Annotated in this window: 51 protein-coding genes (1 of these 51 running past the window's edge); 26 read left to right on the forward strand and 25 right to left on the reverse strand. The window is 67.0% G+C overall.

Annotated features, from left to right (window positions below; all coding sequences use genetic code 11):
- The 5 genes from VK92_RS42585 to VK92_RS24940 form a co-directional block, all read left to right on the forward strand.
- Positions 1–466, forward strand: a 466-nt coding sequence (locus VK92_RS42585; RefSeq protein WP_048028497.1) for a bacteriophage T4 gp5 trimerisation domain-containing protein, incomplete at its 5' end; no start/stop codon positions are given.
- Entirely contained in the window at positions 463–1,407 is a 945-nt protein-coding gene (locus VK92_RS24930) for a hypothetical protein (protein ID WP_048025360.1), read from the forward strand. The genes VK92_RS42585 and VK92_RS24930, both read left to right, overlap by 4 nt.
- Positions 1,404–4,658, forward strand: a complete 3,255-nt coding sequence (locus VK92_RS24935) for a T6SS effector BTH_I2691 family protein (RefSeq protein ID WP_131723307.1) — start codon at positions 1,404–1,406, stop codon at positions 4,656–4,658. Before VK92_RS24930 ends, VK92_RS24935 begins: the two co-directional genes overlap by 4 nt.
- On the forward strand, positions 4,658–5,464 hold the full coding sequence (locus tag VK92_RS43125; RefSeq protein WP_230965970.1) for a DUF6708 domain-containing protein: 807 nt from the start codon (positions 4,658–4,660) through the stop codon (positions 5,462–5,464). The genes VK92_RS24935 and VK92_RS43125 overlap by 1 nt, the downstream gene beginning before the upstream one ends.
- Before the next feature lie 65 nt (positions 5,465–5,529).
- Positions 5,530–6,336: a DUF6708 domain-containing protein gene (locus tag VK92_RS24940; protein WP_225740358.1), complete on the forward strand. Its 807-nt coding sequence runs from the start codon at positions 5,530–5,532 to the stop codon at positions 6,334–6,336.
- Positions 6,337–6,684: 348 nt separating this feature from the next.
- Here the strand turns inward: VK92_RS24940 and VK92_RS24945 are convergent, their stop codons facing one another.
- The 3 genes from VK92_RS24945 to VK92_RS24955 form a co-directional block, all read right to left on the reverse strand.
- The gene (locus VK92_RS24945) at positions 6,685–7,365 is read right to left on the reverse strand and encodes an HAD family hydrolase (RefSeq protein WP_021164217.1); all 681 of its coding nucleotides are present in this window, start codon (positions 7,363–7,365) and stop codon (positions 6,685–6,687) included.
- 94 nt (positions 7,366–7,459) lie between these two features.
- Positions 7,460–8,869, reverse strand: coding sequence for an argininosuccinate lyase (argH, locus tag VK92_RS24950; RefSeq protein ID WP_046544646.1), 1,410 nt, complete (start codon positions 8,867–8,869; stop codon positions 7,460–7,462).
- Between the two features lie 138 nt (positions 8,870–9,007).
- Positions 9,008–9,817 (reverse strand): helix-turn-helix transcriptional regulator, encoded by an 810-nt coding sequence (locus VK92_RS24955; protein ID WP_048025362.1) that lies wholly within the window; start codon positions 9,815–9,817, stop codon positions 9,008–9,010.
- Between the two features lie 218 nt (positions 9,818–10,035).
- On the opposite strand from VK92_RS24955, the gene VK92_RS24960 reads away from it, so the two are divergent.
- Positions 10,036–10,788 carry a class I SAM-dependent methyltransferase gene (locus tag VK92_RS24960; RefSeq protein WP_048025363.1) on the forward strand — a complete coding sequence of 251 codons (753 nt, stop codon included), beginning with the start codon at positions 10,036–10,038 and terminating at the stop codon, positions 10,786–10,788.
- A 135-nt stretch (positions 10,789–10,923) separates the two neighbouring features.
- Here VK92_RS24960 and ppc read toward each other — a convergent pair whose 3' ends face one another.
- Complete coding sequence (ppc, locus tag VK92_RS24965) at positions 10,924–13,938, reverse strand: phosphoenolpyruvate carboxylase (protein ID WP_048025364.1); 3,015 nt, start codon at positions 13,936–13,938, stop codon at positions 10,924–10,926.
- Between the two features lie 207 nt (positions 13,939–14,145).
- Here ppc and hemC point away from each other — a divergent pair, with 207 nt between their 5' ends.
- From hemC to VK92_RS24980, 3 genes are read left to right on the forward strand one after another with little or no spacing between them, the layout of a single operon-like run.
- Positions 14,146–15,150 carry a hydroxymethylbilane synthase gene (hemC, locus tag VK92_RS24970; RefSeq protein WP_048025365.1) on the forward strand — a complete coding sequence of 335 codons (1,005 nt, stop codon included), beginning with the start codon at positions 14,146–14,148 and terminating at the stop codon, positions 15,148–15,150.
- Positions 15,150–17,120 (forward strand): fused uroporphyrinogen-III synthase HemD/membrane protein HemX, encoded by a 1,971-nt coding sequence (gene hemDX, locus VK92_RS24975; protein ID WP_048025366.1) that lies wholly within the window; start codon positions 15,150–15,152, stop codon positions 17,118–17,120. The genes hemC and hemDX overlap by 1 nt, the downstream gene beginning before the upstream one ends.
- Positions 17,121–17,122: 2 nt before the next feature.
- Complete coding sequence (locus VK92_RS24980; RefSeq protein ID WP_011352869.1) at positions 17,123–18,310, forward strand: heme biosynthesis protein HemY; 1,188 nt, start codon at positions 17,123–17,125, stop codon at positions 18,308–18,310.
- A gap of 123 nt (positions 18,311–18,433) precedes the next feature.
- Here the strand turns inward: VK92_RS24980 and VK92_RS24985 are convergent, their stop codons facing one another.
- From VK92_RS24985 to VK92_RS25005, 5 genes are all read right to left on the reverse strand, one after another.
- Entirely contained in the window at positions 18,434–19,660 is a 1,227-nt protein-coding gene (locus VK92_RS24985; protein ID WP_048025367.1) for an alpha/beta fold hydrolase, read from the reverse strand.
- On the reverse strand, positions 19,657–20,070 hold the full coding sequence (locus VK92_RS24990) for a helix-turn-helix domain-containing protein (protein WP_048025368.1): 414 nt from the start codon (positions 20,068–20,070) through the stop codon (positions 19,657–19,659). The genes VK92_RS24985 and VK92_RS24990 overlap by 4 nt, the downstream gene beginning before the upstream one ends.
- 225 nt (positions 20,071–20,295) lie before the next feature.
- The gene (locus VK92_RS24995) at positions 20,296–21,600 is read right to left on the reverse strand and encodes an MFS transporter (RefSeq protein ID WP_048025369.1); all 1,305 of its coding nucleotides are present in this window, start codon (positions 21,598–21,600) and stop codon (positions 20,296–20,298) included.
- Positions 21,601–21,724: 124 nt separating this feature from the next.
- A complete protein-coding gene (locus tag VK92_RS25000) occupies positions 21,725–22,483 on the reverse strand; it encodes an SDR family oxidoreductase (RefSeq protein ID WP_048025370.1) in 759 nt (252 codons plus the stop codon).
- A 91-nt stretch (positions 22,484–22,574) separates the two neighbouring features.
- The gene (locus VK92_RS25005; protein ID WP_021158433.1) at positions 22,575–24,014 is read right to left on the reverse strand and encodes an aldehyde dehydrogenase family protein; all 1,440 of its coding nucleotides are present in this window, start codon (positions 24,012–24,014) and stop codon (positions 22,575–22,577) included.
- Positions 24,015–24,247: 233 nt separating this feature from the next.
- Between VK92_RS25005 and ppa the strand changes: the two genes are divergently transcribed.
- Positions 24,248–24,775: an inorganic diphosphatase gene (gene ppa, locus VK92_RS25010; RefSeq protein WP_027786751.1), complete on the forward strand. Its 528-nt coding sequence runs from the start codon at positions 24,248–24,250 to the stop codon at positions 24,773–24,775.
- Between the two features lie 56 nt (positions 24,776–24,831).
- Here ppa and VK92_RS25015 read toward each other — a convergent pair whose 3' ends face one another.
- On the reverse strand, positions 24,832–25,725 hold the full coding sequence (locus VK92_RS25015) for a GIY-YIG nuclease family protein (RefSeq protein ID WP_048025371.1): 894 nt from the start codon (positions 25,723–25,725) through the stop codon (positions 24,832–24,834).
- 49 nt (positions 25,726–25,774) lie between these two features.
- Positions 25,775–26,809, reverse strand: a complete 1,035-nt coding sequence (locus VK92_RS25020) for a helix-turn-helix transcriptional regulator (protein ID WP_048025372.1) — start codon at positions 26,807–26,809, stop codon at positions 25,775–25,777.
- A gap of 150 nt (positions 26,810–26,959) precedes the next feature.
- Here VK92_RS25020 and VK92_RS25025 point away from each other — a divergent pair, with 150 nt between their 5' ends.
- Positions 26,960–29,218: a glycoside hydrolase family 3 C-terminal domain-containing protein gene (locus tag VK92_RS25025; protein WP_048025373.1), complete on the forward strand. Its 2,259-nt coding sequence runs from the start codon at positions 26,960–26,962 to the stop codon at positions 29,216–29,218.
- Positions 29,219–29,313: 95 nt separating this feature from the next.
- Here the strand turns inward: VK92_RS25025 and VK92_RS25030 are convergent, their stop codons facing one another.
- Positions 29,314–30,492 (reverse strand): GNAT family N-acetyltransferase, encoded by a 1,179-nt coding sequence (locus VK92_RS25030; RefSeq protein ID WP_048025374.1) that lies wholly within the window; start codon positions 30,490–30,492, stop codon positions 29,314–29,316.
- A gap of 111 nt (positions 30,493–30,603) precedes the next feature.
- Between VK92_RS25030 and VK92_RS25035 the strand changes: the two genes are divergently transcribed.
- Together VK92_RS25035 and VK92_RS25040 are read left to right on the forward strand one after the other, a co-directional pair.
- Positions 30,604–32,319 (forward strand): NAD+ synthase, encoded by a 1,716-nt coding sequence (locus tag VK92_RS25035; RefSeq protein WP_048025375.1) that lies wholly within the window; start codon positions 30,604–30,606, stop codon positions 32,317–32,319.
- Positions 32,320–32,402: 83 nt separating this feature from the next.
- Entirely contained in the window at positions 32,403–32,741 is a 339-nt protein-coding gene (locus tag VK92_RS25040) for a P-II family nitrogen regulator (RefSeq protein WP_006398637.1), read from the forward strand.
- A 136-nt stretch (positions 32,742–32,877) separates the two neighbouring features.
- Here the strand turns inward: VK92_RS25040 and VK92_RS25045 are convergent, their stop codons facing one another.
- Both VK92_RS25045 and VK92_RS25050 read right to left on the reverse strand, forming a co-directional pair.
- Positions 32,878–33,957, reverse strand: coding sequence for a porin (locus VK92_RS25045; protein WP_021158488.1), 1,080 nt, complete (start codon positions 33,955–33,957; stop codon positions 32,878–32,880).
- A 563-nt stretch (positions 33,958–34,520) separates the two neighbouring features.
- The gene (locus VK92_RS25050; protein WP_042974110.1) at positions 34,521–35,447 is read right to left on the reverse strand and encodes a LysR family transcriptional regulator; all 927 of its coding nucleotides are present in this window, start codon (positions 35,445–35,447) and stop codon (positions 34,521–34,523) included.
- 133 nt (positions 35,448–35,580) lie between these two features.
- Here VK92_RS25050 and VK92_RS25055 point away from each other — a divergent pair, with 133 nt between their 5' ends.
- The gene (locus tag VK92_RS25055; RefSeq protein ID WP_048025376.1) at positions 35,581–36,078 is read left to right on the forward strand and encodes a GNAT family N-acetyltransferase; all 498 of its coding nucleotides are present in this window, start codon (positions 35,581–35,583) and stop codon (positions 36,076–36,078) included.
- Between the two features lie 76 nt (positions 36,079–36,154).
- Here the strand turns inward: VK92_RS25055 and VK92_RS25060 are convergent, their stop codons facing one another.
- From VK92_RS25060 to VK92_RS25075, 4 genes are all read right to left on the reverse strand, one after another.
- Positions 36,155–36,934: an ABC transporter ATP-binding protein gene (locus VK92_RS25060; RefSeq protein WP_042974078.1), complete on the reverse strand. Its 780-nt coding sequence runs from the start codon at positions 36,932–36,934 to the stop codon at positions 36,155–36,157.
- An 18-nt stretch (positions 36,935–36,952) separates the two neighbouring features.
- Positions 36,953–37,666 (reverse strand): ABC transporter permease, encoded by a 714-nt coding sequence (locus VK92_RS25065; protein WP_042974080.1) that lies wholly within the window; start codon positions 37,664–37,666, stop codon positions 36,953–36,955.
- On the reverse strand, positions 37,663–38,352 hold the full coding sequence (locus VK92_RS25070) for an ABC transporter permease (protein WP_021158491.1): 690 nt from the start codon (positions 38,350–38,352) through the stop codon (positions 37,663–37,665). Before VK92_RS25070 ends, VK92_RS25065 begins: the two co-directional genes overlap by 4 nt.
- Before the next feature lie 241 nt (positions 38,353–38,593).
- Positions 38,594–39,376 (reverse strand): ABC transporter substrate-binding protein, encoded by a 783-nt coding sequence (locus VK92_RS25075; RefSeq protein ID WP_021158492.1) that lies wholly within the window; start codon positions 39,374–39,376, stop codon positions 38,594–38,596.
- Positions 39,377–39,745: 369 nt separating this feature from the next.
- Here VK92_RS25075 and VK92_RS25080 point away from each other — a divergent pair, with 369 nt between their 5' ends.
- The gene (locus VK92_RS25080) at positions 39,746–40,441 is read left to right on the forward strand and encodes a pirin family protein (RefSeq protein WP_048025377.1); all 696 of its coding nucleotides are present in this window, start codon (positions 39,746–39,748) and stop codon (positions 40,439–40,441) included.
- 73 nt (positions 40,442–40,514) lie between these two features.
- On the opposite strand, the gene VK92_RS25085 is transcribed toward VK92_RS25080, so the two are convergent.
- On the reverse strand, positions 40,515–41,066 hold the full coding sequence (locus VK92_RS25085; protein WP_027786763.1) for a periplasmic heavy metal sensor: 552 nt from the start codon (positions 41,064–41,066) through the stop codon (positions 40,515–40,517).
- A gap of 224 nt (positions 41,067–41,290) precedes the next feature.
- Here VK92_RS25085 and VK92_RS25090 point away from each other — a divergent pair, with 224 nt between their 5' ends.
- Together VK92_RS25090 and VK92_RS25095 are read left to right on the forward strand one after the other, a co-directional pair.
- A complete protein-coding gene (locus VK92_RS25090; RefSeq protein WP_021158495.1) occupies positions 41,291–42,016 on the forward strand; it encodes a response regulator in 726 nt (241 codons plus the stop codon).
- Complete coding sequence (locus VK92_RS25095; protein WP_048025378.1) at positions 42,000–43,316, forward strand: ATP-binding protein; 1,317 nt, start codon at positions 42,000–42,002, stop codon at positions 43,314–43,316. Before VK92_RS25090 ends, VK92_RS25095 begins: the two co-directional genes overlap by 17 nt.
- Positions 43,317–43,358: 42 nt before the next feature.
- Here VK92_RS25095 and VK92_RS25100 read toward each other — a convergent pair whose 3' ends face one another.
- Positions 43,359–43,625: a double-stranded DNA-specific endonuclease gene (locus VK92_RS25100; RefSeq protein ID WP_027786765.1), complete on the reverse strand. Its 267-nt coding sequence runs from the start codon at positions 43,623–43,625 to the stop codon at positions 43,359–43,361.
- A gap of 510 nt (positions 43,626–44,135) precedes the next feature.
- Between VK92_RS25100 and VK92_RS25105 the strand changes: the two genes are divergently transcribed.
- The 5 genes from VK92_RS25105 to VK92_RS25125 all read left to right on the forward strand — a co-directional run bounded on the left by VK92_RS25105 (position 44,136) and on the right by VK92_RS25125 (position 49,277).
- Positions 44,136–45,893, forward strand: coding sequence for an ABC transporter permease (locus VK92_RS25105; protein WP_021158500.1), 1,758 nt, complete (start codon positions 44,136–44,138; stop codon positions 45,891–45,893).
- A 22-nt stretch (positions 45,894–45,915) separates the two neighbouring features.
- Entirely contained in the window at positions 45,916–47,253 is a 1,338-nt protein-coding gene (locus tag VK92_RS25110; protein WP_021158501.1) for an ABC transporter ATP-binding protein, read from the forward strand.
- A gap of 145 nt (positions 47,254–47,398) precedes the next feature.
- Complete coding sequence (locus tag VK92_RS25115; RefSeq protein WP_131723306.1) at positions 47,399–47,974, forward strand: hypothetical protein; 576 nt, start codon at positions 47,399–47,401, stop codon at positions 47,972–47,974.
- A gap of 64 nt (positions 47,975–48,038) precedes the next feature.
- Positions 48,039–48,521 (forward strand): tetratricopeptide repeat protein, encoded by a 483-nt coding sequence (locus tag VK92_RS25120; RefSeq protein ID WP_048028495.1) that lies wholly within the window; start codon positions 48,039–48,041, stop codon positions 48,519–48,521.
- A 69-nt stretch (positions 48,522–48,590) separates the two neighbouring features.
- Positions 48,591–49,277: a hypothetical protein gene (locus VK92_RS25125; RefSeq protein WP_027786772.1), complete on the forward strand. Its 687-nt coding sequence runs from the start codon at positions 48,591–48,593 to the stop codon at positions 49,275–49,277.
- A 69-nt stretch (positions 49,278–49,346) separates the two neighbouring features.
- Here VK92_RS25125 and VK92_RS25130 read toward each other — a convergent pair whose 3' ends face one another.
- The gene (locus VK92_RS25130; protein WP_021158515.1) at positions 49,347–49,841 is read right to left on the reverse strand and encodes a hypothetical protein; all 495 of its coding nucleotides are present in this window, start codon (positions 49,839–49,841) and stop codon (positions 49,347–49,349) included.
- A complete protein-coding gene (locus tag VK92_RS25135; protein ID WP_021158516.1) occupies positions 49,838–50,389 on the reverse strand; it encodes a hypothetical protein in 552 nt (183 codons plus the stop codon). Before VK92_RS25135 ends, VK92_RS25130 begins: the two co-directional genes overlap by 4 nt.
- 288 nt (positions 50,390–50,677) lie before the next feature.
- On the opposite strand from VK92_RS25135, the gene VK92_RS40580 reads away from it, so the two are divergent.
- From VK92_RS40580 to VK92_RS25145, 3 genes are all read left to right on the forward strand, one after another.
- Complete coding sequence (locus VK92_RS40580; RefSeq protein WP_021158517.1) at positions 50,678–50,875, forward strand: hypothetical protein; 198 nt, start codon at positions 50,678–50,680, stop codon at positions 50,873–50,875.
- A 141-nt stretch (positions 50,876–51,016) separates the two neighbouring features.
- On the forward strand, positions 51,017–52,438 hold the full coding sequence (gene otsA, locus VK92_RS25140; protein ID WP_048025379.1) for an alpha,alpha-trehalose-phosphate synthase (UDP-forming): 1,422 nt from the start codon (positions 51,017–51,019) through the stop codon (positions 52,436–52,438).
- Complete coding sequence (locus VK92_RS25145; RefSeq protein WP_048025390.1) at positions 52,431–53,024, forward strand: AAA family ATPase; 594 nt, start codon at positions 52,431–52,433, stop codon at positions 53,022–53,024. The genes otsA and VK92_RS25145 overlap by 8 nt, the downstream gene beginning before the upstream one ends.
- 24 nt (positions 53,025–53,048) lie before the next feature.
- Here the strand turns inward: VK92_RS25145 and VK92_RS25150 are convergent, their stop codons facing one another.
- Together VK92_RS25150 and VK92_RS25155 are read right to left on the reverse strand one after the other, a co-directional pair.
- Complete coding sequence (locus VK92_RS25150; RefSeq protein WP_034195743.1) at positions 53,049–54,416, reverse strand: MFS transporter; 1,368 nt, start codon at positions 54,414–54,416, stop codon at positions 53,049–53,051.
- Positions 54,417–54,575: 159 nt separating this feature from the next.
- Positions 54,576–54,956, reverse strand: coding sequence for a DUF5594 family protein (locus VK92_RS25155; protein ID WP_048025380.1), 381 nt, complete (start codon positions 54,954–54,956; stop codon positions 54,576–54,578).
- A gap of 117 nt (positions 54,957–55,073) precedes the next feature.
- Here VK92_RS25155 and VK92_RS25160 point away from each other — a divergent pair, with 117 nt between their 5' ends.
- Positions 55,074–55,475: a hypothetical protein gene (locus tag VK92_RS25160; RefSeq protein WP_021158522.1), complete on the forward strand. Its 402-nt coding sequence runs from the start codon at positions 55,074–55,076 to the stop codon at positions 55,473–55,475.
- Between the two features lie 206 nt (positions 55,476–55,681).
- Here the strand turns inward: VK92_RS25160 and VK92_RS25165 are convergent, their stop codons facing one another.
- Positions 55,682–55,862: the 3' portion of a hypothetical protein gene (locus VK92_RS25165; RefSeq protein ID WP_021158523.1), read on the reverse strand. 125 nt of this gene lie beyond the right edge of the window; the window shows 181 of its 306 coding nt (coding positions 126–306); its start codon lies off the right edge, out of view; its stop codon occupies positions 55,682–55,684.

Consider the following 55,862-nt stretch of genomic DNA (forward strand, 5'->3'; position numbering starts at 1 on the left):
CAAAGAGACCGTGGGGCGCGACGAACAAGTCACGATTGGTCAGGATCGCCGACATGACATTGGAGAGGACGGTTTTCTGACGATCGGTCGCAACCACACCATCACGACGGGCAAGGACCACGCCGAAGAGGTGGGTAACCACCGGCGTGACAAGACCGCAGCCAATCATACGGTTGATATCGGCGGGCACTATGAACAGCGCGTGCAGGGGCGTGCCGACCTGGAGGCGGGGCAAGCCATTCGGCATCGCACCAAGGTGTACGAAATGCACGCAGCCGAAGCCGTTGTCGTCAAGGGGCCGGGTGGTACCGTGCGCATTGACAGCAGCGGCATCACGCTGGATGCCGTGGCAATCCGTGTGAAGGGGCCGATGACCCAGCAGGGGGGCGGAGATGGAAACAATCTATCCCTGGGTAGCCAGATTCTGGAAGGTCAACAGGCCGATTGCCTGGAGCGCGCCAGATGACAGCGAGCGCCGTTCACGCGTTTGCCAGCAGCGAGCGCACCCAAACCGACTATCTCTACCTGCTCTTGGACCCGATGGCCGAATGCACGCCGGAAGATCCGCTGAGTATCGTGTCCCTGATGCAGGCGTTAGGTGAACAGGCGATCACGCGTGTCTTGCGCCCGGACCTCGCTCATACGGTTGAAGCGTGTCCGGCGTTGATTCAACTGGCAACGCCCGGGGAGGCTCCGGCTATGGCCCTGTTAGAGTCGAGCGAACGGTATGCGCTTGAAGATGCGAGTTATAAGAAACGCTACGTCTGCGGATGGCTGTTGAGCGAGTGCTCACCCGAGACGCTGGCCGAACACCTGGCCGTGCGCTGCCTGGACGTTGCGCCGGCGGCAACGCAGAGCGTATCGGCGTGGTTCGAACCTCTTCGGCTTGAACTATTGGCCGCGTCCGTGGGAAACACCTTTCCCGATCTGTTATGGCCTACCCGGAGCTGGCTTTGCCCGACCAGTTGGGGCACCTATGCCTTGTTTCGCGGTGCGCCCACCGGGACCGGGATGGATATCCCAGCGTTAGCTCGCCAGACACAACGGCTCGCGCCCCTTGTCGGCGACTTCCTTGACGCCTGGCGTCTCGCTCTCAGGTTTCCGATGACTTATGCCCCCAAGCACTGGCGTGGCGACACGCTGTTGCCACCGCAAGCGGCGGCTCATGCTTTCCGGCTTGTCCGTGACGCCCGTAACCGTGGGCTGCGCCTGAGCGCCGACATCATCGATCTGTGCATGCATCGCGTGTTCATCCATCCGGATTTGCCACAGCACCCTCGCGTACAGGCCGACATTGCGCGTGCGTTAGCCGGCACGTCCACGTTACAGGCGCGTTTTGAGACCTACGACGATTCGGCTTGGATACGCGTCGTCGCGTCGTTACCAGCAGCAGCGAGCTATTCATGAGCACGAGCCAAACTCTCACCCGAGCAGGACGCCAGGCAGTGCCTAATCCTACCGGCGATTGCAGTGCATGCCAGCGCACGGGTGTACCGATCCTGCCGTTGCGGCTCGCCGTCATGCCGGTTACCCAGGGGCTCAAGCGGCACGGCACGCTGCATCACGCGTCGATACAGACCGCGTTGCGTGTACTGCGACAGGGCTACGTCTATGTGCTACTGGATGAAAAAATCTGGCACGGCTATCAGGTGACTCCAGAAGGCTACCTGCGTCAATGCAATCCCTTTGCCATGCCGCGTGCGAAACCCGAGCCGCTCTCGAAGGCGTGCGTGGATGCCGGGCATGATCTTCGCGCTGCGTTTATCAATATCGACACGACAGCGTACAAGCAGGCCTGGATCGCGTTCGCGCAGGACCCTTGGCCCAAGGCCACGCTCGATGCGTACAGGACGGGCAAGCACGCTAACGGCAAGCCGCTGCCGGCAGGCTATCGCCAGCGATTCAAGGTGATCAGTCTCGCCGTCCTGAAGGCCGATCCCGAAGCGAACAACCAGGCGCTCGCCCTGGAGCACGGCGATGCACTTCACGAGCACGTAGCGGAATACGCGGCGAACACACGTGACTTCGGTAGTGTCCACACGTGGCATCCTCGCCACCCACGCGCGCAAGCGATGCGTGCGCAATTGCGCATCCTCGAAAAGCAGCATGGGCTCGCGAATGGTGTAGCGGGTCTCATCTTGCCTGATCCGGTGGGCATGGCAGCGGAACTCAACAGCTTGCGGCTCTCTGTCGGTACGCTGCTCCAGCACTGGCGCGAGGAGCCGGCGCGACGGTACGCCTACCTTACATCGCAATGCTTGCTGGGTATCAGGGCCTACATTGCCCAACTCGTGGATGCTGAAACACCGCCTCCTGCCGATGATTTCTGGATGCCCAGCGAGGCCGGCGTCCCACCGGTGTTCCAGGACCCGGTGAAAGAGCGCGCCACCACGGTCAAGCACAAGACCCAAAGTCGAATCGAACGACTCAAAGAGCGCTACTGGGAAACCGGCCCGAAAGGGCGCAAAACTTTCCAGGACGCCTACGACAAGACGGTCGACGATTTCCAGAAGCAGATCGATGCCTATGCGACCGACTGGGGTACGCAGGTGGGCGGCGCCGACTGGAACCGCATCATGACGCTCGACTATGCCGACGCGGATGTTCGTTCATGGCAATGTCGTCTCGTTACCGTCGCTGACTGTCTTGCCGGTGGTGTCACCGATGCACCATCGTCGCCGGCCCCGTCGGGCGAAAAACCCAAGCCCCAAGTACTTGGCCCCAGTGGCAAGGCATGGCAGCAGTTGCTGAAAGACCCCAACAGCCCGGCCTACCTCGCCTTGAATGGACAACATACCGACCTGCAGCAAGCGTTTGAGCCGCAGTTCGCAGCCGGTGCCATGCCCAACGATGCGGGCAAGAAATACTATGACGTGGTCAAACTCATCGCGACCAGCAAGGACGGTGATGATTGGCGCAGAGGCGTCATCGCCGGTGCGGCCGACCAGTTGCTGGCCGCGATGCATGACGCGGCCAATCGACTGGACAGTGCCCTGAGCGTGGGTGCCAAGGCGGCGCTGGACAATCTCCATGTGGGCGCGGCGTGGCTCTACGGAAAAACCAAGCTCACGCAGGTCACGATCCAACTCACCGTAGGCGAATGCTTCGATCTGCTGTCGGAGGAGATACGCGGCCACGCCAAGGAGGCGCATAAGGCTGCCGGAAAGGGGGCACGCGCGATGTTGTTGGGGAGCTTGATCACTATCCCGAACGTCAACGTTCGCAACATGCTTATCGACGTCACGCTATGGGTTCATGGTTCAGCCGAAGAGGTCAAGCAACGGCTCGTGCAGTTTGGTCAGGATGCCAAGGAGCGGGCGAGCGACATCAAGCAGGCCGGCGGTGTGTGGGGGCAGGACGCGAATCGCGAGGCCAAGGCGGCGCTGCGCCAGATCAAGGCCGGCCTCAAGAACCTGGAGCCGGCCGCGGCCAAGCTGCTTAACGGTTTGCAGATCGGTGCCGCCGCTGCGCATCGTTTTGCTGGCAGCAGCTTTGCTGGCCTCAAGAGCTTGTCTGTCGGCAGCGTGGATGGGGGCTTGTCGTTCGTTGGCCTGTACTTTCTGCAGGACAGTTTGAAGAGCACGCTGGCCGATCTGGATGCGAAGGTGGGTGCGCGTCATCCGGAAGCGGTGGCCGCGTTTTACAGTGTGTCGATTGGTTTGATGGGGGCGGGAGTTGAGGCGGCTGGCCTGGCGATCAAAATTCCGGCGGAGGCTGCGAAGGCGTTCGTGCGGCACTGGGGAGTCGAGCAAACGCCGGTGCTTGGTCGGGTTGTGGGGCTGGGGAGCCTAATGGTGAAGGTCGGTGGGGCAATAGCGGCCCTGGCAGGAATTGCAGATGGGAAGGCAAGTATCATGGCCGCCGTGCGTGTGGCGAAAGTGGGAGACACGGGCGCTGCGATCACCTATGGAATAGCCGCCACGCTGTCTATCGTCGGCGCAGGCTTCACTTTTTGGGGAGCAGCGGGTTCGCTCGTTCTATTCGGTCCCTTGGGCGCTGGTATCGCGTTCGGACTTCTCGCCTTTGCGGCAGTTCAAGTTGCCAAGAGTCTCGAATCCGATGCTTTGGAACAATGGGCGCGGCGCTGCTACTTCGGCCAAGCACAAGACAAGCAGCGTTGGGGCGATCCAGAGAAAGACATGGATCGTGCTATCGCGGCACTCAATGCCGCGGTACTCGGTATGGACGTGACACTCCGTTTCGAGAGTGGATCTCGCGCTAGATCAGCCGACGAACTTATCGCTGAAGACGTCGAGGTGCTGAAAAATGGTGGTGCAGTGGAGAGCGGAACGGTGTTGGCCTATGGCGCGGTCTTACCGGGATTTGATGCTCAACGATCACGCTATCGCTTTACACTCGCTACCGAACGCTTTGGTTTGACGCGCACTGGTAAGCGCCTGCCCATTCTATCCTCCCATGTCATGGCATCGGGTCAATTCAACGACACGGCAACGCTCAAGCCAGTCTCAGTGCCGAATCGCCCGGATTACTCCCTCGAAAGCGAGACGAAGCCCACTTCGAAGCGGCCGGTGCTGAGCGGCCGGTATTGGTTAGATCCGGTGAACAAGATCAAGTCGGCAACATTAGTCGTAACCTTCTGGCCTGATAAGAGCGATAGCTCTGGATTCGCAGCCATCGAAATCACCGAGGATTCCTGATGGCGAAACCTAGGCTCAATCCTCCTTGCCCAGGATGGCAGCGTGATCTACCAAGTCCGGATGAAGCCGTCGAAGAGAGCCCGTTCCTCCGGTGGCTGGCGCCTACTCATATTGATGCGACATACGCTGAGTTTGCGCGAAACAAATCAATGCTGCGCGGCGCTTTGCTTTGCTTTTGTATCATAGTGGCTTTAGTGACTTGCGATTATGTGATATTTGCAACAAGAGACATTGTCGAGTCAAAAATACAAGATTTGGCTTCGGCCTTTGAGATGGTTGGCATTGTCTTGATGCATATGAGTGTCATTGTATTGTGCATATGGAGTGCATGCAGTTTTTATCGGGCAGGCGTCTCCCCACCTCGCGACCTTCCTCTCCGCTTCAATCGGCTACGCCGCAAAGTATATGTTTATGATTTCCACTCGGTATGGTGGAATCCATTCACTCGCTGGTATGTCACTACGGCGAGTTATGACTGGGATGATTTGCGCGCCGAGAAATGGAAGGTGCGCGGAGCAACCGCAGGTGGTGCGCCTATTATCAAAGAAGGCGTCTCCATTGCTGTCGTGAAGCCCGGTACCGATGACGTCATTACACGCTTCGCCCTTAGTAGCACCTCCTCCAACACAACCAATCTTTGGGCCTATGTGTGCTCGTACATGCAAAACGGCATCGAGGGTCTTGTTCCCGATCATGCCAGGCCGCGCGATCCCAACGACGTCGCTCCGTACAACTTGGCGTTGCGCTTGGCTCCCAAGGTGGAATGGCCTACCGATATGGATCACGAGTCGCGGACAGCACCGTGAATGCTTATGTCTGACAGGAGCGATGGCTCTGGCTTCGCAGCTATCGAAATCACCGAGGATGCCTCATGGCGAAACCTAAGCTCAATCCTCCTTGCCCGGGATGGCAGCGTGATCTACCAGGACCGAACGAACCTATCGATGAAAGTCCGACGATTATGCGGCAGTCGCCAACGCATCTCGATTCGATCTACATGGATATTCCGAGAAATGTATCGACTGTGCGCGGGCTAGTATTTTGTTGTGCAGTAATCGCGGCACTGACGACCGCCTGGTATATATTTTTTACCGGGTGGCTCATTTTTATTTTAAGGGCGTTTGATACTTGGACGACGCTGGCGCGCATCGGCGTCACTTTGCTGGATATAGTCACTGTTGTATTTGGTGTCTGGGGGACATGTGTTCTTTATCGCGCGGACGTGTCTCCACCACGTGATCTGCCTCTACGCTTCAACCGCGTGCGCCGCAAAGTGTACGTGTACGGTTTTCACTCGGTCTGGTGGAATCCGTTCACACGCTGGTACGTCACTACGGCGAGCTATGACTGGGACGATCTTCGCGCCGAGAAATGGAAGGTGCGAGGTGCGACTGCCGGCGGTGCACCCATCATCAAAGAGGGTGTTTCCATTGCCGTCGTGAAGTCCGGTACCAACGAGGTCATCACGCGCTTCGATTTCAGTACCGCTGCCACCAACACGACTAATCTTTGGGCCTACGTGTGCTCGTACATGCAACACGGAACCAAGCGTCTTGATCCCGGCCATGCCGAGTCGCGTGATCCCAATGACGTCGCTCCGTACAACTTGGCGCTGCGTTTGGCTCCCAAGGTGGAGTGGCCGGCCAAGATGGACGCTGAGTCGAGAACCGCACCCTGAACTCGCATGTCACGGGGCATCCTGATTTTGCACCGGGGCGACAGAAGTTCGGGCACGGATCGCCCGGAATCTTCCGGTATGCGTCGGCCACCGTCATAGTTCTCCGCTCCACGGCGAGGACTCAGTGACTCGCGGGGCCGATCCCTTCGACATCGACAGTCGAGCCGTAGCGTGGATCGGCGATCCATATCAGTTGCGCGGCCGAGATCAAAGCCGGTCCACCTGACAGCGCCATCGATAGCAGGCCCGTCGCCTGCTTGGGCGATATCACCAGCCATGGCGACACCGTGGTCGATGGTGAAACTGGATGGCTGTCGATCAGTGGGACGGGGCGGTTTACGAGTCAGTTCAGTTCGGCAGTGTGCTGCGCTTGCCGAACCACGACGGCACGAGCGCGAGCGCATCGTCGAGCGAGGCGAGCACGTGCAGGCTCAGCGCGATGATCTCGGGCGTCGGCGCCTTCAGGTCGGGCACGGTGACGACCGCGGCGCCCGCGCCGGCGGCCGACTGCGCACCGAAATCGCTGTCCTCGAACGCGACGCATGCGTGTGCCGGCACGCCGAGGCGTTCGGCCGCGAGCCGGTAGACGGCCGGGTCGGGCTTGCCGCGTGCGACTTCGTCGCCGCCCGCGATCGCGCGGAAGAACGGCAGCACGCCGACCGCGTCGAGCCGCGCGCGGATCACCTCGCTCGCGGACGACGACGCGACCGCGCACGGAATGCCGGCTTGCGCGAGCGTGTCGAGCAGCGCGAACGCGCCGGGTTTCAGCGGAAACTTCGGATGCGGTTCGGGCGCCGCGAGCTGCTCGCGCACGCGGGTGCGCACCGCGTCGAACGTGTCGGGGTTGCCGATCAGCCGCGCCAGGATCACCTGGCCTTCGGCGAACGAGCGGCCGACGATCTGCAGGTAGTCGGCGGTGGTCAGCGTGACACCGTGCGCAGTCGACACGTCGATCCACGTGTTCATGATGGTCCGCTCGGAATCGACGAGCAGGCCGTCCATGTCGAAGAGCGCGGCGGAAAAGGTCATCGGCGGCATTCGGGAAGCGGGGAAGGCGATGGGCGGCGCGACGGCCGCCCGAATGAAAAACGGACGCCGATGGCGTCCGTCCGGAACAGCGGGCTTACTGGCCGAGCGCGGCGCGGGCTGCCTTGACCGCCGCACGCACCTGGTCGGGCGCGGTGCCGCCAGGGTGATTGCGGCTGGCGACCGAACCTTCGAGCGTCAGGTAGCCGAACACGTCTTCGCCGATCAGGTGCGCGACGTTCGGCAGTTCCTGCTTCATCTCGTCGAGCGTCAGGTCGGCCAGGTCGATGCCACGGTCGTCGCAGATCTTCACGGCGTGCGCGACGGCTTCGTGCGCATCGCGGAACGGCAGGCCGCGCTTCACCAGGTAGTCGGCGAGGTCGGTGGCGGTCGAGAAGCCCTGCAGGGCGGCCGCGCGCATCGCGTCCGGCTTCACGGTGATGCCGGCCACCATCTCGGCGAAGATCCGCAGCGTGTCGGCGACGGTGTCGACCGTGTCGAACAGCGGTTCCTTGTCTTCCTGGTTGTCCTTGTTGTACGCGAGCGGCTGGCCTTTCATCAGCGTCAGCAGCGCCATCAGGTGGCCGTTCACGCGGCCCGTCTTGCCGCGCGCGAGCTCGGGCACGTCCGGGTTCTTCTTCTGCGGCATGATCGAGCTGCCGGTGCAGAAGCGGTCGGCGATGTCGATGAAGCCGACGCGCGGGCTCATCCACAGCACGAGTTCTTCGGAGAAGCGCGACACGTGCGTCATCACGAGCGCGGACGCCGCCGTGAATTCGATCGCGAAGTCGCGATCCGACACCGCGTCGAGCGAGTTCGCGCAGATGCCGTCGAAGCCGAGCGTCTTCGCCACGGCGTGACGGTCGATCGGGTAGCTGGTGCCGGCGAGCGCGGCCGCGCCGAGCGGCAGACGGTTCACGCGGGTGCGGCAGTCGCGCATGCGCTCCGCGTCGCGCGAGAACATCTCGACGTACGCGAGCAGGTGGTGGCCGAACGTGACCGGCTGTGCGACCTGCAGGTGCGTGAAGCCCGGCATGATCGTGTCGGCGTTCTGTTCCGCGAGGTCGAGCAGCGCGCCGCGCAGGTCGTTCAGCAGGCCGCCGATGCGGTCGATCTCGCCGCGCAGCCACAGGCGGATGTCGGTGGCGACCTGGTCGTTGCGCGAGCGGCCCGTGTGCAGGCGCTTGCCGGCATCGCCGATCAGCGCGGTCAGGCGCGCCTCGATGTTCAGGTGGACGTCTTCCAGGTCGAGCTGCCATTCGAATTCGCCGCGCTCGATTTCTCCCTTGATCTGCGCCATCCCGCGTTCGATCGCGGCCAGGTCGTCGGCGCTGATGATCTTCTGCGCGGCGAGCATGTTCGCGTGCGCGAGCGAGCCGGCGATGTCGACGAGCGCGAGGCGCTTGTCGAAAAACACCGACGACGTGTAGCGCTTGACCAGCTCCGACATCGGTTCCGAGAAGCGGGCCGACCAGGCCTCGCCCTTTTTGTGCAGTTGGGACGTCATGGCGATTCTTCGAAGGGGATGTTGGGCGGCGTGCGCCGCCGAGGGAATCCCGCGATTCTAACATTCGCGGGCCTGCCCGCCGCGGCGCGCAGCCGTTCGCGGCGGCCCGCCGGCCGTGGCCCGCGCGGGCCGGGCCGTTCAGTCGCGCACGAGCACGACCAGCTTCAGGTCTTCGCGGTGCGCGGGCTTCAGCGTGATCTGCTGGTACACGAGGCGGCCGTCGGCCGGATGGTCGAATTCGCGCAGGCCGCCTTCGCGTTCGAACACGTCCTGCGATGCCCAGTACTGCGCGAAGGCATCGCTGCCGGCGGTCAGTGCGTCGATCAGCGCACGCGTGGGCGCGTCGGTCAGGTGCCGGATCGAATCGGCGCGGAATTCGGCCGCGAGCCGCCGCGCGCGGGTTTCCCAGTCGACGATCAGCGTGCGCGCGGCCGCCGACATGAAGGTGAAGCGCAGCAGGTTGCGGTCGTGCTCGCCGTCGAGCCAGCCGGAAAAGAGCGCGGCGGCCGGTGCGTTCCACGCGAGTGCGTTCCATTGCCGGTCGAGCACGTAGGCCGGTGTCGCGATGGCCGCGACGGTCGCGGCGAGCGTCGGCGGCAGGTCGCCGCCCGCGACGTCGGGCTCGGCCGGGTCGCGCTGCGCGGCCAGCTCGAACAGGTACGCGCGCTCGGCCTTCGACAGTTGCAGCGCGACGGCGATCCGCGCGAGTGCGTCGGCCGACGCGGACACGGGGCGGCCCTGTTCGATCCACGTGTACCAGGTGGGGCTGACGCCGCAGAGCTGCGCGACTTCCTCACGCCGCAGCCCCGGCGTGCGGCGGCGCGGGCCGGGCGGCAGGCCGACGGCCTGCGGCGACAGCCGCTCGCGGTGGGCGCGGATGAATTCGCCGAGCGCACGGGCGGGCGTGGCGTCGAGCGGCGGGACGGGGACGGAGGACGGCTGGTTCATGCGGAAACGGCGAAGTGGAAGCGGGGATGCGGCAACGATCAGACAGGTGTATCGAATACCAGAATAACTGCTTAACTTGTACTGGTACAAGCGCAGGCCTATTGTAGCGGCTCGCGCGCTGCCAGGGGAGCGGGCGTCCCACAAAACGTGCTGCATGGGGCCGGAAAGTGCACGGACGCATCCGCGCCGGCCGATTGCGCAAGAGAAAGGAGAGAACGATGAAACACCACGACCAGGTCGCCGACGCATTCGGCACGACGGCCGCCGCCTACCTGACGAGCACGGTCCACGCGACGGGCGCCGACCTGCAGACGCTCGCCGACGCGGTGCGTGCGACGCCCGATGCCGCGGTGCTCGATCTCGGCTGCGGCGCCGGCCACGCGAGCTTCGCGGTCGCGCCGCACGTGCGCGACGTGGTTGCCTACGATCTCGCCGCGCAGATGCTCGCGACGGTCGACGCCGCGGCGCGCGAGCGCGGGCTCGCGAACATCCGTACGCAGCAGGGCCCGGCCGAGAAGCTGCCGTTCGAGGCGGCGACGTTCGACTGGGTCGTGAGCCGGATGAGCGCGCACCACTGGCACGACATGCGCGCGGCGCTCGCCGAAGTGCGCCGCGTGCTGAAACCGGGCGGCCGCGTGCTGATGATCGACATCGCCGGCAACGACCATCCGCTCCTCGATACGTACCTGCAGGCCGCGGAAGTGCTGCGCGACGCGTCGCACGTGCGCGACTACCGCGCGGACGAATGGCTCGCAATGTTCCGCGATGCCGGCTTCGACGCGCACGTGCACAGCCGCTGGCGGCTGCCGATCGATTTCGATACGTGGGTCGCGCGCATCCGCACGCCGGCCGACAGCGTCACCGGCATTCGCGCGCTGTGGGCGCATGCGCCCGACGAGGTGCGCAGCTACTACGCGGTGCAGCCCGACGGATCGTTCGAGCACGACGCGCTGCTGATCGACGCGCACTGAGCGTGCGGTGCGCCGGCACGGTTTCGTCGACGCCCGCGAGCATGAAAAAAGCCGCGATACGCCACCGTGCATACGGTGGGTATCGCGGCTTTCATGCCGCCGGCCGGCGCGGCATCGCGCCGCGCCGCATGCGGATCAGCCCGTGTTGCGCAGGCCGGCCGCGATCCCGTTGATCGTCAGGTGAATCCCGCGGCGCAGCCGCGCGTTCGTGTCGCCCGCGCGGTGGCGCTTGATCAGTTCGACCTGCAGGTGGTTCAGCGGATCGAGATACGGGAAGCGGTTCTTGATCGAGCGCGCGAGCAGCGGGTTGGTCGCGAGGCGGCCTTCGTGCCCGGTGATTTCCGCCAGCGCCTGCGACGTGCGCTCCCATTCCGCGACGATCCGCTCGAACACGTGCTTGCGCAGCTTGCGGTCGGAGACGAGCTGCGCGTAGCGCGATGCGACCGCAAGGTCGGTCTTCGCCAGCACCATGTCCATGTTCGACATCAGGTTCGAGAAGAACGGCCAGGTCTTGTTCATCTTCTTCAGCAGCGCGACGCGCTTCGTGCGCTCGACTTCATCCTGCGCGCCGTCGAGATATGCGCTCACCGCGCTGCCGAAGCCGTACCAGCCCGTCAGCAGCAGCCGGCACTGGCCCCACGAGAAGCCCCACGGAATCGCGCGCAGGTCCTCGATCTTGCGCTGCTTCGGATCCTGCAGCTTGCGCGAGGCAGGGCGGCTGCCGATGTTCAGCTCGGCGATCTCGGTGATCGGCGTCGACGAGAAGAAATAGTCGGTGAAGCCCGGGGTTTCGTAGACGAGCGCGCGATACGCGGCCATCGCCGAATCGGACAGCGTCTGCATCGCGGCCTCGAACGCCGGCAGCTGCGCGGGCGCGTTGTTCTGCGGCAGGAGCGTCGCCTCGAGCGTTGCAGCGACGACCGTCTCGAGGTTCCGGCGGCCGATCTCCGGGTTCGCGAACTTGCTCGCGATCACCTCGCCCTGTTCGGTCAGGCGGATCTGGCCGTTCACGGTGCCCGGCGGCTGCGACAGGATCGCCTGGTAGGTCGGGCCGCCGCCGCGGCCGACCGTGCCGCCGCGGCCGTGGAACAGGCGCAGCGTGATCTTGCGGTCGCGGAACAGGTCGACGAGCGCGAGTTCCGCGCGATACAGCTCCCAGTTCGACGTGAGGAAGCCGCCGTCCTTGTTGCTGTCCGAATAGCCGAGCATCACTTCCTGCTCGGCGCCCTGGTGCGCGACCAGCGCGTCGATGCCTGGCAGTGCGAAGTATTCGCGCATGATGCGCGCGGCGTCGCGCAGGTCGGGAATCGTCTCGAACAGCGGGATCACCATCAGGCTGTTGCGCGGGTTGCCGCCGGGCACGCCGAGCGCGCCTTCGAGCAGGCCCGTTTCCTTCTGGAGCAGCAGCACCTCGACGAGGTCGCTGACGGTTTCCGTGTGCGAAATGATGTAGTTGCGCACCGCGCGCGCGCCGAATTGGGCGCGCACGTCGCGCGCCTTCTCGAACACGCCGAGTTCGCTCTGGGCGAGCGCGGAGTATTCGAGGTACGGCGAGCGCAGCGGACGCGGATCGGCGAGCGCGGCGAGCAGCACGCGCAGCTTGTCTTCCTCGGCGAGCGCCGCGTAGTCGGCCTCGACGCCCGCGCGCGCGAACAGCTCGGCGACCACGGCTTCGTGGATGTCGGAGCTCTGGCGCAGGTCGATGCTCGCGAGGTGGAAGCCGAACACTTCGGCCGCGCGCACGAGCGGCGCGAGGCGCGGCGCGGCGAGCGACGTGCCGTGGTGTTCGTCGAGCGACGCGGTCAGCACCTTCAGGTCGGCGACGAACGCTTCGGAATCCGCATACGGGATCGCGCGCACGGGCGGCGCGCCGCGGCCCGCGCTGCGCACGGGCACCGTGCCTTCGCCGAGACGCACGCGCGCGCTTGCGGCGAGCCGCGTGTAGATGCCGATCAGCGCGCGACGATACGGCTCGTCGACGCGGTGCGGCGACTGGTCGGGCGACGCGGCCGCGAGCGCCTTCACGGCGTCGTTCGCGCCGACGAGCAGGTTCGACACGGACAGTTCGGCGCCGAGCTTGTGCACCTGTTCCAGATAGTGCTCGAGGATCACCGCGGCCTGGCGGTTGATCGCTTCGTCGAGCGTCGACGCGGTCACGTTCGGGTTGCCGTCGCGGTCGCCGCCGATCCAGCTGCCCATCTGGAAGAACGCGGGTACGCGCGCGGACAGGCCGTGCTCGGCGAGCGCGGCCTCGATGTCGCCGTACAGCGCCGGCAGTTCGTCGAGGAACGTCGCGCGGTAGTACGACAGCGCGTTCTCGATTTCGTCGCCGACCGTCAGGCGCGCGTCGCGCAGCATGCGCGTCTGCCACAGCGTGGTGACGCGTGCGCGCAGCATCGATTCGTTGTACTGGCGCTCGCGGCTGGTCAGCTCCTGGTCGCGCTCGGCGAGCAGGCGTGCGATGTCGTGCTGCGCATCGAGGATGCTCTTGCGCTGCACTTCGGTCGGGTGCGCGGTCAGCACCGGCACGATCAGCGCATCGTCGAAGAAGCGCTGCAGCAGTCGCTTCGACGCATTGCCGGTCGTTTTCAGTTGCTCGAGTGCGTACGCGACCGTGCCGGGCTGCGACGCGGAGCCGGCCAGCGCGTGGATGCGGCGGCGGCGGTTGTGGTGGCGGTCTTCCGCGATGTTCGCGAGGTGCGAGAAATAGCTGAACGCGCGCACGACGCTCACCGTCTGCTCCGGCGTCAGCTTGCGCAGCTTCTTCTCGAGCGTCTGCGCGGCTTCGCTGTCGTCCTCGCGGCGGAACTTGACGGCGGTCTGGCGGATCGTCTCGACGACGTCGAACACGGTGTCGCCTTCCTGCTCGCGCACGACGTCGCCGAGCAGGCGGCCGAGAAAGCGGATGTCGTCGAACAGCGGGCCGTCCTTGTCGTCGCGCGTGCGGGTGCCGGCCTTCGTCGCACCGGCCGTGCGGGCGGCCGGGCCGGCGGTCTTCGCCGTGCGTTTTGTCTGACGTATCGGGTCTTTCGGTTTCGTTGCCGTTTTCGCACGGCCGTTCGCGGCGGTGGCGACGGTGTCCGTCGAGGCGTCGGAGGAGGACAGGGCAGCATTGCGGCGCGCCGTACGCGCCGATCCGGAAGACTTCACGATGGGTTTCCTTGGGAAAGCTCGAGTCAAAAGGAACTGCGGAAACTGCGAAACTGCGGTCAAGCAACCAGCTACGTGCGGCACATCCGCACATCGGCGCCGCGACCCGCCCGGCGGCAGGCCGGACGCAGGCTCCGGGCCCGGGCGGGCAGGGGCGTGCGTGCTACCATTGTTCGGTCTTCAATCCCGTCCTTCGATGTTCCAGCAATGAATTCCGAGACTCCTGCGGCAGGGCCGCAACAGGCACAGCCGCCCGCGACGTTGACGATTGCTTCGCGCGAGAGCCGCCTGGCGATGTGGCAAGCCGAACATGTGCGTGATGCGCTGCGCAAATTATATCCAGCTTGTGACGTGAAAATCCTCGGAATGACGACACGCGGCGACCAGATTCTCGATCGCACGCTGTCGAAGGTCGGCGGCAAGGGCCTGTTCGTGAAGGAACTGGAGGCCGCGCTGGCCGACGGCCGCGCCGATCTCGCCGTGCATTCGCTGAAGGACGTGCCGATGGCGCTGCCGGAAGGCTTCTCGCTTGCCGCGATCATGGAGCGCGAGGACCCGCGCGATGCCATCGTGTCGAACGACTACGCGTCGCTCGACGCGCTGCCGGCCGGTGCCGTGGTCGGCACGTCGAGCCTGCGCCGCGAGGCGATGCTGCGCTCGCGCTACCCGCACCTGGACGTGCTGCCGCTGCGCGGCAACCTCGACACGCGCCTGTCGAAGCTCGATCGCGGCGATTACGCGGCGATCATCCTGGCGGCCGCCGGCCTGAAGCGCCTCGGCCTGGAGGCGCGGATCCGCGCGCTCCTCGACGTCGACGCGAGCCCGCCCGCCGCGGGCCAGGGCGCGCTCGGCATCGAGATCGCGTCGCACCGCGACGATGTCGCCGCGTGGCTCGCACCGCTGCACGACCCGCAGACCGCGCTCGCGGTCGAGGCCGAGCGGATGGTGTCGCGCGCGCTCGGCGGCAGCTGCGAGGTGCCGCTCGCCGCGCATGCGGTGTGGCGCGCGGGCGAGCTGTACCTGACGGGCCGCGTGTCGACGACCGACGGCAAGCGCGTGCTGACCGCCGAGGCGTGCGGGGCCGTCATGAGCGTCGCCGATGCGCTCGCGCTCGGCCGGGCCGTGTCCGACGAACTCGAGGCGCAAGGCGCGCTCGAGATCGTCCAGGCGCTGCTCGCGGGCTCGCAGGCCGCCGGCAAGGGCGACGCCTGATGGCGGGCGGCGCGCGCGCGTTCACCGCTGTCCTGACGCGCCCGGACGGCCAGTCCGGCGCGCTCGCGTCGCAACTGGCCGAGGCCGGTTGCGACGTGCTCGAATTCCCGCTGATCGATATTGCGCCCGTCGACGATCCGGCGCCGCTCGACGCCGCGTTCGCGGCGCTCGCGGATTACGCGCTGGTGATTTTCGTGTCGCCGAACGCGATCGACCGCGCGCTCGCGCAGTACGGCGCGATCTGGCCGAACGCGCTGCCGGTCGGCGTGGTCGGGCCCGGCAGCGTGGCGGCGCTCGAGCGTCACGGCATCGCGGCGCCCGCGCATCGGGTGATCGCGCCGCAGGCGCCGGCCGACGGCGGCGTACCCCATTACGATTCGGAAAGCCTGTTCGCGCGCATCGAGGCCGAATTCGGCGGCGCGCCCGCGCTGGCGGGCAAGCGCGTGCTGATCGTACGCGGCGACGGCGGGCGCGAATGGCTCGCCGACCGGCTGCGTGAGGCCGGCGCGGACGTCGCGCTCGTCGCCGCGTACCGGCGCGTCGTGCCCGAGCCGCGCGTCGGCGCGTGGGAGCGCGTGCATGCGCTGCTCGACGGCGAACCGCATGCGTGGCTCGTCACGAGCTCGGAAGGCGTGCGCAACCTGCACGAACTCGCGCGGGCGCATCTGAACGATGCCGAGATCGCCGCGCTGAAGCATGCGCCGCTCGTCACGCCGCATCCGCGCATCGAGCAGACCGCGCGTGCATTGGGTTTTGATAGGATTACGCTGACCGGCGCGGGCGATGAGCGCATCGTCCGCGCGTTTCGAACGATGGCCGACGAGGCCGTCCAACCGGCGACAGCCGCACCGGTGACTAAACGCATGACAGATACCAACGATTCCAAAAGCGTCGCTTCCCAGCCGGCCGCTGCATCCGCACCGCCGTCCCGTCCCGCCTATATGGCGTCCGAACCGCCCGCGCGCCGCGGCGGCAGCGCGGTGCTGTGGTTCGTCGTCGTCGTGCTCGGCTGCGCGGCGGGCGTCGGCGGCTACGCGCTGAACCGCAAGATCGACCGGCTCGACGGCACGTTCGTCGCGCGCCAGAAGGCGCTCGACGCACAGACGGCCGAAACGCGGATGAAGACCGAGCAGGCGCTGGCGAGCACGCACCAGGTCGACACGCAGCTCGCGCAGCTCGACGGCAAGCTCGCCGACGCGCAGAGCGCGCAGCAGGCGCTGCAGCAGCAATACCAGGACCTGTCGCGCAACCGCGATGCGTGGATGCTCGAGGAAGTCGACCAGATGCTGTCGAGCGCGAGCCAGCAGCTTCAGCTGACCGGCAACACGCAGCTCGCGCTGATCGCGCTGCAGAATGCCGACGCGCGCCTCGCCACCTCGCAGAGCGCGCAGGCCGTCACGGTGCGCAAGGCGCTCGCGCTGGACATCGAGAAGCTGAAGGCCGCACCGGCGGCCGACCTCACGGGCCTCGCGATCAAGCTCGACGACGCGATCGCGAAGATCGACGCGCTGCCGCTGTCCGGCGAGGCGATCGTCCCGCACGAAGCGCCGAAGGCCGCGCCGGCCGATGCCGCATCGTCGGCCTTGGCCGGCGAGCCGCGCTGGAAGGTGTGGTGGCACGACTTCTCGGCCGGCCTCGGCCAGCAACTGAAGGGGCTCGTGCAGGTGCGCCGGATCGACAACGCGGACGCGATGCTCGCGTCGCCCGACCAGGGTTACTTCGTGCGCGAGAACGTGAAGCTGCGCCTGCTGACCGCGCGCCTGTCGCTGCTCGCGCGCAACGACGGCGCGATGAAGGCCGATCTGCACGCCGCGCAGGCGTCGCTCGGGAAGTATTTCGACCAGGCATCGAAGGACACGCAGACCGTCGAGGATCTGCTCAAGCAGGTTGACGGCGCATCGCTGACGGTCGCGGTGCCGAACCTGAACACGAGCCTGAACGCCGTTCAGCAGTTCAAGAGCCGGGGGTAACGATGACGCTTCGAGGTATCGTCTGGCTCGCGGTCCTGTTCGCGATCGCCGCTGCGCTCGCCACCGTCGGCCGTTTCGACGCGGGGCAGGTGCTGCTCGTCTATCCGCCGTACCGGATCGACGTGTCGCTGAACCTGTTCGTGATCGCCATCGTCGTGCTGTTCATCGTCGTGTATGCGCTGCTGCGTATCGTGCGCAACATCTGGCGCATGCCGCAGCGGGTCGCCGCGTATCGTGCGCGTTCGCGCAACGAGAAGGCGCAGGCATCGCTGCGCGACGCGATCGCGAACCTGTACGCGGGCCGCTTCTCGCGCGCGGAGAAGGCCGCGCGTGAAGCGCTGTCGGTCGACGCGAACCAGGGCGCGGCGAGTCTCGTCGCGGCGACTGCCGCGCACCGGATGCACGAGTACACGCGTCGCGACGACTGGCTGTCGAAGGTCGACGCACCTGAATGGCAGGACGCACGGCTGCTCGCCGCGGCCGACATGCGCGCGGATGCGCGCGATGCCGACGGCGCGCTCGCCGCGCTGGCCGACCTGCAGGCGGGCGGCAAGCGTATCCATGCGCAGCAGGTTGCGCTGCGCGCGCAGCAGCAGTTGAAGAACTGGGCCGAGGTGCTGAAGCTTGCGAAGGCGCTCGAGAAGCGCGAGGCACTGCATCCGGCCGCAGCCGTGCGGCTGCGCCAGCAGGCTGCGGAAAACCTGCTGCGCGAACGCCGGCACGACCCGGACGCGCTGCTCGAGGTGTGGCAGTCGCTGTCGCCGGTCGAGCGCCAGTCGCCGCGTCTCGCCGATCTCGCGGCCGATCTTCTCGTTCCGCTCGAGCGCCGCAACGAAGCGCGTCGCATCGTCGAGGACGCGCTTGCCCACAACTGGGATGCGCGCCTGCTGCGCCGTTACCCGGATACGGCCGGCGCCGATGCGCTGCCGTTGATCCAGAAGGCCGAAGGGTGGAAGAAGGATCACCCGGAGGATGCCGACCTGCTGTTCGCGCTCGGCCGCCTGTGCCAGCAGCAGCAGCTGTGGGGCAAGGCGCAGTCGTTCCTCGAATCGGCGCTGAAGCTCGCCGACAACGAAGCGCTGAAGGTGCGTGCGCATCGTGCGCTCGCGCGCCTGTTCGAGCATCTCGGCGAAACCGACAAGGCCGCGAAGCACTACCGCGAAAGCGCGCTCGCGATCACCGTGGTCTGACGCGGGCGGCGTGGCCGCCTGCCGCAGGCGGCCCGCGCAACCCGCGCAACCCGCGCAAGAAAGCCCCGAATGCCGGAAGGCCTTCGGGGTTTTTTTTCGTTCAGGGCGGGCCTGGACGACACGTCATGCGCCGAGCTTGCGCAGCAGGTCGCCCTCGCTGGCGACGAACCACACCGATTGCCCGCGATTCGATTCGCGCACGAGTGCGCGGAACGCTTCGCTGCGCGTGAGCCAGCGCTCGATGTCGCCGACCACGCCGAGCCTGACGCCGTAGTTGACGAGCTTCTGCAGGACGGCGCCCGCGAGGCCGCTTTCGAGCCGGTAGAAGTCGTCGTGCAGCGCATCCGCGGGCACCGCGATCCAGTCGGCTTCATGCTCGTGCGCGAGGGCGACGAGGTCGAGCGCATCGCTTTCCCGCTGCACGACGGGAGCGGAGGGGGCGCGGACCAGCACGCGGCGGCCGGCTGCCTGAACGATTCGGTGGGGCATGTCGATGGTTTCCGTCGACGCGAGAAACGCGAATACGGTGTCGCGTTGCCCGCGGATGAAGTGGGGCTGCTCGGGAAGAAACAGGATCTGCGCGTGCGGCACGAGACGCGTCAGGCGCTCACGCGTGTCTTGCGAATCGAGCATCACGTCGCGGCCGCCGACGATCGCCAGCGTGGGCACCGACAGCGTGCGCAGCACGTCGTCGGCGAACACCGGAATCGGTTCGATGCGCGGGCGAAACCCGCGGTCGACGGCGTGCATCAGCGCGAGCGTGTCACGCTCGGCCGCCGTCGACGCGGGCGGCAGGCGGCCGAGTACGCGCCGTCGCACGCATGCGCGCCCGGCATCGCCGAGCAGCAACAACGGCAGCGCCCACCACAGAAACCGCTTCTGCCGGCCGATGCCGGACGGGCAGAGCAGCGCGAGCCGCGTCACGCGTGCCGGCCGCCGCAACGAGAAGTCGAGCGCCGTTCGCGCCCCGAGCGAGATGCCGACGAACGCGGCACGTGACACCTGCAGGCCGTCCAGCACGTCGTCGAGCCACTGCGCATGCGCGTCGCCCGCAAGCGGCGGTCGCGACGGCGCGCTCGGTCCTGCTTCGCCGATCACGTCGATCGCATGGAGCCGGAAGTGTGTCGACCATTGCGCCGCGTAATGCTGCCAGCTCGCCGCCGTCGTCTGCGCGCCGTGGATCAGCACGACCGGCGGCGCGTGCTCGGGGCCGCAGGTAATCACGTGCGTCGCGCCATGGCGCGTCTGCACGGTGACGCGCCGATGTCCGGCCGGCCAGTGCGACAGCGCGGTGTCATAAGCCGCGCGAATGGCGCGTGCATGGCGCGGCGACCTGAAGATCGCGCTCATGTCCCGCTTTGCTGCAGCAAAGCCTCGAGCGACGACATCAGCACGGCCGTGTCGGCTGGCGTTGCGGCGACGATGATCTTGACCTGGCTCGCGGCGGGATCGAACGTGACGTCGATCCGCACGGGGTCGACGTACGACGTGCGGCCGGACGCCATCGCATGCAGCGATCGCGACAGGTACTGGTGCAGCGACTGCGACGCGTCCGGAATGTCGACGATGCTGGTGACGCGCACCGCACGCGGGACGGGCGCGGCCGGCTCGGTTTGCGCGAACGCGGCGAGGTCGGTGTCGAGGATGCGGTAGGCGCGGCCGACCCGCGTCGCATGCAGCTTGCCCTCGCGGATGAAGCGCAGGACGGTCTTCGGGTGGAGGCGCAGGCGGGCGGCGGACTCGTCGACGGTATGGAACATGATCGGCTCGTGATGCTCAATATGTTCCCTATTGTTCCATGAAATAAGGATCAATAGGGAGTATTGTGGGAATCATGGCATCAGAGCTGGCTCGATACCGAGCCGGCATCGTCCGGTCGGCACGCGGGTGGAAGCGGAAACGCCCCGCTGGCCGGAGCGGTTCCGGCCAGCGGGGCGTTTCCGGGGCGGATCGTCCGCCGGCAGGGGGCGCCAATGCGCCCCGCGTCATTTGTCGACCAGCCGCTTCGGCACCGACAGCGCGAGCAGCCCGCCGAGCACGAGGAACCCGGCGAGCATGTACATGCCCGAATCGTTGGCGCCCGTCGCCTGCTTGAGCCAGCCCATCAGGTACGGGCTCAGGAAGCCCGCGAGGTTGCCGATCGAGTTGATCATCGCGATGCCGGCCGCGGCCGCCGTGCCGCCGAGGAACGCGGTCGGCAGGCTCCAGAACAGCGGCAGCGTGGTCAGGATGCCGATCGTCGCGAGCGTGAGGCCGAGCATCGCGAGCGCGGTCTGGTGTGCCCAGACCACCGACAGCACGAGCCCGAGCGCGCCGATCGCGGCCGGAATCGCGACGTGCCAGCGGCGTTCGCGGTGCCGGTCCGCGCTGCGCGCGATCAGGATCATCGCGACCACCGCGGCCGCATACGGAATCGCCGACAGCAGACCGATCATGAACGTGTCGGTCACGCCGGTGGCCTTGATGATCGTCGGCAGCCAGAAGCCGACGCCGTAGAGCCCCATCACGAACGAGAAATAGATCAGCGCCATCAGCCACACGCGCGGGCTCGACATCACGGTGCCGAGCGGCAGGTCTTCCTTGGTCGCTTCCTCCGCTTCGACGTTGCGGGTGAGCAGCGCCTTTTCCTCGTCGGTCAGCCACTTCGCCTTCGAGATCCGCTCGTCGAGCGAGAAGAACACGAGCACGCCGGCGAGCACCGACGGGATGCCTTCGAGCAGGAACAGCCATTGCCAGCCGTGCCAGCCGCTCACGCCGTCGAACGCCTTCAGGATGAAGCCCGAGATCGGCCCGCCGATCACGCCGGACAACGCGACCGCCGTCATGAAGAACGTCGTCATCCGGCCGCGACGATGCGCGGGATACCAGTAGGTGAGGTACAGGATCACGCCGGGGAAGAAGCCGGCCTCGGCGACGCCGAGCAGGAAGCGCATCACGTAGAACATCGCGGGTGTCGTGACGAACATCGTCAGGATCGAGATCACGCCCCACGTCGCCATGATGCGGGCGATCCACACGCGCGCGCCGACCTTGTGCAGGATGATGTTGCTCGGCACTTCGAAGAGGAAATAGCCGAAGAAGAAGATCCCGGCGCCGAGCCCGTAGACGGTGTCGCTGAGATTCAGGTCGCTCGCCATCTGCAGCTTCGCGAAGCCGACGTTCACGCGGTCGAGATACGCGACCACGTAGCACAGCAGCAGGAGCGGCACGAGCCGCCACGACACCTTGCGATAGGTTGCTTCCTCGAATGCGCCGGACGAGCCCGGCAGCGATTGCGTCGATGTTGCCATGTTGTCTCCTGTCCTTGTCATTGGCCGGAGAAGGCGTAGCGGTGCCTGTCCGGAGTCGTGCGAAGCCATGCGCGTGTGCCGCGGCGGTTGCCGGCCGCGGCACGCTGCGGCAAGGGGGATACGGCTAGATGCAGCGCCCGCCGTCGACTTCGAGACAGACGCCCGTGATGAACTCGGCCTCGTCGGATGCCAGGTACAGCGCCGCGTTCGCGATGTCCTGCGGCGTCGAGAAGCGGCCAAGCGGGATCGTCGCGAGGAAGCGGCTGCGGTTCTCGGGGGTATCCTCGCACCCCATGAATTCGGTCATCAGCGCGGTTTCGCCGAGCACGGGGTTGATGCAGTTCACGCGGATGCGGTCGGCGCCGAGTTCGGCCGCGAGCGACTTGCTCGCGGTGATCATCGCGCCCTTCGTGCTGTTGTACCAGACGAGGCCCGGCCGCGGCCGCACGCCGGCCGTCGACGCGACGTTCACGAACACGCCGCCGCCCCGCTCGCGGAAGTACGGAACGAAGGTCTGCACGCACCAGAACAGGCTTTTCATGTTGACCGCGTACACGCGGTCGAATTCGGCTTCCGTCACGTCGAGCACCGGCTTGTTGCGATGCGTGGTGCCCGCGTTGTTCACGACGATCTGCACCGCGTGGAAATCGTCGAGCGTCGCCTGCAGCAGCGCGTGCCAGTCGTCCTGACGCGACACGTCGCCGGCCACCGCGATTGCCTTGCCGCCCGCGAGCGCGATCTCGCTCGCGACACGCTCGGCCGCCGCGCCGTTCAGGTCGTTGACGACGACGTTCGCGCCTTCGCGCGCATACGTCTTCGCGATGCCTTCGCCGAACCCCGAGCCGCCGCCCGTGACGATTGCCGTCTTGCCGCTCAACCGCATGGTGTGTCTCCTGTGCTGGATTTAGTGTCGTCGTGCTTCGGCATGCGGCCGCGTGCTGCCGGCCGCATGCCGCGTCCTGCTTGCCGCGCGTTCAGCCGTGCCGGATCGCGATCGTTTTCAGCGCGGTGAAGCCGTACAGTGCCTCGAAGCCTTTCTCGCGGCCATGCCCCGAATGGCCGACACCGCCGAACGGCAGCTCGACGCCGCCGCCCGCGCCGTAGTTGTTGATGAACACCTGGCCCGCCCGCAGGCGCCGCGCGATACGCATCTGGCGTGCGCCGTCGCGCGTCCAGATGCCCGCGACGAGGCCGTACGGCGTGCCGTTCGCCAGCGCGACGGCTTCGTCTTCGTCGACGAAACGCATCGCGGCGAGCACGGGGCCGAACACTTCCTCCTGCGCGAGCCGGTGCGACGGCGGCACGTCGCGCAACAGCGCGGGTGCCTGGTAGAAGCCGCTTTCGGGTGCCTCGGCGACGACCTGCCCATGCGCGGCCATCGGAATGCCGTCGTGCTGCGCGTCGGACAGGAAATCCCACACGCGCTGCTGCTGCTTCGCGTTGATCAGCGGGCCGCAGTCGAGGTCGGCGCGGCTCGGGCCGACGCGCAGCCCGTTGAACGCGGTGGCGAGCCGCTCGACGAGCGGCTCGTACACCGCGCGCTCGATCAGCACGCGGCTGCCGGCCGAGCAGGTCTGCCCGCCGTTCTGCACGATCGCCGACACGAGCACGGGCAGCGCCGCGTCGAGGTCGGCATCGGCGAACACGATCTGCGGCGACTTGCCGCCGAGTTCGAGCGTGACGGGTACGTGGTTCTCGGCCGCCATCTGCGTGACCAGCTTGCCGGTAGCGGGGGAGCCCGTGAACGAGATGTGGTCGATGCCGGGATGGCGCGCGAGCGCGGCGCCGGCCTCATGGCCGTAGCCGGTGACGATGTTGAGCGCGCCGGCCGGCAGCCCGGCCTCGGCGGCCAGCTCGGCCACGCGCAGCAACGACAGGCATGCATCCTCGGCCGGCTTGACGACGCATGCGTTGCCGGCCGCGAGCGCGGCGCCGACGCTGCGCCCGAAAATCTGCATCGGGTAGTTCCACGGCACGATGTGGCCCGTGACGCCGTGCGGCTCGCGCACCGTCAGCACGGTGTAGCCGGCTTGGTAGGGAAGGGTTTCGCCATGCAGCTTGTCGGCCGCGCCCGCGTAGAACTCGAAGTAGCGCGCGAGCGCGGCGGCATCCGCGCGTGCCTGCTTGAGCGGCTTGCCGGTGTCGCGTGCCTCGATCGTGGCGAGTTCCTCGAGGGAATCGGCCACGCGCGCCGACAGCCGCATCAGCACGCGGCCGCGCTCGGCGGCGCTTTTGGCGCCCCATGGGCCCGCGAACGCGTCGCGGGCCGCGGCGACCGCGCGCTCGATGTCGGGCGCCGTGCCGCGGGCAATGGCTGCGAACGGCTGGCCGTCGGACGGATCGACGACCGCGATGGTTTCCAGTTGCGCAGGCAACGTCCATTCGCCTGCGATGAAGTGCTTCGCCTCTTCCATGCGTGCTCCTGTCTTCGCGTCGACCGCCGACGGTGCTCTGGCGCCGACGCCGGTTCCATGCAACGCGGCCGGGGGTTCGACGGCCGGACATCGGGAACGATTATCGCGCCGATCGTCATCCGGACGCCACCGGTCGATTGGCTATAATGGCGCATTCCGTTGGGGGACGCCTGCGGCGATGCATCGGCCGCGGCGCCCTGTCCCGAATTCCCATCGACCTACAGAGAGTGCTCATGAGCTTCAACCATGTTCCGGCCGGCAAGGACCTGCCGCAAGATTTCAACGTGATCATCGAGATTCCCGCGCAAAGCGACCCGGTGAAGTACGAGGCGGACAAGGAACTGGGCCTCCTCGTCGTCGACCGTTTCATCGGCACGGGCATGCGTTATCCGGTGAACTACGGCTACATCCCGCAGACGCTGTCGGGCGACGGCGATCCGGTCGACGTGCTGGTGATCACGCCGTTCCCGCTGCTGGCCGGCTCGATCGTGCGTTCGCGCGTGCTCGGCATGCTGCAGATGACCGACGAGTCGGGCGTCGACGCGAAGCTGGTTGCGGTGCCGCACGACAAGGTCTGCCCGATGACGGCCAACCTGAAGTCGATCGACGACGTGCCCGAGTACCTGAAGGATCAGATCAAGCACTTCTTCGAGCAATACAAGGCGCTCGAGAAGGGCAAGTGGGTGAAGGTCGAAGGCTGGGCCGGCATCGAAGCCGCGCACAAGGAAATCGCCGACGGCGCAGCGAACTACAAGAAGTAAGCCGTCTGGCCGGCCTCTCGGCCGGTTCGTTCGGAACGCAAACCGCGCGTGTCTCGTCAGGAGGCCGCGCGGTTTTGTTTTGTGCGCGGGCCGGCGCCCGGGGTGGCCTTCTTTCGGGGGCGCGCGGGGGCCGGCGCAGGCAGGGCGGTGGCGTTCGATGCGCTTCTCGCACGATTCGCGCGTGTGGCGCGGCGGATGGCGGTGACGGGATTCGCCGGGGTTTCGATCGTGTCGGTGGTGGTCCTTGTTGCCGATGCACGGCTGCGCGTCGGCGCGGAAGCAACGTCGGTGCGTGGTTTTGCGGCGGACTTGCCGCCGGCGGCCGGCGCTTTCTGCTTCGATGTGGCTTTCGTGGCTTTCGTGGCTTTCGTGGCCGACTTGCCGCGAGGCGAGCCCTTTTTCACTTCGGCCGCGTCGTCGGTCTTCGCACGCTTCTTGGCAGGCGTGGCCTTGGTTTTCTTGGGCGCCTGCGCGGCTTGCCCGCGCTTCACGGTTTTTGCGGGCGTGGACGCGTCCCCGTCATTCCCGGCTTTCGCGGCTTTCTTGACGGGCTTGTCCGTTTCAGCGGCCTGCGTCGCGATGTCGGCCGACTGCGCCTTTGCCTTCTTCCGCCCGCGCTTACCGGCCTTCAGTTCGGCCTTCAACCCGGCCGCATCGACGTTCCCGTCGATCGACATCCCGGCCGGCAACACCGACTCGAGCGTCCGGATCCCGGCCGCCAGTTCGCGTTTCTGCGCGGCCGTGAGCCGCTTCACCCAGTACTCGGCACGCGATGCGATCGACCGGTCGGGCAGCGGAAACGACGCGAGCACCGCGCGCGGCTTGCGCGAGCGCGTGTAGCGCGCGCCCTTGCCGGACGCGTGCTCGTCGAAGCGCGCGGCGACATCGGTCGTGATGCCCGTGTAGACGCTGTCGTCGGCGCATTCGATCAGGTACAGAAACCAGGACATGGCAGGGCGGCGGGATGCGAAGCCGCCAGTGTCTCAGAAAAGGCGCGCGTCAACGCCATCGATCGCCGTGCCCGTCGCGAAAACGGCTCGGTGCCGCGCCGAGTTCGCGCGTGAAGAAGCGCGTGAACGCGCTCGTCGAACGGAAGCCGACGCGCACGCCGATCTCGCCGATCGGCAATTGCGTATTCAGCAGCAGGTCGCGCGCCTCGCCGAGCCGGGCCTGCGCGACGAGCGCATGAAAGCCGACCGCCTCGCGATGCAGCCGCCGGCGCAGCGTCCAGCGCGACATCGCGAAGCGCGTGCACACGTGCTGCATCAGTGTGTCGGTCGGTACATCGGCTTCGTCGGCGGTACGCAGCCAGTCGCGCACGCATTGCTCGACCGACGAGCCGAACGTCGAGCGCACGCGTACACGCTCGCGCGCGGCGTCGGCCGCATGACGCTGGATGCCGGCGAGCGGCGCGTTGTAGCGTTCGAACGGCGTGTCGAAGTGCGCTGAACGCAGCACGATGCGGTTGTGCGCGGCGTCGAACGACAGCGGTGCGCCGAGCATGTCGCGCAGCGCGGCGGTGGGTGCGAACGCGCGGCCGGCGAAGGCGGCTTCGTCGACGCGCACGTGCGGATCGTACAGGCGGGCGAGCGCGGTGAGGATCGCGAGGTTCGCGAACGCGCTGCCCGCGTGCCGGCCGTCGCCTTCGTTCACGTATTCGAGCGCGATCGCGTCGCCGTTCTCGTGCGCGAACACCCAGTCGACGTTGCCGATCAGCTCGCGATAGCGCAGGTAGTCGTGCAGCGCGTCGCGCAGCGTCGCCGCGTTGCACGTGATGCCCGCGAGCTCCGGAAACGGCACGAGCCACGGCATGACCTGCGGCGGCGGCCGATGCCACGACAGCGGCCATTCGTTCGTGAGCCGCATCGCGGCGACGTGCCGGTCGCCCGCGATGCGGCGCGTGTCGTCGGCGAGTTCGGCCGGGCCGATGCCGAGCGTGTCATACAGCGGCGCGAGATCGATGCCGTTCGCGCGCGCGTCTTCGCACAGCCAGCGGTAGATCCGCACGGATACCGACTTCTGTTGCAACTCCATGTCTGTCCCCCTTCGTCATGCCGTTCGGGTTTGTCCCCGCTGCGAGAGGTCAACGCATGCTCCTGCCGGTCAAGCGTGGTGACCGGTCGATTTTTAGACTCGGACGCTGGAGTGTGGCGACAAGTACAACAGATCGATTCAGGAGGATCAATGAAAACTTCGCTGTTCCGGTGTTCGACGATTGCGTCCGCGTGCGCGCTCACGGTGCTGCTCGCGTCGTGCGGCGGCGACGACATCCACGCGGGCCCGGCCGCGCCGGCCGACCCCGATGCCGCGGCCGACCAGCGCGCGGCCGCGCTCGTCGCGCAACTGACGAACGACGAGAAACTGCAGCTCGTGCACGGCACGGGCCTGCCGGCGCTCGACCTGGGCGGCCCGTTCCCGGCCGACGCGCTCAATGGCGCGAGCTACATCCCGGGCGTGCCGCGGCTCGGCATTCCGGCCGTCAGCAGTGCCGATTCGGCGGGCGGCGTGAACGTGAAGAACGCGCGCGTGACCGCGCTGCCCGCGCCGGTCGCGCTCGCGGCGACGTGGGACCCGGCGCTCGCCGGCACCTACGGCACGCGCATCGCGCTCGAACTGCGTGCGCTCGGGTTCGCGGAAGGGCTCGGCGGCGGCGTGAACCTCGCGCGTGAGCCGCGCAACGGCCGCACGTTCGAATACATGGGCGAGGATCCGGTGCTCGCGGGCACGCTGAGCGCCGCGCGCACGCAGGCGACGCAGGCGCAGAAGGTGATCGCGACGATCAAGCATTTCGCGTTCAACGACCAGGAAACCAACCGGATGACGATCGATTCGGTCGTCGACGAGCGAACCATGCGCGAGGCCGAACTGCTCGCGTTCGAGATCGGCGTGAAGGACGGCCAGCCGGGCAACGTGATGTGCTCGTACAACAAGCTGAACGGCGTGTATGCGTGCGAGAACCCGTATCTGCTGACCACGGTGCTGAAGAACGAATGGGGCTTCAAGGGCGTCGTGCAGTCCGACTGGGGCGCGACGCATTCGACGGTCGCGGCCGTGCAGGCGGGGCTCGACGAAGAGGAGCCGGGTGCGGCGGACGACAACAACGCGCCGCTCGGCTCGTTCTTCAACACGAAGCTGCGGGCGGCGCTGCAGGCCGGCAGCGTGTCGGCCGCGCGGCTGAACGACATGGTGCAGCGCAAGCTGCGCACGCTGATCCGCATCGGCGTGATGGATGCACCGCCGAAGCCGGGCGGCGCGATCGACGAAGCGGCCGGCAACGCCGATGCGCTCGCGATCGCGCGGCAATCCGCGGTGCTGCTGAAGAACGCGGCCGCGCCCGGCGATGCGCAGCCCGTGCTGCCGCTGGCGGCCGGCGCGCTGAAGTCGGTCGTCGTGATCGGCGGCCATGCGGACGCGGGCGTGCTGTCGGGCGGCGGCTCGGGCGCGGTGCCGGCGATCGACGGCAATGCGGTGACGACCTGCCAGCAACCCGCCGACACGCTGTTCGGCGGCTGTGCGACGTGGTACAAGTCCGCGCCGCTCGCGGCGATTCGCTCGAAGGCGCCGAACGCGGCGGTCAGCTACCTCGACGGAACCGACGCGAATGCCGCGGCGAGCGCGGCCGCGCAGGCCGATGTCGCGATCGTGTTCGCAACGCAGTGGCAGACGGAAGGGCTCGACCTCGCGAGCCTGTCGCTGCCCGATGCGAAGGCCGATCCGTACAACCAGCAATACGACCAGAACGCGCTGATTGCGGCGGTCGCGGCGAAGGCGAAGCGCGTGATCGTCGTGCTCGAGAACGGCAGCCCCGTGCTGATGCCGTGGCTCGCGAACGTGCATGGCGTGCTCGAAGCGTGGTATCCCGGCGCGCAGGGCGGCCAGGCGATCGCCGATCTGCTGTTCGGCGATGCGAACCCGTCGGGCCGGCTGCCGCTGACGTTCCCGAAGCAGGAGGCCGACCTGCCGCAGCCGGCGATCGATCCGTCGCGCACGCAGACCGTCTACGCGGAAGGGCTCGCGTACGGCTATCGCTGGTTCGATGCGAAGGCGATCGAGCCGCTGTTCCCGTTCGGCTACGGGCTGTCGTACACGACGTATGCGTTGTCGGCGCTGTCCGCGCGGGCCGATGCGGCAGGCAACGTGACGGTCGGCGTGACGGTGACGAACACCGGCGCGCGGGCCGGTGCGCAGACGGTGCAGATCTACGCGGCACTGCCCGCGTCGCTCGGCGAACCACCGAAGCGCCTCGTCGGCTGGACCAAGGTCGCGCTGCAGCCGGGCGAGGCGCGTACCGTCAGCGTTGCGGTGCCGGCGCAGCGCTTCGCGGTGTGGGATGCGAATGCGCATGCGTGGCGGATCGCCGAGGGCAGCTACGGGCTGTCGGCGGCGGCTTCGTCGCGTGACCCGCAGGCGCAGTCGACGACGGTGACGCTCGCCGCGCACTGAGCCGGGCGGCCACGCGGCACGCGGCGAGGCCGGTCGTGGTCTCGTCGCGTGCCGGCACGTACTGCCACGTTCCGGCGGCTTCCGGCGCGCAGCCGTTACCCGCCACCGCGCCGGAACGGATCGTGTTCGCGCAATTCGTCGACGTACGCGTGGATGTGCTCGGTCTCGCGTTCGAGAAAGCGCGCGACGGCGTCCGAGAATGCCGGGTGCGCGAGCCAGTGCGCGGAGTGCGTGACGGTCGGCAGGAAGCCGCGCGCGAGCTTGTGTTCGCCCTGCGCGCCGCCTTCGAACGTGTCGAGCCCGGTCTCGATGCAGAACTCGAGCAACTGGTAGTAGGCCGTTTCGAAATGCAGGCACGGCACGTGCTCGACCGCGCCCCAGTAGCGGCCGTACAGCGTGCCGCCGCCGTGCTCGCCGCGCCGGTACACGGCGAGCGCGCTCGCGATCGGTTTCCCGTCGGCTTCCGCGATCACGAGCAGCAGGTTCTCGGGCATCGTCGCGCCGATCGTACGGAAGAAGTCGAGGTTCAGGTACGGGCTCGAATAGTGCTCGCGGTACGTTTGCCGATAGCAGCGCGAGAAGAAGCGCCAGTCGGCGTCGGTGATCCGGTCGCCGGTCAGCCGCCGGAACGTCACGCCCGCCTCGTGCACCTTGCGCCGCTCCGCGCGGATGTTCTTGCGCTTCTTCTGCTCAAGCGTGCCGAGGAAATCGTCGAAGTGGCGGTAGCCGTCGTTGATCCAGTGGAACTGCACACCTTCGCGCAGCATCATGCCCATCGATTCGAGGAGCGCCGCTTCGTCGCCGGTCGGGAACAGCACGTGCAGCGACGACACGTCGCTCTGCTCGGCGAATGCGAGCAGCGTGGCCGCGAGCCGGCGGCGCGCATCGTCGTCGGCCGCGAGCAGGCGCGTGCCCTGCACGGGCGTGAACGGCACCGCGCACAGCAGCTTCGGGTAGTAGGGCAGGTCGTTGCGCTGGTACGCGTCGGCCCAGGCCCAGTCGAACACGTATTCGCCGTACGAATGCTGCTTCGCGTAGACGGGCGCGGCGGCCGCGAGGCGCCCGGTGCGCTCGTCGGTCAGCGTGACGAAATGCGGCGACCAGCCGGTGTCGTCGACCGCGCAGCGCGCGACGTGCAGCGCGTCGAGGAATTCGTGGCGCAGGAAGGGCGTCGGCTGCGCGTCGCGGGCGAGCAGCGCGTTCCATTCGTCGGCCGGCACCTCCGCGGGGGACGACAGGATGCCCGTGCGATAATCGATGCGTTCGTGTTTCAAGCGTGAATCCGTACCATTCTGTGTCGCCGGATGCGAGGGCCTGCGCGGGCCCGCACCGGGACGATTTCGTCAGCCGTTCAGGGCGCGCCGCCGGGCTGCGCCGATCCCGCCATGAAGACCCGACTCGCTCTCGCCCAGATCAACGTCACCGTTGGCGATTTCGCCGGCAACGTCGCGCGGATCGTCGCGGCCGCGCGCGCTGCGCACAACGATGGTGCGCAGCTGATGATCGCACCCGAACTTGCGCTGTCCGGCTATCCGCCGGAAGACCTGCTGCTGCGGCCGGCGTTCTACGCGGCGGCAGCGGCCGCGCTCGACGCGCTCGCCGGCGCCTTGAAGGCGTTCGACGGGCTCGCGGTGCTGGTCGGCCATCCGTTGCGCGGCGCGGGCGCGCCGGGCGGCGATCCGCATGCGCCAGCCGTCGATGGTAATGCAAACCGCCCGATCGAGCGCGGCGTGCCGCCCACCGATACCTACAACGCGGTATCGCTGATCGTCGGCGGCGAGATCGTCGGCACCTACCGCAAGCAGGACCTCCCCAACACCGAGGTGTTCGACGAGAAGCGCTACTTCGCGACCGACACCGAGCCGCTCGTGTTCGAGCTGAACGGCGTGAAGTACGGCGTGATCATCTGCGAGGATGCGTGGCATGCATCGGCCGCGCAGATCGCCAAGGCGGCCGGCGCGCAGGTGCTGCTGATCCCGAACGGCTCGCCGTACCACATGAACAAGGAAGCGGTGCGCGTCGACATCCTGCGCGCGCGGATTCGCGAAACCGGGCTGCCGATGGTGTACGTGAACCTCGTCGGCGGCCAGGACGAACTCGTATTCGACGGCGGCTCGTTCGTGCTCGACGCGCAGGGCGCGCTCGTCGCGAGGATGCCGCAGTTCGACGAAGGGCACGCGATCGTCGAATTCGACGGCGCGCGGCCGCTGCCCGGCGCGATCGCGCCCGAGCTGTCGACCGACGCGCAGGTGTACCGTGCGCTCGTGACCGGCGTGCGCGACTACATCGGCAAGAACGGCTTTCCGGGCGTGCTGATCGGGCTGTCGGGCGGTGTCGATTCGGCGCTGGTGGTCGCGGTCGCATGCGATGCGCTCGGGCCCGGGCGCGTGCGCGCGGTGATGATGCCGTCGCGCTTCACGGCCGACATCTCGACCACCGACGCGGCGGAGATGGCGCGGCGCGTCGGCGTGCGCTACGACGAGATCGCGATCGCGCCGATGTTCGATGCATTCCGCGCGGCGCTCGCGGGCGAGTTCGCGGGCCGCGCGGAAGACGCGACGGAAGAGAACATCCAGGCGCGCATCCGCGGCACGCTGCTGATGGCGCTGTCGAACAAGTTCGGCTCGATCGTGCTGACGACCGGCAACAAGAGCGAGATGGCGGTCGGCTACTGCACGCTGTACGGCGACATGGCCGGCGGCTTCGCGGTGATCAAGGACATCGCGAAGACGCTCGTGTACCGGCTCTGCCGTTACCGCAACGAAACGGCCGACTATGCACTGCGCGACGTGATCCCCGAGCGGATCCTCACGCGTGCGCCGTCGGCCGAGCTGCGCGAGAACCAGACCGACCAGGACAGCCTGCCGCCTTACGACGTACTCGACGCGATCATGCGGATGTACATGGAAGAAGATCGGCCGCTCGCCGAGATCGTCGCGGCCGGTTATGCGCAGGCGGACGTCGAACGCGTGACGCGGCTCATCAAGATCAACGAATACAAGCGCCGCCAGGCGCCGATCGGCATTCGCGTCACGCATCGCGCATTCGGGCGCGACTGGCGCTACCCGATCACGTCACGTTTTACCGAACGCCTCGACTGAGCCGTGCTGGGCCGCATGCGGCTCGCAGGCTTACAATCGGGGTCGCGATTTTTCATCCAAACGAGCATTGAGGGACAACCACCATGAAACGCATCACTGCCATCATCAAGCCGTTCAAGCTGGACGAAGTCCGCGAAGCGCTCGCCGAAGTGGGTCTCACGGGCCTGACCGTGACGGAAGTGAAGGGCTTCGGCCGCCAGAAGGGGCATACCGAGCTGTATCGCGGCGCGGAATACGTCGTCGACTTCCTGCCGAAGATGAAGATCGAGGTCGTCGTCGCGGAAGCGCAGGTCGACCAGGTGATCGACGCGGTGATCGGCGCGGCGCGCACCGGCAAGATCGGCGACGGCAAGATCTTCGTGTCGGATGTCGAGCGCGTGATCCGCATCCGCACCGGCGAAGAGAACGAAGCGGCCGTCTGAGCGCCGTATTCGTCAGCGGGCCGTTTCAGGCCCCGCCAATAAAAAACGGTGCGATACCCGTTTGGGTACCGCACCGATACGCGCCTCTCGCAGCAGCGTGGAAAGTGTTGCCGAATCGTTCTTTGACGGCGCCTGATCAGAACAGGTGCTGGATGCCGGCGTAGACGCCGGTCTGGCTGCCGCCCGGATTCGGGTTGCCCGTCGACACGGCCGTACCGGCGCCGTTCGCGTTCAGGCCGAAGTTGGCGTTCTTGCTGTTGCGCACCGTCGCGACCTGCAGGTCGAACAGCGTGCGCTTCGAGATGTTGTACGAGCCGCCGACGGTGTAGATGTTCGCGTTGCCGCCGCCGTGGTTCGCGTTCACGTGATACACGGCCGCGATCAGCGCCGCTGCCGGCGTTGCCTGCCACGTCACGCCGCCCCAGACCTGCTGGGTGCCCGTCACGCCGGCGTTCACCGCCGGGCCGCCGCTGCCGTCCGCGCGCGAGGCCTGGTAAGCGGCCTGAACCTTGAACTGGCCGAGGAACACGTTCACGCCCGCGAAGTATTCACGCGAGTAGTTGAACACGTCCGAGAAGCGGCCGTTGCTGTCGCGCGTTTCGTCGTAGATGCCGCGCAACTGGAACAGCGAATTCGTATAGGTGACCTGTGCGCCGGCTGCACGGCCCGGTTGGCCGGCCGTCGTGTTGCCGTTGAAGCTGGTCGAGTTCGAGAACGAGAACTGGCCGTAGAAGTCGAGGCCGTAGAACTGCGGCGACTGGTACGACACGTTGTTGCTGGTCTTGTTCCAGTTGCGGCCGCGCACCAGCGAGGCAGTCGACCAGGCCGACTGGCCGAACGGGTCGAAGTCCCACACGCCGTTGGCGATCGCGAGTTCACGACCCAGCAGCAGCGTACCGTAACGGTCGTTCGAGATACCGACGGTCGCGAAACGATCCCAGATCGAGCCGCTGAAGCCGCCCGTCATCGTGTTGAACGCGCCTTCGAGGTGGAACAGGATCTTGTTGCCGCCGCCGATGTCTTCGGTGCCCTTCAAGCCCCACAGGCTGGTGCCCCAGTCGCCGCTTTCCGCGCGCACCTGATGGCCGTTTTGCAGGCCGTTCAGGTACTCGAGGCCGGCATCCAGGCGACCATACAGCGTGACGCTGCTCTGCGCGTGCGCCGTCACCACCCCAGCAGCCATCAGCGCGGCCGCGACCAAAGCTTTCTTCATCATCTCCTCCATACCCTGTCAAAAAGTCAACCCAGACTGCACGAGATGCCCGGAGCGCGAGCGCCGGGCAAAAGCGGGATAACCAGGGAGACCTCGTGCAGGGCCGGTAAGCGCAGCACGCGGGCAAGCGGACGGAAAACCGTTGAGCGGTCCCGCGCAGCCGGGTCGGCCTGCGGGGTCTCCTTGTAGTGTCGTGAAGCTAAACTACATTTCACGAACTTCGTTTTGCTACTTTGGTTACTAATTTAGCAAAAATACAATTTTGTGGCGATGGAAATCGTTGTTTGACTAACACCTGTCGCCAAATTGCCATGCAACACGGTGGGCAACAGGTGCGCCGAGGGTTTGCAATTAACGGAAAACCCTTGTCCCACAAGGGAGACACGGCTTTCGCAAACAGGGATCAAGGATTGCCACTATTGACGTTGCAGGGGGCGCGGGCGTATGCGCCAGACAGGAGAAATTAGTAAGTATTTCGTAATGAATGGGCGGCCACCGGACGTCGCCGGCCCGTGCCCGTCGCGCTGGCACGGCGACGCGCGACGCGGTGCGCCGGCGCGCTCCGGTCAGGCAGGCTCCGGCCTCGCTTCGAGCAACTGCGTGCGAATCCAGCGATGCGCATCGGTGCGCGCGTGCTTCGCGTGCGAGTAGACCTTCACGGTGTAGCGCGGGATCTCGAACGGCGCCGGAAAGATGCGGATCGGCGCCGCGTGCCGGAGCGCCTGCGCGGCGCGGTTCGGCACGGTCATCAGCAGCGCGGATTCCGCAATCACGAACGGTGCGGCCAGCACGGTCGGCAACTGCACGGCGACTTGCCGCGCGAGGCCGAGCCGGTCGAGCACGTGGTCGACGACGCCGCGCGACTCGTTCCACGGCGTGACGACCACGTGGCGTGCCGCCAGGTACTGGTCGAGCGTGAGCCGCCGGCGGATGTCCGGATGCGCGGCGCTCGCGATGACGACGTAGTCGTCGGAGAACCAGTCGAAGTCCTCGATGCCCGGCGCGTCGGCCGCCGATTCCTCGTGGTAGCCGAGCGCGAAATCGATGCGGCCGGCCGCGAGTTCGTCGACGGAAATCTTCCGGTCGGAATGCACGACGCGGATCCGCAACCGCGGCGCGACATGCTGGATGCGCGCGAGAAACGCCGGCAGCACGGCGAAGGCCGTGTAGTCGGTCGCCGCGAACACGAACGTGCGGTCGCTTTGCGCGGGATCGAAGCGGCGCGCGCGGGCAAGCCCCTTCGACATCGCGTCGAGCGCGTCGCCGGCCCAGGTGGCGATGTCGTCGGCGCGTACGGTCGGCTGCATCTCGTTGCCGAGGCGCACGAACAGCGCGTCGCCGATCGCGTCGCGCAGCCGCGCGAGCGCGTGGCTCAGCGCGGACGGGCTCAATGCAAGCTCGTGCGCGGCCGCGGCGACGGACCGGTGGCGGTACAGCGCGTCGAACACGAGCAGCAGGTTCAGGTCGAGACGGCGCAGATCGGGATGCATCATGTTCATGTCAGGATGAAAAACCTGCACTTCCTGCAGGCGCTGCGTGAACGTAGCATGACGATCTGATTGGCGCCAGCGCGGCTGCGCGGCGCCGCTTCCCGTTTCAAGTCCGGGCCGGAGGAGGGCTCATCCCGTGCAAATCGACATTCGTTCCGCCACCGTCGCCGACGTGCCGCAGATCCTGCGTTTCATTACCGAACTGGCCGTCTACGAGAAGGCCGAGCATGAAGTGATCGCGACGCCCGCGTCGCTCGAGCGCAGCCTGTTCGGCGACGGATCGCCGGCGCGCGCGCTGATCTGCGAGGTCGACGGCGAGCCGGCAGGCTTCGCCGTATATTTCTTCTCGTATTCGACGTGGCTCGCCCGGCAGGGGCTGTATCTCGAAGATCTGTACGTGTCGCCGCGTTTTCGCGGCGCGGGCGCCGGGCTGCGGCTGCTGAAGGCGCTCGCGCGGATCGCGGTCGAGTCGGGTTGCGGGCGTTTCGAGTGGAGCGTTCTCGACTGGAACGAGCCGGCGATCCGCTTCTACGAGAGCGTCGGCGCGGCGCCGCAGAGCGAATGGGTGCGTTACCGGCTCGCGGGCGACGAGCTGCGCGCGTTCGCCGACAGCGCGCCGGTGAGCGCCGCATGAACGCCACATAGACGCCACGTAAACGCAAAACGGGCGCCGCGAGGCGCCCGTTCGAACGTCGTGCGTTTCGTGCGCGTTACTTGAGGCTGCCGGACAGGAACCCGCGCAGGCGTTCGCTCTTCGGGTTGGCAAACACCTCGGACGGCACGCCTTCTTCCTCGACGCGGCCCTGGTGCAGGAACATCACGTGGTTCGACACGTTGCGCGCGAAGCCCATCTCGTGCGTGACGACGATCATCGTGCGGCCTTCCTCGGCGAGCTTCTGCATCACCTTCAGCACTTCACCCACCAGTTCCGGGTCGAGCGCCGACGTCGGTTCGTCGAACAGCATCACGTCCGGATGCATCGCCAGCGCGCGCGCAATCGCGACACGCTGCTGCTGGCCGCCCGACAGGTGCGACGGATACTGCTTCTCGACGCGCGGCGCGAGGCCGACTTTCTCGAGATACGTGCGCGCACGCTCCTCGGCTTCCTTCTTCGGGATGCCGAGCACGTTCACGGGCGCTTCCATCACGTTCTCGATCACGTTCATGTGCGACCAGAGATTGAAGTGCTGGAACACCATCGACAGCTTGGTGCGCACGCGCTGCAGCTGCTTCGTATCGGCCGCGCGCAGCGCGCCCGACTTGTCGAGCGCGGTGCGCACTTCCTCGCCGTCGACGAAGATGCGGCCCGCATTCGGCTGCTCGAGGAAGTTGATGCAGCGGAGCATCGTGCTCTTGCCGGAGCCGGACGAGCCGATCACGCTGATCACGTCGCCCGAGTTCGCCTTCAGCGACACGCCCTTGAGCACCTCGTTGTCGCCGTACCGCTTGTGCAGATCGTCGACGAAAAGCTTCTGAGTCTGGGAATTCATCAATAGTCCTGCGAAAACTTACTTGCCTTGCGGGCGCAGATATGCGAGCCAGCGACGCTCGGCCTGGCGGAACAGCCACACGAGCGTGAACGAGATCGCGAGGTAGAGCAGGGCGGCGATGCCGAACGCATGGAACGACATGTAGGTCGCCGAGTTCACGTCGCGGGCGATCTTCAGGATGTCCGGCACGGTCGCGGTGAAGGCGACGGTGGTCGCGTGCAGCATCAGGATCACTTCGTTGCTGTACAGCGGCAGCGCGCGACGCAGTGCCGACGGCAGGATCACGCGGCGATACATCGTGAACGTGGACATCCCGTAGGCACGCGCGGCTTCGATCTCGCCGTACGACGTCGCCTTGATTGCACCCGCGAAGATCTCGGTGGTGTACGCGCAGGTGTTCAGCGTGAACGCGAGCAGCGTGCAGTGCATCCCGTCGCGGAAGAACGCGTCGAGCATCGGCGTGCCGCGCACGGCCTGCAGGCTGTAGAGGCCCGTGTAGCAGAGCAGCAGCTGCACGTAGAGCGGCGTGCCGCGGAACACGTACGTGTAGAGCCACACGGCGCCCGACAGCCACTTCTTCTTCGACACGCGCGCGACCGCGAGCGGCACCGACAGGCAGAAGCCGAGGCCGATCGACACGACCAGCAGCCACAGCGTGATCGCGACGCCGGTGATGCGGTAGCCGTCGGTGTAGAGGTAGTTGCGCCAGTATTCTTGGATGAGGTCGATCATAGGTCAGCCTTGCGGACGCCGGTCGAGTAGCGCTTTTCGAGCCACATCAGCACGAAGTTCGAGATCGTCGTGATCGCGAGGTAGACGGCACCCGCGATCAGCGTGAAGAAGAAGAACCGCAGCGTGCCCTTGCCGGCGTCCTGCGACGCCTTCACGACATCGGCCAGGCCGATGATCGACACGAGCGCGGTCGACTTCACGAGCACCTGCCAGTTGTTGCCGATGCCCGGCAGCGCGAAGCGCATCATCTGCGGGAACATGATCCGCGTGAACACCTGCCAGTTGGTCATCCCGTACGCGCTGCCGGCCTCGAGCTGGCCGCGCGGCACCGACAGGAACGCCCCGCGGAAGGTCTCGGTGAAGTACGCGCCGTAGATGAAGCCGAGCACGAGCACGCCGGCGAGGAACGGGTCGATGTCGATCTGGTCCCAGCCGAGCGCGTCGGTCGCCATGTTCAGCCAGATCTGCAGGCTGTAGAACAGCAGCAGCATCAGCACGAGGTCGGGCACGCCGCGGATCAGCGTGGTGTAGACGGTGCCGACGCCGTTCGTGAAGCGGTTGCGCGACAGCTTCGCGCCCGCGCCGAGCAGCCCCAGCAGAAACGACAGCGCGAGCGAAAGCACCGCCAGTTTGACGGTTTGCCAGGTGCCAGCGAGGATCAGCGGGCCGTAACCTTGTAGAAACATATGTGGTCCCTGGGGTGGTCCCTAGTGTGGTCCCGTAGGGCGCACGCGGTGCGCCGCGAAAGACGCGCCCGCCAAGCTGCGCGGAACGCCTCGTGCGTATCATGACCGTCCGCCCCGGCATCGGTGCCGGGCCAGCCCGTCGCGCGAGCGGCGGGCGAGGGGGCGGGCGGCGCGTGGTCGACTGCCTGTACTGCCCGGACACGGGGCCGCCCCCGCATCCGTTGCCTCTTCTTTTCGACGCTCAGCGGGCCGAAGCCGAATAGACGCTGAACGCGAAATACTTGTGCGACAGCCGGTCGTACGTGCCGTCCTTGTGCATGTCGGCCAGTGCCTTGTTGATCTTGAGCTTCAGGTCCGTATCTTCCTTGCGCAGGCCGATCGCGGTGCCGTCGCCGATCGTCTTCGGATCCTTCACTTCCGGCCCGGCGAACGCGAAACCCTTGCCGCGTGGCGTGCGCAGGAAGCCGTAGTCGGCTTGCAGCTCGTCCTGCAGCGTCGCGTCGAGGCGGCCCGAGCCGAGATCGGCATAGACCTGGTCCTGGTTCTGGTAAGGAATGATCGTCACGCCCTGCGGCTCCCAGTACGCCTTCGCGTAGGTTTCCTGCGTCGAGCCCTGCTCGACGCCCACGCGCTTGCCCTTCAGCGATGCGATCGTCGGCAGCAGCGGCGAACCGGCCTTCGCGATCATCCGCGCCGGCGCGTCGTATACCTTGTCGGAGAAGTCGATCTGTTCGCGGCGCTTGTCCGTGACGGTCAGCGACGACACGATGACGTCGTACTTCTTCGCCTTCAGCGCCGGGATGATCCCGTCGAGATCCTGCGCCACCCACACGCATTTCACGTTGATCCGCTTGCAGATTTCCTTGGTGAGATCGACGTCGAACCCGACGATCTCGCCGCTCGGCGCGGTCGACTCGAACGGCGGGTAGCTGGCGTCGACGCCGATCCGCACGGTCTTCCACTCCTTCGCGAAGGCGCTGCCCGCCACGAGGGCGAGGGCGGCGCACAGGGCGGCCTTCTTCATTTCGATCCTTCTGTTGCTGACTTTCCGGGGGCGCTCGCGGCCGGTCGAACCGGGCGCCGCGGCGTATTCTAGACGGCCAAAATTCGCCGATCGGCGTTCTGGCGATGGCGGCCGCCGGAACGGCGAACGCCAAAAGGGCGGTATTTTACCCGAACGCGATACCCGGAAACCGGCAATCCGGGTCGACCGATCGATTCCTCGAGGCATTGATCCGGCTGTTGCGATAATCGTCGTATTCTCAGCGGGCATTGGGTCAATTGCATCCGCGGATGCAACGATGCAGTGCGCGAGCGGTGGATTGTGGCGCGATTGGCACACTCATACAGTGTCGGCATACCAGAACAACGCCTCTCACGGAGTGTCCGCCCCATGTTCCAGATCCGCCGCGCCGCCGATCGCGACCAGCGCAGCCATGGCTGGCACGAATTCCTTCACAGCTTTCCTTGCGCGTCCGGCCGGGGCGGGCCGCCGGTCTTCGGCGCGTTGCGCGAACTGAACGAGGAGTGCATCGCGCCGACCCGCGGCTACGGGATGCGGCCGTACCGGGATGCGGAAATCGTCACCTACGTGCTCGACGGCGCGCTCGCGCACCGCGACAGCCTCGGCAACGGGGCAATCGTGCGTGCGGGCGGCGTGCAGCGCATGAGTGCCGGCACCGGCGTCATGCTCAGCGAAGCCAACGCGTCGTGCGACCAGCCGTTGCGCCTGCTGCGGATCTGGCTCGCGCCGGCCGGGGCGGCCGGCCGGCCCGGCTACGCGCAGACGCGCTTTGCCGACGACGACAAGCGCGGGCGGCTGCGGCTCGTCGCGGCGCCGGACGGTGGCGGCGGCGCGCTGCCGTTGGATGCGGACGCACGCATCTTTGCGGGACTGATCGACGGCGACGAGGCGGCGGCGTTCGACCTGCCGGCCGGGCGCCGTGCCTATGTGCACGTGGTGCGCGGCGACGTCGCGGTGAACGGCCGCGCGCTGGCCGCGGGTGACGGCGCGCGGATCGGCGGCGTGGACGCGGTGGCGTTCGCACGCGGCCGGGCGGCCGAGGTGCTGCTGTTCGACGTCGCCTGAAACGCAAAAGGGGACGCAGGGCGGTGCCCGCGTCCCCTTCGAGGATGCCGCTCCGCGGAGCGGCCCCGCCGGCTTACTGCGCCGGTGCCGACGCGGCCTTGGCCGCGCGATGCTGCTGCCAGCGCTCCTTCATCTTCTCGTGGCGCTGTTCCATCTTCGCGAACTGCTGCTTGAGCGCCGTGCTGACCGTGGTCTTCTGCTGGTCGTTCAGGCCGTTGTAGAACGCGAGCCACGCGGCGGACGTCTGCTCGCGCAGTTGCGCGTTCTGCTGCTCGGCCTGCTGGCGCGCGGCGTGCATCGCGCTCAGGTCGAGGATCGGCTGGTTCTGCTGCGCCTTGAACTGTTCGCGCATCTGCTCGTGGCTCTTGCGCATCGCGTCATGGTTCTGCTTCATCGTGTTGACGGCGGCCTGCCACTGCTGTTCCTGCGATGCGTTGAGCTTAAGCTGGTCGTGCAGTTTCATGATCACGCCGAACGGGCCGCCGTCGTGCCCGCCGTGCATCTGGTGGGCGCCGGGGCCGCCCGGAGGCGGCATGTCGCCGGGTTGCGCGGCGTGCGCGGTGCCGAATGCGAGAGCGAGCACGGTGGCGGCCGCGATGGCCACGCGGGAAGTCTTCTTATACATTTCAGAAACTCCTTGTATCCAAAGGGTCCGGCGATGCGGTGCCGGGAAAGTCGGGTACCGCATCCGGTAAGACGCAGGTTAGCGATGCAGGCTCCGGCCGGTGTTACGTGGGGCGGCGGCCCGGTTACCGCGCATTACAGTTCCCTTGCGCGGTAACCCGCAGTAACCCTTTCGTCCCTTTGTTTCGTTCTTCGACTCCGCCCTCGCGCGGTAAACTTCGAGCCATGACTACCCAGATCCTCATCGTCGACGACGACCAAGAACTCCGAGACCTGCTGCGCGACTATCTCGTGCGCCAGGGGATGGAAGTGTCCGTGCTGCACGACGCGGCGACGCTCGAGAAACGCCTCGAGCGCGAGCGGCCCGACCTGATCGTGCTGGACCTGATGATGCCGGGCGTCGACGGCCTGACCGCGCTGCGCCAGTTGCGCGCGGCCGGCGACGACATCCCCGTGATCATGCTGACCGCGCGGGCGGACGACGTCGACCGCATCGTCGGGCTCGAGCTCGGCGCGGACGATTACCTCGGCAAGCCGTTCAACCCGCGCGAGCTGCTCGCGCGCGTGCAGGCCGTGCTGCGCCGCCGCCGCGCGACGCCGTCGGCGGCGGCGCCCGAGCAGCGCGAGCCGTTCGGATTCGGCCGTTTCGTGCTCGACTTCCAGGCGCGTACGCTGTCGGTCGACGGCAAGCCGGCCACGCTGTCGAGCAGCGAATTCGCGCTGCTGAAGATCTTCGTGAACCATGCGCTGCGCACGCTCACGCGCGAGCGGCTGCTCGAGCTGCTGCACGGGCCCGAGTACGACGGCACCGACCGCGGCATCGACGTCCAGGTGTGGCGCCTGCGCCGCATTCTCGAAACGGATCCGTCGACGCCGCGCTTCATCCAGACGGTGCGCGGGCGCGGCTACGTGTTCGTGCCCGACGGCGAGGCCCATGCGCAAACCCATTGATTCACTGTTCGGGCGGCTGGCGCTGCTCGTCGTTGGTGTCCTGCTCCTGTCGCACTTCGCGTGGTTTTTCGCGATGCGGCTCGAGCGCAGCCAGATGCAGACGCGCTACGCGGTCGAAGAGGCCGCGTTCCTGGTCGACGCGGTACGCCAGCACGTCGAGCGCACGCCCGACCAGCCGTTGCCGTCGCGTGTGCGGCTCGTGGCGCCGGACAGCGCCGACGTGCCGAACGGCGATCCGTCGAACCTGCCGGCGGCGCTCCGGCGGTTCCGCGACGACGTGAGCGAGCGGATGCCGCCCGGCACGCGCGTCGAGGTTGGCGCACCCGGCCATCCGCCGGTGCTGTGGGTGAAGGAGCCGACCGACCGCAACTGGATCGTGGTGCCGGTGCAGCCGCTGCGGCCGCCGCGCTCGCTCGACCGGATGCTGCTGTGGCTCGGCACGATTTTCTCGGCCGGCGTGATTGCCGCGCTGTTCGCGGCCTGGCAGCTGCAGCAGCCGCTGCGTTCGCTTGCGCGCGCGGTTGCGCGCTTCGGCCGCGGCCAGCCGGTGCCGCCGTTGCGCGAGCGCGGCCCGCGCGAGCTGCGCCAGCTCACGCATGGTTTCAACCAGATGGTGGAACAGGTGTCGCAGGCCGAAAGCGACCGTGCGGTGATGCTGGCGGGCGTGGCGCACGACCTGCGCACGCCGCTTGCGCGGATGCGGCTGCGGGCGGAAATGATGGACGACGTCCGGCTGCGCGACGGCGTCGTGCGCGACGTCGATTCGATGTCGCACATCGTCGACCAGTTTCTGGTGTTTGCCCACGGCGGGTCCGATCGCAGCGAGCCGGTGCCGGTCGATCAGGCGTGCGAGCGGATCGCACGCAGCTATCGCGCGGTCGCGCCGAACGCGCCGACGGTCCAGACCCGGCTCGACGCCGATCCGGGCTTCCGCCTGCCGACGGCGACGCTCGACCGGATCCTGTCGAACCTGCTGGACAACGCGCATGCGTACGGTGCGCCGCCCGTGCTCGTCGAGACGGCACGCACGCCGGCCGGTTATGTGCTGTCGGTCAGCGACAGCGGCGGCGGGATCGCTCCGCGCGATCTCGCGGCGGCGACACGGCCGTTCGTGCGGCTCGATCCCGCACGCGGCGGGAACGGCCACAGCGGGCTCGGGCTCGCGATCGTCGAGCGGCTCGTACTCAGGCTGGGCGGGGCGTGCGACATCGGCAACCGCCCCGAAGGCGGCCTGCGTGTCTCGATGACGTTCCCGTTCGAGGCCGTGCCGAAGGACGAACCCCACGCACAGGCCGCATGAGCGGCTGCGGCGCCGGCCCGGCCGGGCTGGCGCCGCATGGCATCATTCGCCGAACAGCGTGCCGAGCGTCTCGGCCGCGTTGCTGTCGATGGTGTTGTAGGTCACGCTGGTGGCCTCGAAGATGTAGACGGTCGTATACCGGCCGAGGCGCTCCAGGATTTCTTCCTGCAGCGATTCAGGCACGACGTTCATGTTCAGGTACCATGCCGTCGACGACAGCCGCGTCTGGAACGACCCGTATTCCTGCATCAATTCGTAGAACGCGTCGGCATCCTGATCGCGGCAGACGATCACCAAGTTTCCTGCCATTCCCTTTCCTCCCGCTCGTCGATCGATCCCCAGGGCCTGCGGACACCGGGAACGCGCATGCGTTGCCATCGGTACGGCCGCCACCGACCCCCAGGGGCCAGCCCCGATCATACCCGCTTAGTCGTATCGGGCCGATGACGCCCGACATGGTTTGCGCGTGCGTGCGGCGGGCGGGTTCCCGGCCGGGCCGGATCACGGCATAATTCGGGCCTGCGTGCCGGCCGAAGGAGTGCGGCCGGGCTGCTTGTACCGCGCACCCGTCATTCGCCCGCGCGTCAGGCACGATCCGTGCGCCGCCTGCGCCGTTCCCGGACGGTTGTACCTGAAATACAGGTTGGTGTAGTGTCGTGCCGTCGCGGGCCGGCACGTCCGGCGCGCGGCAGCGCGTGCACGCACGGCGCACCGCGCTCGCGCGCGATCGTCAGTCAATCGAATTACCGCACCCGTGCGCTTTGCCATGAATCAACATCGACTGCCGGCTTCGTTCGGCCTTACCGGGGAGGGCGCCTGATGGACGTCGGATTCTTCAATCCGAACCGGACCGCCAACGCGTCCGCGTGGCGCGTTCTGCCGAACCGGTGGGATTTCATCGCGTTTCCGCTGATCATCTGCCTGATCGCGATGGCGGTCGTCGGTTTCCACGAAACGATGGCGCCGATCGGCACCCTGCAGACGCAGAAGATCTCGCTCGACCCGTCGAACCTGCCCGAATACGCGTTGCGCACCACGCTGCGGATGCTCGCCGCGATGGTCGCGTCGCTCGCGTTCACGCTCGTCTACGGCACGCTCGCGGCCAAGAGCCGCCGTGCCGGCATGGTGCTGATCCCGATCCTCGACATCCTGCAGTCGGTGCCGGTGCTCGGCTTCATCTCGTTCACCGTCACGTTCTTCCTCGCGCTGTTCCCGAGCCGCGTGCTCGGCGCCGAACTCGCGGCGATCTTCGCGATCTTCACGAGCCAGGCGTGGAACATGACGTTCAGCTTCTACCAGTCGCTGCGCACGGTGCCGCGCGACCTCGACGAAGTGTCGCGAGGCTTCCACCTGACGTCCTGGCAGCGCTTCTGGAAGCTCGAAGTGCCGTTCTCGATGCCCGGCCTGATCTGGAACATGATGATGTCGATGTCGGGCGGCTGGTTCTTCGTCGTCGCGTCGGAGGCGATCACCGTCGGCAACCAGACCATCACGCTGCCGGGCATCGGCGCGTACCTCGCGCAGGCGATCTCGGACAAGAACTTCGGTGCGATCGGCTGGGTGATCCTCACGATGACCGTCGTGATCCTCGCGTACGACCAGTTCCTGTTCCGCCCGCTGATCGCGTGGGCCGACAAGTTCCGGATGGAGAACACCGCGTCGGGCGACGCGCCGCAATCCTGGCTGCTCGACCTCGTCCGCCGCACGCGCCTGATTCATCAGCTGCTCGTGCCGGCCGGCTGGTTCTTCGCGAAGGCCGCGCGGATTCCGCTGCGCCTGCCGCTGTCGGGCGCGATGCGCTTCACGCTGCCGAAAGTCGAGAAGAAGGCGTCGCGCACGGTCGACATCGCATGGGCCGCGCTCGTGCTGCTCGGTACGGCCTATATCGTGTGGCGCGTCGTCAGCTTCGTCGCGACCGGCGTGACGATGGCCGAGGTCGGCCATGTGGTCGTGCTCGGGCTCATCACGCTGCTGCGCGTGGTCGTGCTGATCGCGATCGCGTCGGTCATCTGGGTGCCGATCGGCGTGTGGATCGGGCTGCGCCCGCGGCTCGCCGAGAAGCTGCAGCCGCTCGCGCAGTTCCTTGCCGCGTTCCCGGCGAACCTGCTGTTCCCGGTGTTCGTGATCGTGATCGCGCGTTTCCACCTGAACGCCGATATCTGGCTGTCGCCGCTGATCGTGCTCGGCACGCAGTGGTATATCCTGTTCAACGTGATCGCCGGCGCAACGTCCTACCCGAACGACTATCGCGAAGCGGCGACCAACTTCCGGATCCGCGGCTGGCAGTGGTGGCGCCAGGCGATCCTGCCCGGCATCTTCCCGTACTACGTGACCGGCGCGATCACCGCATCGGGCGGCGCGTGGAACGCGAGCATCGTGTCGGAAGCCGTGCAGTGGGGCAATACCAGGATCGAGGCGCACGGCCTCGGTGCCTATATCGCGCAGACCACCGCCGCCGGCGATTTTCCGAAGATCATCCTGGGCATCGCCGTGATGTCCCTGTTCGTTACCCTGTTCAACCGCCTGCTGTGGCGTCCGCTGTATGCCTTCGCCGAGGCGAAGCTGCGGCTCGACTGAGACCGATTGAGAGCGAAACGCGATGCACAATCCGAATGCTGTAAACGCCCCCGTCCAGACGAACCAGCCGCCGCGCCTCGGTGAGGAAATCCTGCGCGTCGATCACGTCTGTCGCGGCTTCAACAAGACGCAGGGCGAGCTGCTCGTGCTCGACGATGCAAACCTGTCGCTGCGCGAAGGCGAGATCGTCGGCCTGCTCGGCCGTTCCGGCTCGGGCAAGTCGACGCTGCTGCGCATCATCGCCGGGCTGATCGAGCCGACCGGCGGCGAGGTGACCTACCTCGGCAAGCCGCTGCGCGGCCCGGCCGAAGGCGTCGCAATGGTGTTCCAGACCTTCGCGCTGTTCCCGTGGCTCACCGTGCTGCAGAACGTGGAAGCCGGGCTGGAGGCGCTCGGCGTCGGCGCGCGCGAGCGGCGCGAGCGTGCGCTCGCCGCGATCGACCTGATCGGTCTCGACGGTTTCGAGAACGCGTACCCGCGCGAGCTGTCGGGCGGCATGCGCCAGCGTGTGGGTTTTGCGCGCGCGCTCGTCGTCGATCCGACGATCCTGCTGATGGACGAGCCGTTCTCCGCGCTCGACGTGCTGACCGCCGAGACGCTGCGTACCGACCTGCTCGACCTGTGGACGCAAGGCCGCATGCCGATCAAGTCGGTGCTGATCGTCACGCACAACATCGAGGAAGCGGTGTTCATGTGCGACCGGATTCTGGTGCTGTCGTCGAACCCGGGCCGCGTGATCGCCGAGATCAAGGTGCCGTTCAAGCATCCGCGCAATCGTCTGGACCCGGCGTTCCGCAAGCTCGTCGACGACATCTACGCGAAGATGACCGCGCGGCAGACCGGCGAAGCGACGAAGAAGGGGCTCGAGCTCGGCAGCTGGCTGCCGCAGGTGTCGACCAACCTGATGGCCGGCCTGATCGAGACGCTCGCGATGGCGCCGTACCACGGTCGCGCCGACATGCCGGAAATCGCGCGTACGCTGCACCTCGAGGTCGACGACCTGTTCCCGATCGCCGAAGTGCTGCAATACCTCGGCTTCGCGGACGTGCGGGAAGGGGACGTGTTCCTGACGCCGCCGGGGCGCGTGTTCGCGGAATTCGGCACGCAGGAGCGCAAGTTGATGTTCGCGGATCACCTGCTGAAGCACGTGCCGCTCGCTGCGCGGATCAAGAAGGTGCTGAACGAGCGCCCCGGCCATCGCGCGCCGCGCGTGCGCTTCGAGCAGGAGCTGGAGGATTTCCTGTCGGACGGTGCCGCCGAGGAAACGCTCGACGCGGTGATCGACTGGGGGCGTTACGGCGAGATCTTCTCGTACAACGACCAGACGGAGATTTTCAGTCTCGAGGACGTCGAGAGCTGATGCTGGCGGGGCGACTCCTGCGTATCCCGCCGGAATCGCCCGGATGCCCCGAGCGGCTCGATGCTGCCGTCGCGGGCCAAGGGCCCGCGGCCCGACCCCGGCGTTCGCAACGGGCGCCCGGCCACTGATACCTGATTGTCGGATCGTGCGCCTGCCGGAAGCGCTGCGAATGATGTTCGGCGACGATGCCGCGCCCGGTTTCACTCTTCGGCGACAACGCTTCGTTCACCTCGGACACCGTCCACCACTTCACCACATGTCAGAGAGTCTCTATTCTGTCGCTGCTGGTATGCACGACCTGGTGGTCGTGTCCGTCATCGATTCGCCGAGTCCGCACGTTTTTCGCGCAAAAATCGAGCAGATCTATTCCTGCGGGAAGGGCATCACGCCGGATCGTCTCGGAACGGAGTTCGAGTTTTACAGCGGGCCTGCGACGTGGGGGAACGTACCGCTCCAGATCGGGGAGCGGGCGTTGCTCTTCGTGCATCAGGTGTCCGGTGTGTTTAACGAATATCCATGGCGCGGCCACATGGTTCTGGAGGAAATTGACGGTGAATCGTACGCCCGATTACAGATTCCCGAGTTGTGGTTGAGGGACGATCTGCCGGAAGCCGTGAAAGCTGCGGCGGCTCCTCATCCAACCAGGCGAAACGCATCGATTGTCAGGTTCGGTGCGCTCGAGAACTACCTGAAAGGGCTCATCGAGAAAGCGGTTCGCTGAGCCGGGGCGGCTTCCGGACAGCGAAGCGGATAATGCGAGTGCGAAGTTTTTGGAGCTGAATTGAATGACCGATAAGAACCCCGATTTTTCACCGATGCGCATGCGGGCACGCGGATTCGTGTCGCAGGGGCGCATCGAGGATGCGCTCGGACTGTACGGCGACATCCTGAAGGTGGCGCCGGAAGACGCGGCGACGTATGCCGATCGCGGCACGACCTTCGCGATGATCAAGAAGACAGCGCTCGCGCTGAACGATCTGAACCGGGCCATCGAGCTGGGCTACACGGATCCGTCGGCGTATTGCACGCTCGCGACGATTTACCTCGAAGGCGGCGCCTACCAGAAGTCGCTCGATTACTTCGACAAGGCGCTGAAGCTCAATCCCGACCAGCCTTTCGTCTATTTCAATCGCGCCAGGGCATACGAGACGCTGGGTGATATCAACGCGTCGATCGCCGATCTCGAGCGGTGCCTGACTTACGACCCGGACGATGCGCTGTCCGCGAAGATCAAGGAAAGGGTGGCGCAGCTTCGCGCGCGTCTGTAACGGCTGCCTCCGGATGTGAAGTGTGCGGTACCCGGCCCGGAATCCGGGCGAATGGCTTGGGGAGTCGTGATGTTGAAGCGGGACAGCTTGCCGTATTCCGTGCTGCCTTCATCGTTGGCAGCATTGATCTCAGAGACTGATTTTCTGACGGCGTTCGAGAATGCGGAGTCGCAAACCGTCATCGTTTGGTATGTCGACGCACGAATCGGTCGTCAGCACGAAATCGAGTTTTCCCCGAGGCTAGGGCGTCTGCTGTCGCGCGGCGAGCGCGAAGCGCAATTTCCGCCGGAGCGTCAGATGGTGCTGCAAGACGGGATCCGCGTGCACGTAGGCAATAGGCTCGAGGCCGATACCGACGTTCGCTATGAAACCTATACCGCACACGATCCGGTGACGTCGTCGAAGCTTGCCGTCGGCGAACAGATGTTCTTTGTGCCGTTTCTGGACGAGCCCGAGCCGGTCGTTCGGCAGGCAATCGAACGAGCGAAGTTCCCGAATACGTATGCGGGATGGAGCGCAATCGAGCGCACTCGTTATTGGGTGGGCGTGCTGTATCGTGCGCGACGCCAGACGGGGGAGTCGGGTATCAACGAAGACGAAGCCTTTCGGCCCGCAGTGTTGAAGCACATGAGGGCGGTGGATCCTGATGTCGATGGCATGCTTGCGGCGGTGCTTGCCGAGCTGAGTCGAATGGAAATGATCGCCCCGGATATCATGCGGGCTGCGTTCAATCGACGTACAGGCGCGTCGATCTGATCGCCCGGACCACCAGTGTGTCCGATGAGCGACGCGCATTGATTGACCGACGCGCCGCACACCGCACCGCTACTGCAAATTCCCCCACCGATCGACGGCCGGCTCCGCCGACGCCCACTTCCAGTGCGTGCCTTGCTGGCACGCATTCGCGAAAAACCAGTCGGCCTTGTCGCCGTCCTTCACCGAGAACGCGAATTCCTTGCACAGCGCGAGCGCCGACGAATACGCGCGCGTGACGCGCACTTCGCCTTCGCCGTTTTCGAGCGGCAGCGTGTTCTTCACCTTCCACGGCTTCACTTCGCCGACGGCGAGACTGCCGGCCGTCTTCGCGATCGCGTCCTGCTGATTCTGATGGAGTTGTTTCATCGTGCGGTTCACGGCTTCGTCGGTCGCGGCCTGCACGGCGATCCCGACGCCGACGCCGACCGCCGGGTTCGCGGTCACGAGGCCCGTCGCGGCGCCGGCAAGCGCGCCGCTCGCCGCGCCGACCGACCCGCAGCCCGACAGCGTGGCCGCCGCCGCGCACAGCGCGCCGATGGCCGCGATACGGATCGCGACGCTCATTGCAGCGAGCCCCAGCGTTCGGTTGCCGGTTCCGCCGACGCCCATTTCCACACGGGGCCGTCGCGGCAGATCGTGGCGACGTAGAACGCCGATTGCGCGGCCTTGTCGGCTTTCGCGGGCGTGTCGACCGCGAACACGATTTCCTTGCAGTCGAGCGGGCCGATGCTGATCATCCGGCTGACCGTCACGCGGCCCTGTTCGTCGTCCTCGATCGGGAACGAGTGGTGCGTCGACCACGGCGCGACGCCGCCCACGTCGAGCGGGCCGGCCGCCTTCGCGATCTGTTCCTGTGTGTAACGGTGTGCGACGCGCTGCGAGTACTGGACGCCCGCACGCGCACCGGCGACGGCGCCGAGGCCGATGCCCGTCGCGACGGCGGCGTTGTTGGTGACCTTGGAGGCGATCGCGGCACCCGCGATACCGGCGCCGGCTGTCGCGCCCTCGCTGTACAGCGAGTTGCAGCCGGACAGCAGTGCGGCCGTGGCGATCGCGGCCAGCACGACGCGCGCCGGGATGGCCCGGCGCGGCGATTCGAAACGAGTGTTCATCCCTGAGTGCAAGTCCTGTCTGGGTGAGCGGCAACGCGTGCGCGCCCTCATGCCGCGTCATTGTTTCGCAATTGTCATAGGAAAAATGCAAAGCTTTGACAAATCGCCGGACGGCATCCCGCGCGCGTACGCGCGGCGCTATTGTCGGACAGGTGGATCGGGAGGGGTCGAAACGTTACAAATTGAAGGTAATTGTTACTTTGGCGTGCAAGGAAGCGACCTAGACTTTTCAGTTATGGAATGTTTCTACGACGGCCTCGGGCCGCGCCGCACATGAGACACCCGGCCATGCGACGTTCGAAACGGTTTTCGCCCCGGCCGCCCGACGCAGGGGCGGATCGCCCGCATCCGCAGACCGACGCGCCATCGGCACCGCCAGCCGGTGCGCCCGGCGAGACGCCGTCCGACGGCGATCACAATCAGGGCGGTGCCCGCCCGGAAGGGCTCGACTATCAGCGGGATCTCGGTCAGGAGCAGGACGCCTGATGTCGTTGCCGTCGTATTCCGCCGCAGCCTTTCACACCTGCATTTCTCACGTCTGAATCGCCGCACGGCCGCCTTCGGGCCGCCGTGCCAGCCTTGGCGCGCGCCGCGCGCCAGCCCATCGAATCGAGGAGGGAAAGCCGCATGAGCAGATTGATCGTGGTATCGAACCGTGTCGCCGCCGGCGAGGACACGCGCCCGAGCGCCGGTGGCCTGGCAGTCGGCGTGATGGACGCGCTGAAGGAAACGGGCGGCGTCTGGTTCGGCTGGAACGGCGAGATCGTCGGTGCGCCGGATGCCGAGCCCGCGATCCAGCGAGACGGCAACGTGACCTATGCGACGGTCGGGCTGACCCGGCGCGACTACGACCAGTACTACCGCGGCTTCTCGAACGCGACGCTGTGGCCGGTGTTCCATTACCGCGGCGATCTCGCGCGCTTCGACCGCCAGGAGTACGCGGGCTATCTGCGCGTGAACGCGATGCTGGCGAAGCAGCTTGCCGCGCTGCTGCGCCCCGACGACCTGATCTGGGTGCACGACTATCACCTGCTGCCGTTCGCGCATTACCTGCGCGAGCTCGGCGTGAAGAACCCGATCGGCTTCTTCCTGCACATTCCGTTTCCGTCGCCCGACATGCTGCGCCTCGTGCCGCCGCATGAGGAACTCGTGAAGTTCATGTGCGCATACGACGTCGCGGGCTTCCAGACCGAGGCCGACAAGCAGGCGTTCACCGACTACATCGAGCGCCGCGGGATCGGCGCGGCGAGCGACGACGGGATGCTGCATGCGCACGGTCGTGTCGTGAAGGTCGCCGCCTATCCGATCGGCGTCTATCCCGACGCGATCGCGCAGGCGGCCGTCCAGTACGGCGCGCGCAAGCCGGTGAAGATGCTGCGCGAGGCGCTCGACGGCCGCAAGCTGGTGATGAGCGTCGACCGCCTCGATTATTCGAAGGGGCTCGTCGAGCGCTTCCAGTCTTTCGAGCGGATGCTCGCGAATGCGCCCGGCTGGCAGGGGCGCGTGTCGCTGCTGCAGATCGCGCCGCCGACGCGTTCCGACGTGCAGACCTATCAGCACATTCGCGAAACGCTCGAAGGCGAGGCCGGCCGCATCAACGGCCGCTTCTCGCAGCTCGACTGGACGCCGATCCAGTACCTGAACCGCAAGTACGAGCGCAACCTGCTGATGGCGTTCTTCCGGATGTCGCAGGTCGGCTACGTGACGCCGTTGCGCGACGGGATGAACCTCGTCGCGAAGGAGTACGTGGCATCGCAGGATCCGGCCGATCCGGGCGTGCTCGTGCTGTCGGAGTTCGCGGGTGCGGCGGCCGAGCTGACCGGCGCGCTCCTCGTCAATCCGTACGACCTGTCGCAGATGGCCGAGGCGCTCGAGCGCGCGCTGTCGATGCCGCTCGCGGAGCGGCAGGCGCGCCACGAGGAGAACCTCGCGAGGCTGCGCGGAAACGACCTGTCGGTCTGGCGCGATACGTTCGTCGCCGACTTGCGCAGTGTCGCGGCCGCCGCGTCGGTCACGCGGCGCGCGGGCCGGCGGGTCGTGCATGCGTGAGGTCGTACAGGGGCCCGGCGCCGCCGGCGACACGAGCGACGACGCCACCCGCCGCTTTTTCGTCGTGACCGGTGGCCCGGGTTCGGGCAAGAGCACGCTGCTCGATGCGCTCGAGCGCGCCGGTTGCGCGCGCTCGCAGGAAGCCGGGCGGGGCGTGATCCGCGACCAGATGGCGATCGACGGTCACGCGTTGCCGTGGCGCGACCCGGCCGCGTTTGCCGAGCTGATGCTGAGCTGGGAGATGCGCTCGTACGATCTCGCGCGGCATGCGCGCGGGCCCGTGTTCTTCGATCGCGGCGTGCCGGACGTGATCGGCTATCTGCGGCTGACGGGGCTGGCCGTGCCCGCGCATGCGGAGGCCGCGGCCAACCGTTTCCGCTATCACCCGCGCGTGTTCATCGCGCCGCCGTGGCCGGACATCTATGCGCAGGACACCGAGCGCCGGCAGGATTTCGCGGAAGCCGTGCGCACCTACGACGCGATGGTCGAGTGCTACACGTCTTACGGCTATCGGCTGATCGAACTGCCGCGCGAGAGCGTGCAGGCGCGTGTGCGTTTCGTGATGGAGGCGCTCGACGCCGAATGACGCGCGGGGCGGCGCGCGACGGTGTCAGGTTGCCGCGTCCGGTCGCGGCGACGCGATGCGCAGCATGCTGACGAGCGCGGCCACCGCCGCGAATGCCGCGGCGACATAGAGCGCAATCGTCGGCCCGCGATCGGGGACGAGCCCGAAAATCAATGCGACGAGCGCGGCGCCGAGCGTCTGCCCGGTCAGCCGCGCGGTGCTCAGCATGCCGCCCGCGCCACCGCTGCGCTCGCGCGGCGCCGACGACAGCATCGCGCGGTTGTTCGGCGACTGGAACAACCCGAAGCCTGCACCGCACAGCGCCATCCGCCACACGATGTCGACGGTGCCCGGGTGCGCGCCGATCGTCGCGAGCGACAGCAGCCCGGCCGCGAACAGGGCGAGCCCGATTCCGCCGAGGATGCCCGCCGAATAACGATCCGACAGCACGCCCGCGAGCGGCGCGGCGAACACGATCACGAGCGGCCACGGCGTCATGTAGAGGCCCGTCTCCACCTGAGAGAAGCCGAGCGAGTGCTGCAGCCAGAACGGCAGCGCGACGAACGCGAGCATCTGCGACGTGAACGACGCCATCGACGTATAGATCGACAGCGCGAACATCGGGATGCGCATCAGGTCGACGGGCAGCAGCGGCGCCGGCTGCGACAGCTGGCGCTTCACGAAGAAGTAGCCGACGACGAACGCGACGGCCAGTTCGGCCGCGACGTACGCATGGCCTTCGCCGTGGCCGAGCCCGTCGACCGCCGTGATCAGCAGACCGAACACGCACGCGTTCATCAGCGCGCTCGGGAAATCGTACGGTGCATCGTGCAGCGGGTTGGACGGCAGCGCGCGCAGGCTGCCGATCACCGCGGCGATGCCGATCGGCACGTTGACCGCGAAGAGCCACGGCCACGATGCGAACGACAGGATCGCGGACGCGACCGTCGGCCCGATCGCCGACGACAGCGCCACGACCATCGCGTTGATCGACAGCCCGCGCCCGAGCATCGACGACGGGTAGATCATCCGCACGAGCGCCGCGTTGACGCTCATGATGCCGGCCGCGCCGAACCCCTGGATCACGCGCATCACGGCCAGCATCGGCAGCGAGCCGGCGAGCGCGCAGCCGAGCGACGCCGCGGTGAACAGCGCGAGCCCCGCGACGTAGATGCGGCGATAGCCGATGCGCTCGCCGAGCGAGGCGAGCGGCAGCAGCGTGATCGTGACCGCGAGCTGGTATGCGTTGACGATCCAGATCGATGCGGCGTCGGACGCGTGCAGGTCGCGTGCGATCGTCGGCAGCGCGACGTTTGCGATGGCGCCGTCGAGCACGGCGAGCGTGATGCCCAGTGCGACGCAGAGGATCGCCCAGTAGCGTTGCGGAAGCGGCAGGCCGGTATCGGCGTTCATGGCGGGAGCAGATGCGTGGTTGTCCGCGCGCCCGGCTGCCGGTTGCGTGCGCAACCATGCGGGAGGGTGGAGGCGGCGATGAGCGGCCCGGCCGGCGCAATTGCGCCGAGGCGTGGCCGGCCGAGTGTATCACCGGGCCGCATGGCGCGACGCCGGCACTCAGCCTTCGAAGTCGAGGCCGCCGAGCCGCACGAGCGGGTCGGCTTGCGTGCGCGACAGGAGATCGATGTCGCGCGCGCCTTCCCATGCGCCCAGTTTTTTCGGGAGGGCAGCCAGGTAGTGCTCGAAGCGCCGCGGGCCGTCCGGTTCCATCAGCCGCTCGATTTCGTCGGTATCCCAGGTCAGTTCGAGATTCAGCGGATGCTCGAAGCCGCTGACATGCTCGTGCGGTGTGCTGCGGATCTGCACGCGCGTCGGGTGCCCGTGGCCGCCATACGGGACGACGTCGGTCAGCACGTGATCGGCGAAGAAGGCGGCGATCGCCTGTGCGATGCGCGGGGCGAATTCTGTATCGAAACGGCGGGCGGTTTCGGGCTGCATGAAGGCGTCTCCTGTATGCCGAAAATCCTAGCATGGCGGCGCCGCATTTCGGTGTGCGTGACAGCGGTAATCGCGCGTTACCACTTGCTGCATCTATTACGGCCGCCTGCCGCCACAATGCATCGCATCCAGTACCACTTCGCGTGGGAGCCCATCATGAAAAAAATTGCCGCAGTGTGTGTCCTCGCCGGTTCGCTTGCCGTGGCGGGTCCGGCGTCCGCGCATGGCCGCGACGGCGGCGCCGTCATCGGCGCATTGATCGGCGGCGCGGTGCTGGGCGCGATCGTGACGTCCGCGATGAATCCGCCCGTCGCGTATCAGGCGCCCGTGTACCAGGCTCCGGCCTATCAACCGCCGACGTACTACCAGGCACCCGCGTACCAGCAGCCTGCCTATCCGACCTACCAGCAGGCGCAGTACCAGGACGACGGCCCGAACTACTGCTACGACCGCTACCAGCGCGCGTACGTGTGCGGCGCGCCGGTGCGGGGCGGCTACGCGCAGCCGGCCGGGTGGTAAGCGGGCGGATGCGTGACGCGTGAACGGCCGGTGCCGGGCGGCCTGCGCCGCCGACGTTCGCTTCGCCGCACCGGACGACAAAAGGCCCTCGCTTCGTGCGAGGGCCTTTGTCTTTTGCGCGGGAGTCCGTTCGTCTGAGTAACACAAGACCGGCGCGACCGCCCATCGGCGGGCCGTGCGCGGATACAAACGGTTGCAATTGTGCGTCAGTGGCGATGGCCGCCGCCTCCGCCGCCATCGTTCCAGTCGCCGCGGCGACCGCCGCCGTGCCCCCAGCCGTTGCCGCGGTTGCCGCGATCGCCGTCCCAGCGATGGTAGTCGCGCCGGCCGCGATCCCAGTCGCGTCCGCCGCCACCGCCCCAGATGTTGACCGTGCCGTACACGGGG

Origin of the sequence: Burkholderia sp. LK4 (assembly GCF_001043615.1) — a bacterium.
GTDB lineage: Bacteria > Pseudomonadota > Gammaproteobacteria > Burkholderiales > Burkholderiaceae > Burkholderia > Burkholderia cepacia.

Excerpts from the sequence above, each read along its gene's own strand:
- VK92_RS24930 (WP_048025360.1), top strand. The coding sequence starts at position 463 with ATGACAGCGAGCGCCGTTCACGCGTTTGCCAGCAGCGAGCGCACCCAA.
- VK92_RS24935 (WP_131723307.1), top strand. The coding sequence starts at position 1,404 with ATGAGCACGAGCCAAACTCTCACCCGAGCAGGACGCCAGGCAGTGCCT.
- VK92_RS43125 (WP_230965970.1), top strand. The coding sequence starts at position 4,658 with ATGGCGAAACCTAGGCTCAATCCTCCTTGCCCAGGATGGCAGCGTGAT.
- VK92_RS24940 (WP_225740358.1), top strand. The coding sequence starts at position 5,530 with ATGGCGAAACCTAAGCTCAATCCTCCTTGCCCGGGATGGCAGCGTGAT.
- VK92_RS24945 (WP_021164217.1), bottom strand. The coding sequence starts at position 7,365 with ATGACCTTTTCCGCCGCGCTCTTCGACATGGACGGCCTGCTCGTCGAT.
- argH (WP_046544646.1), bottom strand. The coding sequence starts at position 8,869 with ATGACGTCCCAACTGCACAAAAAGGGCGAGGCCTGGTCGGCCCGCTTC.
- VK92_RS24955 (WP_048025362.1), bottom strand. The coding sequence starts at position 9,817 with ATGAACCAGCCGTCCTCCGTCCCCGTCCCGCCGCTCGACGCCACGCCC.
- VK92_RS24960 (WP_048025363.1), top strand. The coding sequence starts at position 10,036 with ATGAAACACCACGACCAGGTCGCCGACGCATTCGGCACGACGGCCGCC.
- hemC (WP_048025365.1), top strand. The coding sequence starts at position 14,146 with ATGAATTCCGAGACTCCTGCGGCAGGGCCGCAACAGGCACAGCCGCCC.
- hemDX (WP_048025366.1), top strand. The coding sequence starts at position 15,150 with ATGGCGGGCGGCGCGCGCGCGTTCACCGCTGTCCTGACGCGCCCGGAC.
- VK92_RS24980 (WP_011352869.1), top strand. The coding sequence starts at position 17,123 with ATGACGCTTCGAGGTATCGTCTGGCTCGCGGTCCTGTTCGCGATCGCC.
- VK92_RS24985 (WP_048025367.1), bottom strand. The coding sequence starts at position 19,660 with ATGAGCGCGATCTTCAGGTCGCCGCGCCATGCACGCGCCATTCGCGCG.
- VK92_RS24990 (WP_048025368.1), bottom strand. The coding sequence starts at position 20,070 with ATGTTCCATACCGTCGACGAGTCCGCCGCCCGCCTGCGCCTCCACCCG.
- VK92_RS24995 (WP_048025369.1), bottom strand. The coding sequence starts at position 21,600 with ATGGCAACATCGACGCAATCGCTGCCGGGCTCGTCCGGCGCATTCGAG.
- VK92_RS25000 (WP_048025370.1), bottom strand. The coding sequence starts at position 22,483 with ATGCGGTTGAGCGGCAAGACGGCAATCGTCACGGGCGGCGGCTCGGGG.
- VK92_RS25005 (WP_021158433.1), bottom strand. The coding sequence starts at position 24,014 with ATGGAAGAGGCGAAGCACTTCATCGCAGGCGAATGGACGTTGCCTGCG.
- ppa (WP_027786751.1), top strand. The coding sequence starts at position 24,248 with ATGAGCTTCAACCATGTTCCGGCCGGCAAGGACCTGCCGCAAGATTTC.
- VK92_RS25015 (WP_048025371.1), bottom strand. The coding sequence starts at position 25,725 with ATGTCCTGGTTTCTGTACCTGATCGAATGCGCCGACGACAGCGTCTAC.
- VK92_RS25020 (WP_048025372.1), bottom strand. The coding sequence starts at position 26,809 with ATGGAGTTGCAACAGAAGTCGGTATCCGTGCGGATCTACCGCTGGCTG.
- VK92_RS25025 (WP_048025373.1), top strand. The coding sequence starts at position 26,960 with ATGAAAACTTCGCTGTTCCGGTGTTCGACGATTGCGTCCGCGTGCGCG.
- VK92_RS25035 (WP_048025375.1), top strand. The coding sequence starts at position 30,604 with ATGAAGACCCGACTCGCTCTCGCCCAGATCAACGTCACCGTTGGCGAT.
- VK92_RS25040 (WP_006398637.1), top strand. The coding sequence starts at position 32,403 with ATGAAACGCATCACTGCCATCATCAAGCCGTTCAAGCTGGACGAAGTC.
- VK92_RS25045 (WP_021158488.1), bottom strand. The coding sequence starts at position 33,957 with ATGATGAAGAAAGCTTTGGTCGCGGCCGCGCTGATGGCTGCTGGGGTG.
- VK92_RS25050 (WP_042974110.1), bottom strand. The coding sequence starts at position 35,447 with ATGATGCATCCCGATCTGCGCCGTCTCGACCTGAACCTGCTGCTCGTG.
- VK92_RS25060 (WP_042974078.1), bottom strand. The coding sequence starts at position 36,934 with ATGAATTCCCAGACTCAGAAGCTTTTCGTCGACGATCTGCACAAGCGG.
- VK92_RS25065 (WP_042974080.1), bottom strand. The coding sequence starts at position 37,666 with ATGATCGACCTCATCCAAGAATACTGGCGCAACTACCTCTACACCGAC.
- VK92_RS25070 (WP_021158491.1), bottom strand. The coding sequence starts at position 38,352 with ATGTTTCTACAAGGTTACGGCCCGCTGATCCTCGCTGGCACCTGGCAA.
- VK92_RS25075 (WP_021158492.1), bottom strand. The coding sequence starts at position 39,376 with ATGAAGAAGGCCGCCCTGTGCGCCGCCCTCGCCCTCGTGGCGGGCAGC.
- VK92_RS25080 (WP_048025377.1), top strand. The coding sequence starts at position 39,746 with ATGTTCCAGATCCGCCGCGCCGCCGATCGCGACCAGCGCAGCCATGGC.
- VK92_RS25085 (WP_027786763.1), bottom strand. The coding sequence starts at position 41,066 with ATGTATAAGAAGACTTCCCGCGTGGCCATCGCGGCCGCCACCGTGCTC.
- VK92_RS25090 (WP_021158495.1), top strand. The coding sequence starts at position 41,291 with ATGACTACCCAGATCCTCATCGTCGACGACGACCAAGAACTCCGAGAC.
- VK92_RS25095 (WP_048025378.1), top strand. The coding sequence starts at position 42,000 with ATGCGCAAACCCATTGATTCACTGTTCGGGCGGCTGGCGCTGCTCGTC.
- VK92_RS25100 (WP_027786765.1), bottom strand. The coding sequence starts at position 43,625 with ATGGCAGGAAACTTGGTGATCGTCTGCCGCGATCAGGATGCCGACGCG.
- VK92_RS25105 (WP_021158500.1), top strand. The coding sequence starts at position 44,136 with ATGGACGTCGGATTCTTCAATCCGAACCGGACCGCCAACGCGTCCGCG.
- VK92_RS25110 (WP_021158501.1), top strand. The coding sequence starts at position 45,916 with ATGCACAATCCGAATGCTGTAAACGCCCCCGTCCAGACGAACCAGCCG.
- VK92_RS25120 (WP_048028495.1), top strand. The coding sequence starts at position 48,039 with ATGACCGATAAGAACCCCGATTTTTCACCGATGCGCATGCGGGCACGC.
- VK92_RS25125 (WP_027786772.1), top strand. The coding sequence starts at position 48,591 with ATGTTGAAGCGGGACAGCTTGCCGTATTCCGTGCTGCCTTCATCGTTG.
- VK92_RS25130 (WP_021158515.1), bottom strand. The coding sequence starts at position 49,841 with ATGAGCGTCGCGATCCGTATCGCGGCCATCGGCGCGCTGTGCGCGGCG.
- VK92_RS25135 (WP_021158516.1), bottom strand. The coding sequence starts at position 50,389 with ATGAACACTCGTTTCGAATCGCCGCGCCGGGCCATCCCGGCGCGCGTC.
- VK92_RS40580 (WP_021158517.1), top strand. The coding sequence starts at position 50,678 with ATGCGACGTTCGAAACGGTTTTCGCCCCGGCCGCCCGACGCAGGGGCG.
- otsA (WP_048025379.1), top strand. The coding sequence starts at position 51,017 with ATGAGCAGATTGATCGTGGTATCGAACCGTGTCGCCGCCGGCGAGGAC.
- VK92_RS25145 (WP_048025390.1), top strand. The coding sequence starts at position 52,431 with ATGCGTGAGGTCGTACAGGGGCCCGGCGCCGCCGGCGACACGAGCGAC.
- VK92_RS25150 (WP_034195743.1), bottom strand. The coding sequence starts at position 54,416 with ATGAACGCCGATACCGGCCTGCCGCTTCCGCAACGCTACTGGGCGATC.
- VK92_RS25155 (WP_048025380.1), bottom strand. The coding sequence starts at position 54,956 with ATGCAGCCCGAAACCGCCCGCCGTTTCGATACAGAATTCGCCCCGCGC.
- VK92_RS25160 (WP_021158522.1), top strand. The coding sequence starts at position 55,074 with ATGCATCGCATCCAGTACCACTTCGCGTGGGAGCCCATCATGAAAAAA.